Raw genomic sequence first — 53978 nt, forward strand, 5'->3', positions numbered from 1 at the left:
GCAAATCGCGAACCACACTGACGATCATGCGAGCGTTGACGTAGTTGCCAAGCCCTCGACCCCTCTGCGATTGCGCGACCGCAACCAGCCCGACCCATGCTATGGGAATTGTGAGCCAGGTAGCCATGCGCGGTTGCCACGACGGTCCCCCTCTCGTCACCAACCACTACCGTCGTCGCCGGCCCCAGGGTTCCGGCAAGCAGCGACCCCGAAAACGGCACCACGCCCAACGCCGCCATGAAGGCCTGGATGCGGATCGTATACTCACCATCCGGCTCGGCCGCCATGTCTTGATCGAGAAGTCCATCGGGCAATCCCCGGCCGATAATCGCCTCCGATGCCGCCAGGGCACTTGCCTGGTCGGCGGAGAATACGTCCCAGGAATCGAAACGGAAGCCCCCCTTGGCCAATCGCGACTTGAGCTCATCCGCCTTGCTTGCAGGTATCATACGAAAGCCGCAGATGCCGTCGCGATTGAGTATCTTGTCGATCATTTCCCACCCGAACCGGTCGGGATCGTCGCACCCCATAGTGCGCCCGGTCTGGCACGCGCCGGGGGTTGCATTGATGAAGTCGACACTCGCCTCAGCTTGAGCTTGCAGGCGCTGCTGAACCTCTGTGCCGAAATAGCCTGACATGTGAAGCCCCCTGCGTGACTGCCCGGTGGAGTATAGCAAGCACGGTGGAATATACAGCCAGGCTGCTTCCTGCTGGAACCAACCGGGCCCCCTTCAGGGTATGACGCAGCGCGCAGAGGGATTTTCGGCCTTGCACGTCCTTGCATTTGCCGCTCGAATGACGTATAGCCATATGGCTATGCAAAAGGTGGCCAGTCTCGATCGAACGTTTCACGCTTTGGCGGACGGGACGCGTCGCTCAATGATTCATGCGCTCGCTCGAGGTGAGGCCAGAAGCGCCGGCGAACTCGGCCGCCAATTTCGCTCTACCCAGCCGACGATCTCCAAGCATCTGAAGGTGCTGGAGCAGGCCGGGCTTATTGAACGCGCCATTGAGGGGCGTGTTCATCAGTTCCGGTTGCGCCGAGAGCCTCTGCAGGATGCGCAGGCATGGATCGCGCGCCATCAGGCATTCTGGACGGGTGCGGTCGAGCAGCTCGATCGCCTTTTGTCGGAGGGCGCAAACGATGACCATCGATAAGACCGTCGCCGAAGTGCGCAGACGTTTCAGCGCCGCGCCCGAGGAAGTGTTTGCCGCCTTTGCCGAGGCCGAGCTGGTCGGAAGATGGCTGAAGCCGGCACCGGAGATCACACTCACCGTCCTGCAGTTCGAGTTCCACGTCAATGGCGCCTATCGCTTCGCCTACCAGCGGCAGCAAGGAGAAATCGTCATCGTCGGTGGCGCTTTTCTATCGATCGAGCAGCCTGCGAAGATCGTCTTTTCGTGGATAATCGAGCCGCCGGACGAGCATGCAGGCATCGAGTCGGAGGTCACGGTGATCATCACGCCGGACGGCGCCGGCAGCGAACTCGTCATCCGCCATGAAAAGCTTACGCGCAGCGACGCGATCGTGCGTCACGCCGTCGGCTGGCGTGGTGCTCTGGATCAGTTGACCGCGTTGCTCGAAGCACAGGATTTGCAGCATGACCGCTGACGAGCTTGCCGCAAGCGTCCGTGCCGCTCTCGCGGGCGTCGGTGATATCCGCGAAGTCAAGATGTTCGGCGGGCTAGGTTTCATGCTGAACGGCAACATGGTCGCGGCTGCGTCCCGGCGCGGTTTGCTGGTTCGCGTCGGCAAGGACCGCCAGCACGAAGCGCTTGCCGAGCCCGGAGCGCGTCCGATGGAGATGAGGGGGCGGGTAATGGAAGGCTACATCTACGTCGATCCCCCGGCGCTGACCGGTGAAGGAGTCGGCAGGTGGCTCCAACCGGCGATCGCCTTCGTGCAGACCCTGCCGCCAAAGCTGCCCGGCCAGAAGCCGGCTTTGACGAAAGGAAAACGGAAATGACACGCTTCTTCCTTGGTGTTCTTGCCTACGTCGTGCCGACATTCGCGCTCGGATTTGTCTGGCATCTGATCCTTTTCGAGCGCTATTACGCGGAGCTTGCGATCTATCGGAGCAACATCATCATCGCGTTTGGTTTCCTGTCGATGCTGATCCAGGCAGTCCTTTTCGCCTGGGTCTACGAACAGGCGTTTGCGCGGCGGAGCGGTACAATTCTGTCGCGCGGACTGGTCTACTCAGCCTTCGGCGCCGTTCTGTCGTGGAGCTTCACCACGCTCGCCGTCGCTGCAAAAAACGTGATGGCATCGGTTCCCGACTACCTCACGATCGAGACAGCATTCACGGTCGTGCAGTGGTTGCTCGTCGGGCCTCTGACCGCTTTTGCCTTCGGTCGATCCTCCTCACGAGACGCGCGAGTCGGGGTGTCGGAGCTCAAGGCCTGACCGAGGGAAGGCGCTTCGACTGACGGAAGCCGACTGCTACCTTCTGCCTTGATCGTGGTCAGGGTGGTCAAGCCGTGTACAATGGCCGTCATCGTCATACTGACGGGAGGACTACCATGCGCATTCGCACATTGACTGTCCTGATGACGCTGCTTGTTGGCACCTGCACATTTGCACACGCTCAGACAACGCCGATGTCAATCGAGGTGTTTCCATTCGAATTGGAAGACAAGAGCGCTGGCGCAGGAATAATTCCGCCGGATGAACACGATAGGCGCTATCTGTCCGAGTCGGCACAAATGGCGAAGGACATGCTCTCCCAGTCCGGGCGCTTTACAGTGGTTGATGCGCCAGCCAGCGATGAGCAGGCGGTTGCGCCGCACGGATTGCGCAACTGCGGCGGCTGTGAAGGCAAAATCGCCAAAGAACACGGCGCCTCTTTTGCCTTGCTGGGCGTCGTGACGCGTGTCAACCGAACAGAGCATACCATGTTCATTCGCATCCTCGACGCTGAAACCGGGAAACCTGTTTCCCAAGGCTTTACCGATCTTCGCATGGGTGCGAATTACGCGTGGCCCCGCTCCGTGAAATGGCTGATGACAAACAGAATTTTGCGGTAGGACGCCCACCATCCAAGCGCGCCATCGGGAGCGCGAAAGATCGCCCCTCAGCTAAAAATCACAATGAGAAACTGATTGTCGGTGCTGGCCTGCTAACCGCCGGGAATTGCCGCTGGCATTGGCGCGGGCGATGGTTCAAGAAGGATCAACGACAGGCCTTCCTTCATGTCCTCCATGCGCCCGCTGATCCCGCTCCTTATTGCCGCCGGCATCCTGCTCGGCGGCAACGGCCTGCAGAGCACCCTGATCGCGCTGCGCGGCGCGCAGGAGGGGTTTTCGGCCTCGACCATCGGCCTGATGGGCACGTTCTATTTCGCCGGCTTCCTGCTCGGCTGCCTCGCCGTCCCCCGCATCATGAAGGCCGTCGGCCATGTCCGCGCCTTTTCCGCGCTGGCGGCGATCGCTTCGGCGGGAACATTGCTTTTGGTGCTGGTCGTCGACCCGGTCATGTGGTGCGCGTTGCGCCTCGCCGGCGGCTTCTGCTTCGCCGGCCTGTTCACCATCATGGAAGCCTGGCTCAATTCCGGGGCCGCCAACAAGGACCGTGCGCGGGTGCTGGCTATCTACCGCATGGTCGACATCGGTTCGGTCACAGGCGCACAGTTCCTGATCCCGATCGTCGGCGCCGGTGGTTTCGCCATCTTTGCCGTCATGTCGATCATGATCACGCTCTCGCTGGTGCCGGTGTCGCTCGGCGACCGCTCCAACCCGACCCCGCCGGAAGACGTCAAGCTCGACCTGGCCCGCGTCTGGCGGATTTCGCCGCTCGGCTGCTTCGGCTGCATTGCCGTCGGTGTCACCAACAGCGCCTTCCGCACATTGTCGCCGGTTTACGCCGAACAGATCGGCATGTCGGTCACCGACGTCGTCACCTTCGTCAGCGTCGGCATCTTCGGCGGCGCCATCATCCAGTATCCGCTCGGCTACCTGTCCGACCGCTGGGACCGGCGTTCTGTGCTGCTGATAACGACGTGCTGCGCGCTGCTTGCATCGCTGGCGCTGGTGTTTTGGGCGCGCAGCGACCCGTCCCTCAACTTCGTGATCGTCTTCATCTTCGGCTGCTTCGCCATGCCGCTCTACTCGCTATCGGCGGCGCATTCCAACGACCGCGCCGACAAGGGCGAGTTTGTGCTGATCAACGCGGCGCTGATGCTGTTCTATTCCTTCGGCGCCATTGGCGGGCCGTTCGCCGCCTCGACGGCGATGCAGTATTTCGGGCCAAGCGCGCTGTTCGTGTTCACCGCCACGGTCTACGCCATCTTCGTCCTCGTCATCCTGTACCGGATGCAGGTGCGATCCGGCGTGCCGGCCGGCCATCGCAGCCGTTTCATCGGCCTTTTGCGCACATCGACGGTGTTCGCCAAGCTGGCCAAGCGCAACGACGATTCCGACGGGCCTGCGAAGCAATGATGACGGCCCGATATGTGTTGAACCGGGGCTGCGGCTTGACGAAAGCCCGCGCGGCTGAAATTGAAGGAGACCTTACCCTTTGCCAAAAGCGATTTGATGCACGTCATCACCACCCAAGAAGAACTTGAGACCGCTCTCGCCGCGTTCGAAAAGTCGGATTTCGTCACCGTCGACACCGAATTCATTCGCGAGACGACCTTTTGGCCGATCCTCTGCCTGATCCAGATGGCGGCGCCCGGGGTGACGGCGCTGATCGATCCGCTGTCACCCGATATCGACCTGAAGCCGTTCTTCAGGCTGATGGCCAACGAGGCCGTCGTCAAAGTCTTCCATGCGGCGCGCCAGGACATTGAAATCATCGTTCATCTCGGCGATCTGGTGCCGCATCCGGTGTTCGACACCCAGGTGGCGGCGATGGTTTGCGGCTTCGGCGACAGCGTCTCCTATGACCAGCTCGTCCAGAAGATCACCGGCGCTCGGCTCGACAAGTCCTCACGTTTCACCGACTGGCGCCACCGGCCGCTTTCCGAAAAACAGCTCGACTACGCGCTTGCCGACGTCACCCATCTGATCGAGGTCTACCAGCACCTCAGCGCCGAGCTGGTGCGGGAAAACCGCGCTCACTGGCTGAACGAGGAGATGGAGGTGCTGACAGCGCGTGAAACCTACGATCCGCATCCGGAGGACGCCTGGAAGCGGCTGAAGATGCGGCTGCGCAAGCCGCAGGAGCTGGCGATCGTGCAAGCAGTGGCCGCATGGCGCGAGCGCGAGGCGCGCGAACGCGACGTGCCGCGCGGCCGGGTGCTCAAGGACGACGCCATCTACGAGGTGGCGCAGCAGGCGCCGCGCGATGCGGCTGCACTCGGCAAGCTGCGCACCACGCCGAAAGGCTGGGAACGCTCAGTGACGGCAACGGCGCTGCTGGGCGCGATCAACGCCGCGCTTGCCTTGCCCAGGGAAGAGATGCCGAAGCTGCCGAAGAGTTTTCAGCCGCCCGAAGGCTCCAATGCCGCCGCGGAATTGCTGAAAGTGCTGTTGCGTATCGTCGCCGAAAAGGAGGGCGTCGCTTCGAAGGTGCTGGCCTCCAGCGACGACATTGACCGCATCGCCGCCGAGGGCGAGGCCGCCGACGTGCCGGCTTTGCAAGGCTGGCGACGCGCCGTGTTCGGCGAGGCCGCGCTCAAACTGGTGCGCGGCGAGATTGCGATCAAGTTCGACAAGCGCAAGATCGCGCTGTTCGATTTGTAGCGTCTGCCACATCCTTCTCCCCTTTGTGGGAGAAGGGGGTCAGCGCTGTTTCTGACCGGCCAGGTGGAAAACCGCAATGACGATCACCGGTATCGCCAGAAGCGCGAATTTGATGACGATCAGCGCCGAGGCAAACGACAGCGAATCCGGATTGGCCGACAGGAAATCTGAGAGCAGGCGGGCCACCGCGATGTTCTGCGCATAATCGGCAAGCGTGTAGGGCAGCACCAGAAAAAGCGCGAACAGCGACTGGAACTGCGCGGACAGGGCCCGGAAGATCTTCAGCCGCCGCCCGGTGGCCAGGATCAGGCTGACCAATGTCAGCGACAGCAGCGCCGGGAACAGCAGGTCGAAGGTCAGGTAGTGCCAGACCAGAATGATCTCGCTGCCGCGCCGGCCGAGCGCCGTCAGCCAGGCCATGCCCTCGTCCGGGGTGAAACCGGTAAAGCGCAAATCGAGCGACGGCAGGCCGCCGCTCAGCTGGCGGAAATAGAGGAACTCCATCGCCGTCATGGCGACAAAAACCGCCACGCAGACAAAGCAAAGTGCGGCAACGTGGCGCGACAGCCGCAGCATCATTGCCGTCAGGCTTCGTGCGAGCTGGTTAGGCTCCGCCGGGGTAATTCGGGCTTTCGCGGGTGATCGTGACGTCATGGGCGTGGCTTTCACGAAGTCCGGCGTTGGATATGCGTACAAAGGTGGCGCGGTCGCGGAAATCGGCAAGGTCGCGCCCGCCGACATAGCCCATAGCGGCTTTAAGGCCGCCAGCAAGCTGGTGCAGCACGCCGGACACAGGTCCTTTGTAGGGCACCTGTCCTTCGATGCCTTCCGGCACCAGTTTCAGCGTGTCGCGCACCTCGGCCTGGAAATAACGGTCGGCGGAGCCGCGCGCCATGGCGCCGACCGAGCCCATGCCGCGATAGGCTTTGAACGAGCGGCCCTGGTGCAGATAGACTTCGCCCGGGCTCTCGTCGGTGCCGGCCAGCAGCGAGCCGATCATGGCGGCACTGGCGCCGGCGGCGAGCGCCTTGGCGAGATCGCCGGAATATTTGATGCCGCCATCGGCAATGACCGAGACGCCCGATTTCTGCGCCGTCTCAACCGCCGACATGATCGCCGAAAGCTGCGGCATGCCGACGCCGGCGACGATGCGGGTGGTGCAGATGGACCCCGGCCCGATGCCGACCTTGACGGCGTCGGCGCCGGCATCGATCAGCGCCAGCGTGCCTTCTGATGTGGCGATGTTGCCGGCCAGGATGCGGACCGAATTGGACAGCTTCTTGGCCCGCGTCACCGCGTCGAGCACGCGTTGCGAGTGACCATGCGCGGTATCGATCACCAGAAGGTCGACGCCGGCATCGATGAGCCGTTCGGCGCGCTCGAACCCGTCATCGCCGACGCTGGTGGCGGCCGCCGCGCGCAAGCGTCCCTGCACGTCCTTGGTGGCGTGCGGATTGAGCTGCGACTTCTCGATGTCCTTGACGGTGATCAATCCGACGCAATTGCCGTCGCTATCGACCACGACCAGCTTCTCGATGCGGTGCTGGTGCAGGAGCCGCTTGGCCTCGTCCTGATCGACGTTCTCCTTGACCGTGATCAGGTTGTCACGGGTCATCAGCTCGTAGACTTTCTGCGCCGGGTCGGAAGCGAAGCGCACGTCGCGGTTGGTCAAGATGCCGACCAGCCGTCCGACCGTATGACCGCCAGCGCCGCCATTCTCGACCACCGGAATGCCCGAGATGCTGTAAGTGCGCATCAGCCCCAGGGCGTCGGCGAGCGTCGCGTCGGGGCCGATGGTGACGGGGTTGACCACCATGCCGGATTCGAATTTCTTCACCTGCCGCACCTGCTCGGCCTGTTCGGCCGGCGAGAAATTGCGGTGGATGACGCCGATGCCGCCGGCCTGGGCCATGGCGATGGCAAGGCGCGCCTCGGTGACCGTATCCATCGCGGCGGACAGGATCGGCACGTTGAGATCGATGTCGCCGGCAATGCGGGTGCGGATGTCGGTCTCGCCGGGCATAACCTCGGAATGACCCGGCTGCAGCAGCACGTCGTCAAAGGTCAGCGCCAACGCGCCCGTGGACGTTTCGATAATCTTTGCCATGGCCAGCCCTCGGAATGCATGAAAAGCGCTGGACCGGATGGACAGCGCCGACTCGTCTTCTTCCCTTTCAGGATTGGCGCTGGCTCGTAACACGTCCCGTCGCCGATGAAAAGCCGATTGCTTGTGCGCGACAGCGCTGCGAACTCAGCTTAATGCCTTTCGCCGTGAAGGACTGGTGACCGGCATTCACCGCTGGTGATTGGCGAAAGCCGAAGCGGCATCGATCTCCCCCCTCGTGGCATAAGAAGGGGAAAAGGAAAAGACGCTAACCTTTAAAATCCTTCGCCAACAAATAAAGCTCCACCGACTCATCCCGCGAGGCCGGCGGCTTGACGTGATGGACCGAGCGGAAATTCTGCTTGAGCCTGGCGAGCAGTTCGTTTTCGGCGCCGCCCTGAAAGGTCTTGGCGAGGAAATGGCCGCCTGGCTTGAGCACCGACAGGGCGAAATCGGCGGCCACCTCGCACAGATACATGGTGCGAATGTGATCGGTCCTTTTATGCCCGGTGGTAGGTGCGGCCATGTCTGAGAGCACGATATCCGGTGGGCCGCCCAGCGTTTCGGCGAGCTTTTCCGGCGCCTGCGGATCGAGAAAATCCATCAACAGCACCGGCGCGCCGGGCACCGCATCCATCTCCAGATAGTCGATGCCGACGACATGCGGGTGTTCGGCCGTCGATTTCGTGCGCGCGGCGGCGACCTGGCACCAGCCGCCGGGTGCCGCGCCAAGATCGATGACCTTCATGCCGGGCTTGAGCAGATGGTGCTTGTCGTCGATCTCGATCAGCTTGTAGGCAGCGCGCGAGCGGTAGCCGTCGGCCTTGGAGCGCTGGACATAGGGGTCGTTGATGTGGCGCTGCAGCCAGCGGCGCGACGATTCCTTCAACCCGCTCTTCTTCTTGATCCGCGTCTTCAGCACGCGAATGCCGGCAGAGCCTGGCTTTTCCGGTTTCTTGGTCATTGCCTGATTTCTTGTTCGAGCATGATCTTTTCCGAACCGAAGGACCGCGTCAGCGAAAACCGGTTGCCACTTTTCGCTGACGCGGTCCTTCGGTTCGGGATCATGCTCTGCCACGCCCGTTGTTGCGCCAGACGCCGTCGTCGGCCATCAGTTCGCTCAATATGCCTTCGCGCAGGCCGCGGTCGGCGACGCGCAGCCTTTCCGACGGCCACACTGCGCGGATCGCTTCCAAGATGGCGCAGCCGGCCAGCACCAGATCGGCGCGATCGGCACCGATGCAGGGATTGGCGACGCGCTGCTGGAAATCCCAGCCGACCAGTTTTTCGACCATGCGGTCGACGCTGTCGCGGTCCATCCACAGCCCGTCGACGCGGCGGCGGTCGTAGCGTTCCAGGTCAAGGTGGACGCCGGCCAGGGTCGTCACCGTGCCCGAGGTGCCGAGCAGGTGGAATTTCGGGCTGGCGAGCACATGGCTCAGCCGGTCGCGCCCGTCAAAGGCGTGCAGGCGCACGGCCACATCCTCGACCATGGCGGCGAAAACCTCGCGGGTGACGGTTCGGCCACCGAAGCGCTCGGCCAGCGAGACCACGCCGACCGGCAGCGATGTCCACGAGACGATGTGGTTTGCGAGCCTCGGCGAGCGGTGGCCGGAGAGATCGATCAGCGCGATTTCCGAGGAGCCGCCGCCGATGTCGAACAGGACGACGCCCTGCGTGTCGCGGTCGACCAGCGAGCCGCAGCCCGAAACCGCCAGCCGCGCCTCGGTCTGGCGGTCGATGATCTCGAGCTTCAAGCCCGCCTCGAGCTCGACGCGGTCGAGGAATTCGGCGCCGTTTGCGGCCGTGCGGCAGGCCTCGGTGGCGATCAGTCTTGCCTTCCTGATCTTGCGGCTGCGCAATTTGTCGCCGCAGATCTTCAGCGCCTCGACCGCTCGGTCCATCGCCGGCTGCCCAAGCCGGCCATTGGCGGTGAGGCCCTCGCCCAGCCTGACGATGCGCGAGAAAGCGTCGATGACGCGGAACTGGCCATGCCGCGTCGGCACCGCCACCAGCAGCCGGCAATTGTTGGTGCCGAGGTCGAGTGCGGCAAACACCGGCAGTTCCTGCACCGGCGGGCGGCGGACATCCTGCTCCGGCCTGCTTGGCGCAGCTGACGGCAAAGCCGCGACGATCGCCTCGGGCGGGCGGCTGGCTGGAGCGCTGCCGGCGGGCGCCGACAGTCCGGCCGCTGCGAGGTGAGCGTCATCGCGCACAAAAACCTTGCGGCCGCGCCGGCGCTTGCGCCGCTTCCTGGTCTTGGCCTTCTGCTGGCCATTCTTGTGCTGGGACGCGTCGCCTGCCTGTCCATCACCGGACCAAGCCTGCACCGGGCGGCCGTTGTGCCGGCCGGCGGGTGGGCTTGCCTGGCCTGAAGGCGGCGGCGAAGCCCTGGACACGCCCACTTCCGGCGCGCCGGCGCCGGTGTCGTGGTCTTCCACTGTCGTTCCTTCCGGCGCCGCGCGAACCGGAGACCGGACGCAGCAGGCGCTTTCACGTGTTCTAAGTTGCCGCCAGACTAGCAGCGCCGGGCCGGATCACCAAGACATGAAATGCGTTCGCGGGAGGGGCGCTGAGTTGGTGACCCATTCTCCCCTTGTGGGAGAAGGTGGCCGAGCGAAGCTCGGTCGGATGAGGGGTGCTGGACGGATCGCGGCACTTAAAGCATAACTAGCTAAAATCATTCGATTTTTCCAGGCCGAGTTTCTTCCAACACCCCTCATCCGGCTCGGCGCTGCGCGCCGATCCACCTTCTCCCACAAGGGGAGCAGGGAAGTCGCCAGCGCAGCAGCGCGCCTTCGCGGTTGAATAGCCGGCTTCGATAAGGCATTTCTGAAATAGCGGGAATGGACATTCGGAATCGCGGGCAGTTTTCCTGACGCGAACCCGGAAAGGGGCAACGGGGCTGCAGCGCATGATCGTCACGCCATGAACTGGAGGCGCTATTTCTGGCCGGTCGTCGGCGCTGCGGCGGTCGTCTTCTCGCTGTGGCTGCTGCTGCATGAGCTGCGCGGCATTTCGCTCGACGACGTCTGGGACGGCATCGTCGCCATCCCTGCCCGCGGCTGGGTGCTTGCCGCGCTGAGCTCGGTCATCGCCTATGCGTCGCTGGCCGGCTACGACCACATAGCGCTCCTGCATATCGGCAAGAAGGTCTCTTGGTTGTTCGTCACCCTGTGCTCCTTCACCACCTACGCGCTGTCGCACAATATCGGCGGCTCGGTGTTTTCCGGCGCGGTGATCCGCTACCGCGCCTACGGCACAAGGGGGCTCACTGGGCAGGATGTCGGCGTCCTGGTGGCGATCTGCTGGATCACCTTCGTGCTGTCGACGATCTTCGTCTCCGGCCTCGTGCTGGTCTTCGAGCCTGAAATCATCTACCGGTTCTCCGGCGTACCGCACCATGGCCTGACCATAGCCGTGGGCCTCGCCATGCTGCTGCTGGTGGCGGCATACGTCTTCGGCAGCTGGCTGCATCTCAGGCCGCTGAAGATCGGCAGTTTTCAGGTCCATTATCCGGCGCTGCCGATCGTCGCGCGGCAATTGCTGATCGGCCCGATCGAGCTTTTGGCAGCAGCGGCGATCATCTTCTTCGCCCTGCCCGTTTCAGGCAACCCCGGCTATTTCGTCGTGCTCGGCGTTTTCCTGGTGTCGTTCTCGATCGCCCAGATCTCGCATGCGCCGGGCGGGCTCGGCGTGTTCGAGGTCGTCTTCCTCGCCGGCCTGTCGCACATGGACCCGGTCGGCGTGCTGGCCGCGCTGCTGGTGTTCCGGCTGTTCTACCTGATCATCCCGCTGGTGATAGCGCTCGGCGTCGTGCTGTATTTTGAGCACTCGCAGCTAGGTCGGGGTGGGAATTGAGATGCCGGGGCAATCGCTTCAGACTGACGATGGTGTCATGTCTGAGACGATCAATCGTCGATGTCGGCGCCGCCGCCCCTCATCTGCCTGCCGGCATCTTCTCCCCGTGAAGAACGGGGAGAAGGGACCTGGCCGCAACGCTGGCGACCCCCTCCCCGCGTCCTTCGCGGGGAGAGGGCAAGTCAAAACCTGAAGCAATTGCGCTGATTGAAGGGATGGGCAGGCTTGACTATTTTCCGGCGGCGGCTACAAGGCACGCGCGGCGCCATCGCCGCCCTGCCCGCGCGGTTTTCTTCAACCGCGCCTGCTGGGGAATAGGTTAACGGTAGACCCACGGACTCTGACTCCGTTAGTCCTGGTTCGAATCCAGGTTCCCCAGCCAAGTAATTTCAAGCACTTAGCTACCAAAACGGCTAAAAACCATGTTGCTAAAGGCGTGTAACGAACAGCAACATAAGTCATTGATTTGTAACGATTGGTAAGGGTTGCGGGAAATCGCGATAGCAGCATGGAGCGGGCCGTTCCACCTTATTACATCAGGTCTTCAGCAACCCCGTCAAACTTCTTAAGGCCTGCGCTTGGACGCTTTCGCTTAAGAAGTCCCTGTTCAGATGCGGCCGCCTTGAAAGCAGCGAACGCAGCTTGGTGACTGCAATGTCCGGCCAGGCATTCCTCGATCATTCGGATTGCTTCAAGCCGGGACGGCTTTTCCACGAGTGGCCATGGTTGCTGAAGCGCCGTCTCGGCGTCGGCTATCGAAGCGACCACCATCGGCTTGTGATTCAGGTAGACTGTAATCGGAATAAACGCCGCCATTTTTATCGCTCGCCAGGATTAAGGCGGTTAAACGCGAAGGCCATGGCGGTGGTTGCATCATCGCGGACTAACGCTGCCGATCGCATCGCGGACATGTCGCGCGCGGATCTACAGATCATCCTGCGTCGCGCCGTATTGATGCTCAGAAACGTCTCAGGCGTGCCGCTTGAGCCCGCAACGGAGGACGCGCTCAATTCCATCGCGGCTGAAATGAAAATTGGTCGGTCCGACCTCATTCAGATCGTGCTGCGCGAATGGCTAAAAACCAACGCCTATCTGCCTGTGCGCACGATAGACGAGGAAAGCGAGACGGACGGCAACGCGTAGGCTGGGGCGCGACCTTTATGTAGAAGACCCGCCGCTACATTTGCGAAGCGACGGGCCTCCACCCCATTCCCCCATACTTGACCATGCAATTGCGGTGCCAGACGTATTGACCCATTGCGAGGCACCTTATGGCTTCTACACAGCGGAATTACCGCCGAGCCGGAACGCTTGCTTGTCTCGTGGGTTGAGATGCAGGAGATGCAGGCGTGGCCAAGAAGCTGTCTATCGCCGGAATATTGCGACTTACCTCTGACCAACTGAAGAGGATCAGGAAACGCGTCGCCAATGGCGGTCACGTGGACCAGATGCAAGAGGTCGATGCCCTGGTGGGCCTCGCTAAAGAAATGGCCGACCGGCAACTAGCCGGGTTAGAAAGCCCGGCAGATGAAAACGATGGCTCTGTGCAAGACGGTGACGATGCAAAGGACTGAGCGTGGCGCCGGCCACCCCCCGCGAGCGACTGACAGTCGCTCACAAAATCACCCCCGAAATCGTTCGGTGAACCACGTTTTTTGCCACCCACCACCTTCATCGGCTTATGGGTCATCAGGCGCTGCTCGTTAATTCCTTTAGGCGATGGCGGGGTGCAGACGAAGGATTGTCATTGAAGTGCCCCACCAGGAAAGCCGATGGAATCTGTGTTATCCGATCCTCGTTCAACGGCATGTGCGATTTGTTTCAGCATCGCATGAGCCGCGCCAGCCGACATGACGAGGCGGCACACAATCACGTGTTCGAACTTTCCACGCTCGTAGATCGCTCGCTGCCGGCTGTAAAATATGCACCGGAAATTCCCGTCTCCCAAATTTTCCATGTCGGCCATCCCTGAAATGAAGACATCGGGGATGATGGCCGTTTCGACTAAGTCCATGATGGGATCGGTCATGATGCGTCTCCCCCAATTGCCCCCAATTGCCGGGTTCCAACACCCGGCGTTGCTGACACCTGCAATTTTTGCAGGCTAAGGGAGCAACTGTCGTTTGATCAACTTGGAGATTGGGGGTAGCCGGCACCTGCAATGGGAGAAGGATCTCGCATGCCGCATCCGCCTTACTATATTAGCAGTAGCGCATGAAGGGATTAGAATGCCACCCCAGCCGGCGCCGCTCTCATTCCCCTCACGCCGGTTAGGCCCGGCGGCCCGCTGGTCACCCCCGATAGGCTGTCGGGCCGTCCTGTCAAAAGCGCGGTGTTGACCAACGTGAGACGAGATCGAACCAACAACCCCGGCAACCGGCATCAAGGGCAGGCGCCACGGGCCGCCGGCCAACGACGAAGCAGGGCATTTCCAGTTCTGCCCCGTCTGTGGCCAGACATTCGACATGCGTGACCTCGGCCAGGTGCTCCACCATGCAGATTCTGACCATGAGCCGCTGCCGACAGAACAATAGGTTCCCTCACAGTGTTCGTTCGAATGATGCTATTCCGTTGCCTTGAGCGCAAGTTTTTGGTCAGGCCACCACAGCGCCTCCACTTACGCTCGCTGGTGGTCAAGGCCCAGCGGCCTCCAGCTGCCAGTCCCCCTCGCAACCAAGCCGCTGGGCCGTCTCCGCTAAATTTAGAGGCAACGCGCAAGGCGATGCTGGCGCCGTTTGCGAGGGAGGCGCCAAATCGCTGACGGATTCCGCGGAAAAGGCACTGAAACAAGCCGTAGGCCGTCTTGGCGAAGCCCTGACCAATTCGGAACGGGTTCTCAGCGGCGTTTGAGGAGGTCGACCGACGATCCTCCGACGCCCCTTGATGATTCATGGGGCTCCTCGCCCCATCAGTTAGGCACCGTAATTTCCCGCCTCACACGGCTGCGTCAAGCCCTTGCGCCGGCACATAGTTGAGTATCGGGCCGAGCCAGCGCTCGACCTCGGCGAGCGGCATGCACTTGCGCCGCGCGTAGTCCTCGACCTGGTCGCGTTCGACCTTGGCGACGCCGAAATAATAGCTTTCGGGATGCGACAGGTAGATGCCGGAGACGGAGGAGCCGGGCCACATCGCAAAGCTTTCGGTCAGGCTGACGCCGGCATTGCGCTCGCCGTCGAGCAGGCGGAAAAGCGTCGCCTTCTCGGTGTGATCGGGCTGCGTCGATAGCCGGCCCCGGACGGATGCCGCGATAGGGTTCGCCGATCAACTCGTCCGGGGCCGGGTCTCATCGGGTGCATAGGCCCCCAGAACTCCCCTGCCGTGATCGGCCAATCTCCAAACCCTAAGACTCAAGCGTAGCGCTAATCTATGACGTGAGGCGTATGCGCTTATACTCTACCCAACCGGAGCGGTTCATCCAAAATCCGTTCAGCGCGCAAACGCCGAGATCGAACAAAGGCCTTTAGTCCGTCGGAATCCAGCGCATGCCCGAAGGCATAGCCCTGCAGTATGTCGCAGCCCAAGCTCTTGAGTATCCGTGCGTGCTCCATCGTCTCGACACCTTCCGCTACGACCTCGATACCCAGGGACTTGCCGATTTCAATGATCGACGAGACGACCTGCCTTCGTTGCGGCGATTTGACAATTGGGATGACCAGTTGGCGATCTATCTTCAGCCGGCGAGGCTGTAGCTGGAGCAAGCTGACTATAGAGGCATAACCAGTACCAAAATCGTCTATTTCTACGTCAATGCCGAGTTCTTTTATCTGCTCAACGTTCCAGGTGACAAAATCATCATTTTCGTCAAGGAAAATTGACTCAACGAGCTCGAATGCAACTGCTCCCTTCTTGATATTTAGTTTCCTAAGACTCTTTATGAGTTCCTCATCCTGAAGGCGTCGCGCCGAAACGTTGACTGATACCCGCGGAACGTGAATATTCGCAGCAGACCATCCCTCGAAATCCAAAAGCGATTGCTCTAATATGGTTCGATCAATGATCGAGACGACATTCAGTTCTTCCGCAATCCTCAGGAAGACATCGGGCGCCAATATTCCCTTCTCAGGATGTCTCCATCGCGCCAGCGCCTCAACCCCAACAATTTCGAGCGTTTTTGCGTCAAATTGCGGCTGGTAGAAGGGAATGAACTCGTTGCGCTCTAAGCCGCCGAGAATTTCGTCGGCAATCCGTTTTGTGTCGACGATTTCGCTTTGCATCGCCTCGGCGAAGAATTCGTATCGATTGCGCCCACGCCTCTTTGCCCGGTAAAGCGCGATGTCAGCGTTAACCAGCAGGTGTTTGGCTTCCACATCTTTTCCGCTGTCGACTGCAATTCCTACGCTCACGCCAAACCGGCATCGATGGCCCTGATAGTAGACCGGTTCTCGCATCTGGCTGATGACGCGGTTAGCGAGCAGCCCAAGTTGCTTGATATCGTCATGCACCACGCACAGGACGATGAATTCGTCCCCTCCGATTCGAGCGACGAATCCCTCACCATCGACCTTGGATCGGAGGACAGTTGACGCGTGAACAAGCATTGCGTCGCCTGCGGCGTGGCCAAGCGTATCGTTGATGTGCTTGAACCGATCCAGATCTATGTGAAGCAGTGCCGCATACCCGCCGGCGCGCCTGGCGTTTGCAGCGTAATCTTCCAGCACTTGGTCGAGGTAACGCCGGTTGGGCAAACCGGTCAGCGAATCGTGGAGCGCAATGTGCTCTATGCGCGCCTTGGCCGACTCGAGTTCTGCATTTTTCGACTCGGAAAGCTGTTTTGCGCGAACCAGGTCCTTGTTCAGCAGGACATCGGCTGTCACATCCCATTCGGCGCCAATCATTTTTGGGGTGTCGTTTGCGGCCCGGTAATTTATCGCCTTGGATCGGACATGGCGAATCTCGCCATCCGGCCGAATAATCCGGTACTCCGACAAATATGGCCCGCCACCGGCCATCGCGCTGTCGAAATCGGCGTGGGCGCCAGCCAGATCATCCGGGTGGATTGCTCCTGCCCAGTCCAGGTAACTGCGGCGCTCCCCAGTTGGTTTGCCATATATTTCATTGACGCGGTCGTCCCACGTAAGTTCGTTGGTCGCGAGATCGTGTTCCCAAACGCCAATAGCCGACGCTTCCAAAGCGAGTTCCAGGCGTCTCGACAATCGACTCAGTTCCGCATAGTTGCGCTGTCTCTCGCCAATCAGGCGACCCGTAACTAGGAATGGGATCACAACCAACGCCCCGGCCACCGCCATGATTGCGCGCAAGAACCACGCGTTGTCGGGTGTCGAAGGCCAGCCGTTTTTAGGAATGGCTGCGATCCGCCACGAACCGGACGGGAGCAGAACGTCGGCTGTCACCGGATTGCTTTTGGCGACGCGCTCATTGCCGAAGAATTGATCTCCACTTGGACCGAGAGCGTCCTTACCGATCAGCGCTATGTCAATCCCGAGATCATGGTCAAGCAGGCCGCTCGCCTTATAAAGGCGCTGAACGTCGACAACGGCCGAAATGATGCCCCAGAACCTTTCGGTGTTGCCCGCACTCCGTACAAAAACCGGGATACGACCGACGAAGCCTTGACCTCCCTGCCTCAAGTCGACGGGACCGGCAAGAATTAGCTCGCGCTCGTCTCGCGCCCTTAGCGCGGCCACACGCTGCCGCTCGTCCTTGCGGTAATCAAGGCCTATCGCCTTCTCGTTGCCCTCGATCGGGTACATCAGGGAGATGACCAGATCGGGCGCGCCGGCAATATTTTTCAATTGCGAGCCCCGGTCAAACAGGTTGCTCGCGAGCGAGGCGAAGCGTTGCTGTCCCATATAGGGCTCGGTCACGACCGTCGCGACCAGTCCCTGCACCAGTTGAAGGTTCCCGTTGATGTTACCTTCAAGCTTGGCGCGGATAAGATTGACCTTGGCCAGGACATCCGCACGGGCGGCTTGATCCGAGACGACTTTGTTCTGGTGGTCCGCGAACGCTGCGCCAACGGCAATAACTATCACCGCCATTGCCGCCGGGATATTTGCCGACGAGAAAACAGCCTTCTTAATACCGCCGAACCTAGCGCGGAAAAGAGCCAATAGGCGATTCCTCAGCTGCTATTCAGGTTCTCGGGCAACCCGACCAAGGAATATTAGCTATCAATATTTAATTTTGACCTTCACGGGTCCTAAAATTTTTGCACTTTCCAACCGCCTGAGGTCGCCGGAGTGGATGACACGGACCTGCGGCTCCGGCTGACACCTTAAAGCGCGTCGCGTTTGAATGGATTCATGCGACGCGCTTTAAGTTCTCGTTTTTATGCATGTCGTTATCGCAAAACCGCTGCGCACTTTTGCGCGACATGCATTAGAGCTGCTTGCAGTCGCTGAAGGTGCATGGGTTGCCCTCGGGCGATCGACTCGACCGCCGCTGCGAGCAGGAAAAGCTCGGCGATCCCCACCGTCGAGGGATAACCGTGCTCACCTTTCCGGCATCAGATCGACGAGACGACAATGCAAAACGGGATCAATAGTAGGACTAGTGGCCCTCAATCGACTTGGGGGTAACCAGGTATGGTATCTTGCCGACGCTACGCTTCGTCGCACCAATGGAATAGGCCATTGGGATCTTGGGAGAGTTCTCTGGCAAGCCGTACATATCCTTGCCGGCCCTCACGGCAAAGGAAAAGTGCTGCCACGAAACCGTGTCATGCTCATTGAGAAAATCAAGCGTCAGCCCAGCTGAAATCAGCGCGTTCACCACGTCACTGACCGGATGAATCCACTCATAGTAGCGAGGATGTTTCAAGATGCGGTCATCACCGGTATAGGTGAGTTCCTCGTTCCATGCGAGTGGTCGAGCTATTGGCGTTCGCCAGTCATGCTTGAACTCCAGCGCCGCAGCCTTGCGGTCACACTGGAACATCAATGGATGGCCCTCGGCCAGATAGAGCCGGCCGCCGGGCCGCAGGAGATCTGCAACCACCCGCGCCCAGCGGAACACGTCGTCCAGCCAGTTTACCGAACCCCAGGTAACGTAAGCGATGTCAAAGGTCCGGCCAAGCGCTTCGACTGCCTCGAACAGTGGCGCCTCCACGAAGCGCACATCAGTGCCTGCCTTTGCAGCGAAATCCCGCGCCGCTGCGATCGCCGTCGGTGAAAAGTCGAGGCCGGTCACGCTGCCCGCGCCCAAATTCTTCAAGCTGATTGTGTCGAGCCCGATGTGGCATTGCAAATGGACGATATCCTTGCCGACAATGTCACCGACCTCGCGCGTTTCCAGCTCATAGAGATTGGATCCGCCAGCCAGTACATTTTCTATGTGGTAGCTGCCCGTCGTGTCGGTCGAATGCAGTTCGGCCCGATCATCCCAATTAAGGCGGTTCGCACCCAGAAACAGTTCCAAATTGCCCCCCTGCCGAGACTAATATTTGGTAAACAGAACGTTAATATACTTTGCAGCTAATGTGGCGCGCGTCAATCCGAGGCGGGTCGGTGCACCACCGCTGCAGGCCACTCTCACCACCGCCCTGGCCAAGGCGGACGTGCCAATCACGTCTCTGTGCAGAACGAGCGCGCAATCAGGACAAGGCTGCTGTCATGGAGGTGCCGGCTCCTCGCCCTGTCAGCCTCGCGACGCGATTTCACGCGGCTGCGTCAAGTCCCTGCGCCGGCACATAGTTGAGTATCGGCCCCAGCCAGCGCTCGACCTCGGCTAGCGGCATGGCCTTGCGGCGCGCGTAGTCCTCGACCTGGTCGCGTTCGACCTTGGCGACGCCGAAATAATAGCTTTCGGGATGCGACAGATAGATGCCGGACACGGAGGAGCCCGGCCACATCGCAAAACTTTCGGTCAGGCTGACGCCGGCATTGCGCTCGCCCTCGAGCAGGCGGAAAAGCGTCGCTTTCTCGGTGTGGTCGGGCTGCGCCGGATAGCCGGGCGCCGGGCGGATACCGCGATAGGGTTCGCCGATCAGCTCGTCCGGCGCCAGAGCCTCGTCCGGCGCATAGGCCCAGAACTCCTTGCGCACGCGTTCGTGCAGACGCTCGGCGAAGGCCTCGGCGAAACGGTCGGCCAGCGCCTTGACCATGATCGACGAGTAATCGTCGTTGGCCCGCTCGAAGCGCTCGGCGATCGCTGCTTCCTCGATGCCGGCGGTAACGATGAAGCCGCCGAGATAGTCGGCCCTGCCGCTGTCGGCAGGCGCGACGAAATCCGAGAGGGCGACATTCGCCTTGCCGTCGCGCTTGGTCAGCTGCTGGCGCAGCGTGAAGAAGGTCGCCAACTCCTGCGAGCGCTTATCGTCGGTGAAAAGCCTGATGTCGTCGCCGACGGTATTCGCCGGCCAGAAGCCGATGACCCCCTTCGGCGCGAACCATTTTTCCGCGATGATCTTGGCCAGCATCGCTTGGGCGTCCTCGAAGAGCTGGCGTGCCGCCGGCCCTTGCGCCTCGTCGTCGAGGATTTTCGGGTAGCGCCCCTTCAGCTCCCAGGTCTGGAAGAACGGCGTCCAGTCGATATAGCGCGCGAGCTCGGCCAGGTCCCAGGCTGCGAAAGTTTTCAAGCCGAGGAAGGACGGCTTTGGCGGCGCGTAGGCCGACCAATCGATCCTGTGGGCGTTGGCACGCGCCTTGGCGAGCGGCAAGCGCTGCTTGTCGGCTTCGCTGCGCGCATGCGCATCGGCGACCTTTTTGTACTCGGCACGAACATTGTCGACATAGCCGCCCCTGGTCTCGTTCGACAAAAGTGCCGACACCACGCCGACCGCGCGGCTGGCATCGGTGACGTAGACCGTCTGGCCCCTGGCATAGCGCGGATGGATTTTTACCGCCGTGTGCACGCGGCTGGTCGTCGCGCCGCCGATCAACAGCGGAATGTCAAAACCTTCGCGCTCCATCTCGGCGGCCATGTGCACCATCTCATCGAGCGAGGGCGTGATCAGGCCGGACAGGCCGATGATGTCGACCTTTAGCTCGCGCGCCGTCTGCAGGATCTTCGCCGCCGGCACCATGACGCCGAGGTCGATGATCTCGTAATTGTTGCAGGCGAGAACCACGCCGACGATGTTCTTGCCGATATCGTGCACATCGCCCTTCACCGTCGCCATCAGGATCTTTCCGGCGGTCTGGCGCTCGCCGGTGTCGACGCCATTGGCGGCGTTCGCCAGCTTCTCCGCCTCCATGTGCGGAAGCAGGCCGGCAACGGCCTGCTTCATGACGCGGGCGGATTTCACCACTTGCGGCAGGAACATTTTTCCCGCGCCGAACAGGTCGCCGACGACATTCATTCCTGCCATCAGCGGACCTTCGATGACATGCAGCGGGCGCTCAGCGGCACGTCGCGCTTCGTCCGTGTCCGCGTCGATGAATTCGGTGATGCCGTTGACCAGTGCGTGCGAAATGCGCTGCTCGACCGGCCAGTCTCGCCAAGCGAGATCGCGTTCCTGCGCCTCCTTGCCCGCCGTGCCTTTGAAGCGTTCGGCGAGTTCCAGCATGCGTTCGGTCGCCGTACCGCCGCCCTTCGGCTGGCGGTTGTTGACGACATCCTCGCAGGCTTCGCGCAGTTCCGGATCGATGGTGTCGTAGACGGCTAGCTGCCCGGCATTGACGATGCCCATGTCCATGCCGGCCTGGATGGCGTGGTAGAGGAACACGGCATGCATGGCCTCGCGCACCGGCTCATTGCCGCGGAACGAGAAGGAGAGGTTCGACACGCCGCCCGATATGTGGACATGGGGAAGCGTCGCGGTGATCTGCCTGGCGGCTTCGATGAAGTCGACGCCGTAATTGTTATGCTCGTCGATGCCGGTGGCGATGGCAAAGATGTTCGGATCGAAAACGATGTCCTCGGGCGGGAATCCGGCCTGCTCGGTCAGCAGGTTATAGGCGCGGGTGCAGATTTCGACCTTGCGCGCATGCGTGTCGGCCTGGCCGTCCTCATCGAAGGCCATGACGACCACCGCCGCGCCATACGCGCGGACGAGCTTCGCATGGTGCAGAAAAGCCTCCTCGCCTTCCTTCATCGAAATGGAGTTCACCAGCGGCTTGCCCTGCACGCATTTCAGGCCGGCTTCGATGATCTCCCATTTGGAGCTGTCGATCATCACGGGAACGCGGGCGATATCCGGCTCGGCGGCGATCAGGTTGAGATATTCGACCATCGCCTTCTTCGAATCGATCAGGCCTTCGTCCATGTTGATGTCGATGATCTGCGCGCCGTTGGCGACCTGGTCGCGTGCGACGTCGAGCGCGGAGGCATAGTCGCCCGCCGTGATCAGCTTCCTGAATTTCGCCGAGCCGGTGACATTGGCCCGCTCGCCGACATTCACGAACCGAATCTCGTCGGTCAGCGTGAACGGCTCGAGCCCCGACAGGCGCATCTTCGGTTCGATGTCGGGAACAGCGCGCGGCGGATATGTCTTCACCGCCTGTGCGATGGCGCGGATGTGGTCCGGCGTCGAGCCGCAGCAGCCGCCGACGATGTTGACCAACCCGTCGCGCGCGAACTCCTCGATCTGCGCGGCCATGAATTCCGGGCTCTCGTCATAGCGGCCGAATTCATTGGGCAGGCCGGCATTCGGATAGGCGCAAACAAAGGTGTCGGCGACGCCTGATATTTCGTCCAGATGGGCGCGCATGGCTTTGGCGCCAAGCGCGCAATTGAGGCCTATCGTGAACGGGTTGGCGTGACGGACCGAATGCCAGAACGCCGTCGGCGTCTGGCCGGACAGCGTGCGGCCGGACAGGTCGGTGATCGTGCCGGAGATCATGACCGGTAGATGCACGTCCTTCTCGATGAAGATCTCGTTGCAAGCGAAGATCGCCGCCTTGGCATTCAGCGTATCGAAAATGGTCTCGATCAGGATGATGTCGGCGCCGCCGTCGATGAGACCGCGCAGCTGCTCGCCATAGGCAAGGCGCAATTCGTCGAACGTCACGGCGCGGTAGCCGGGATTGTTGACATCCGGCGACATCGAGGCGGTGCGGTTGGTCGGCCCCAGCGCACCGGCGACGAAGCGACGTTTGCCGTCCTCCTGCTCAGCCCTCACCGATGCCCTGCGCACCAGCCGTGCACCGTCGCGGTTCAGCGCGTAGACCGCATCCTCCATGCCGTAGTCCGTCTGGGCGATGGACGTCGAGGAGAACGTATTGGTTTCAAGGATATCCGCCCCGGCGATGGCGTATTGATAATGAATCTCCTCGATCGCCTTGGGCTGCGTCAGGATCAGCAGGTCGTTGTTGCCTTGCTGGTGGCAGGCGCAATCCGCGAATTTGTCGCCACGGAAGTGGTTCTCGTCGAAGCCAAGGCCCTGGATCTGCGTGCCCATGGCGCCGTCGAGGATGAGGATGCGCTCGCGCGCCGCCGCCGTCAGCGCCGCAAGGACTTCCGACCCGTCGGGCTTTGCCGCGACAGGACCGAACAGGTCGTCCAGCGGTGAAGGGTTTTGCGACACTTTCAATCCTCAAGGCGACAGTCGCGCTTAAGCGACATAAAGACATCTTTATGTCACTATACGAGATTTGTCTGCCGCTGTCACCCCTGCCGCCGGGAATGCTACCCGCCGGCGCTACAACGCCGGCTGCGCAGTCTTCGCCGATGCCGCCCTGAGCAGCATCCCGAACAGGTCGCGCGGCTCGTCGGGGTCATTTCCGACAGCAGCACTGGTAACCGTTGTGGACATCGGCGAGAGAGGGCGCGGCCATCGTCGATCAGGCGATCGCCGACATGACGGCGGGCAAGGTCTCCGACGCGGATGTCGCTTCGTTCATGATGTCTCGCGTCAGGAGAATATCTCCGCCAGTTCGTCGACGCTGGTGCCTTCCCTAACCTGCCGCAACTCGACATAGCTGACTGCGGTGGCGATCGACATCACCATAGACGTTACACTCGTCACCAATGCGTCCACCACCGCACCCACTATCCCCCCTCCAAACAGCGCGGTTGCAGTGCCTAGCGCCAACTCAATGGCGATCACGATAATGATCAGGATAATGAACAGGCCGAACAGCGCCCAGCGGCTTCCCTTGGTCAGATCGCGGCTGCGCGCCATCGAGCCGAACACGCCGAGCCGCTCTTGCACCAGTGCCGGTACCGCGACCGACCAACGGAGCGCCAACATGATGCCAGGCACAATCAGCAGCATCAAACCGAGGCCCACGCCTAAACCAACCAACAGGGCAATGGCGAACGTCGGCAGGAGGAAGGAGACTGCTTTCGCGATGCAGTCACCGAACGAAGGCTGCTTGCCGTTCAGGTCCTCGATGGTTGCGCGCACCAGTGACGCCTGAAGCAACAGCGACAGGATATACGAAGCAAGGCCGGCACCCACGGCGGTATAGCCGAATACCAGGTTCTGCTCGCCGAAAGTGCTCGGGTCGAAGGGGACGGCCGGGTCCTGTCTCAACGCCCAAAGTTGAAAAACAAGAGTCGGCAAACCCGAAAACAATGCCGCAAGTCCTAAGCAAAGCACGGCGTTACGACCGATGACCGCAAAGCTGTCGTTGAAAACCCTGCCGATGCGAAACTTGTCCGGTCGTTCCAGTGTCGTTGAAACCATGAGGTACCCTGTCCAGTTCAGGCCGTTGCTGATGCGACGAAGGCGGCGACCTCCCCGCTATGAGAAAATCTCCGCCAGCTCGTCGATGCCAGTGCCTTCCTTGACCTGCCGGAGTTCGACATAGCTGACCGCGATGGCAACCGATATCAATGTAGACACCACTGTCGACACAACGGCGCTTCCAATCGCGCCGACAATCAGGCCAACCGTCGAGAGGCTGCCGGTAAGGGCGAAAGCCAATCCAAACACCAAAGCGAATGCCATTTGGATGGCAATCGCCGCCAAGAACAGAATCAGCAAAAGACCGAATAGTGACCAGCGGCTACCCTTCGTCAAAGCACGGCTACGCGACATCGAACCAAACACGCCAAGGCGCTCCTGGATCAGCACGGGCACGGAAACCGATACACCGAGGAGCAGCCTGATGCCTGGAACCAGCAACGCTATGAACGCTATGAACGCAATGAGGGCTCCAAAAACGGGCATAAGCATACCAGCCACGAACATCATCACCACCATCGCGAGGATCATGGTGAGGAAGACAACCAGGCCAATGCCGAGCGTCGGGAATATGCAACGCAAAGCGATCTGGATGCAGTCACCGATTGCCGGGCGCTTGCCGTTCAAGTCTTCTATCGTCGCCCTCACCAGTGACGATTGAAACAACAAAGCCAGCACAAAATATATCAAGCCAAAAGCCATCGATATTAACGAGTTGCCTAGAATCGCCGAGGGATCGGTAACCGCCATGCTTTCGGGATTGGCAAAATCGAGGTTGGCAAAATTTCTGTAATTCCAAAGGTTAAGCACCAGTGCCGGAAGGGCGGAAAAAAGAGCCGCCAGTCCGACCAACAGACCCGGATTGCGGCCGATGACCGCAAAAATATTGTTGAAAACCCTGCCGATGCGAAACTTGTCCGGCCGTTCCAATGTCGTTGAAACCATGATGCGTCCCCCGCTTAATCACCGCATATCGGCTGGTGATCCCCGCATTAAATGTGCCAACATTGGAGGTCGGCGTCTAGTCCACTTGCAATTGCCGTTGTGCATTGTCAGTGTCGGCTGGGGAACCACAGGTTGCAGGGGAGCGGTTGGCGGTGGCACAGCCAGGCACAGCGGAAGCCGAATGGCTGGCAAAAGCGCATGAGCAGCTGATCTCGGATAAGTCGATCCAGTTCGACCTGCCGGCCTATGTGCCGCCGCAGCCACCCGACTGGCTGAAGCCGCTGCTGGACCTGTTGTCGTCGCTCGGTCCCTACATGATCTATCTGTTCTGGGGGGCGGTGATATCAGGTGCCGCGATCATCCTGCTCCTGGTCTTTCTCGAGATGAAAGGTATCGCCTGGCGCCTGCCGTGGCAGCGCGCGCGGCGCGAAACCGAGGCGGAGGAAGCATGGCGTCCCGACGCCGGCGCCGCGCAGATCCTGCTGTCGGAAGCCGACGCGCTTGCCGCGCGAGGCGACTATGACGAAGCGGTCCATCTCCTGCTTCGCCGCAGCGTCGCCGATATTGCCGGCCGGCTGCCGGATTTTCTGCGCCCGTCGCTCACGGCGCGCGACATCGCCGCTGCTGCTTCGGTTCCCGCCAAGGCCCGCGCAGCGTTTACCGAGATCGCACGCATCGTCGAAGCCGCGCTGTTCGCACGCCGGCCCGTCGGCGCCGAAGGCTGGCGGCAAGCACGCGGCGCCTATGAGCGTTTCGTCTTCCGGGATGCCTGGACATGAGCGCTGCGACGGCCGAGCCCGCAGCACAGGAACCGTTCAATCGAAGAACGCTATTCTGGGGCATTTTCGCCAGCCTGCTTGCGGCAGCGGGCTTCTTGCTGCTGTCCACCTATGCTCCCGACTTCCGGCAACCCGGCAATGGCGGCGCCACGCCACTGTCGAAAAGCGGCGTCGGCTATGCCGGCCTGGCGGAATGGTTGCGGCTCACCGGCGAGACGCCGGCCATGGCACGAACCGAGGACGATCTCGGTGCCGACATGTTGCTGATCGTCACCATTTCGCCCGAGAGCGATCCCGCGGCGCTCGACCACATTCTCGAACTTCGGCAGGACCAGGATACCCTCTTCGTGCTGCCCAAATGGCAGACCCTGCCGCTGGAGGAGCACGAGGGATGGAACATGAAATTCGGGCGATTGCCCGATCCCGTGGTGAACCAATGGCTCGGCCGGATCGCCAATGCAAAGATCGGCGTCGGCCAAAGCACGATGCAGCAACTCGACATCGAGGGCCGGCTTGTTGCCGCCCCCGATGAATTGCAGTGGGTGGCGGACGAGCATCCAATCATAGCAGCCGGCAACGACAAGGCTGTGCTCACCGAAGTGGATGGCAAGCCTTTTTATGTCCTGACCGACCCCGACCTGATCAACAACGCCGCCCTTGGGAATCCCGACAAGGCGGCAGCCGCGCTCGCTCTGATCAGCCGGCTTCAATCCGGAATCAGTCCGTCCCGGTCCAATTTCAAACTGCCCGACCCTGACCAACTCGGCGACGCCGCATCCGAAAATCCAAATAAGATAGGCCGCGCACAGCCGGTCATGTTCGATCTCACGCTGCATGGCGCGGGGCGAAAATATGACCTTGCCAAGCTGTTGGTCGAACCGCCGTTTCTGGCGCTGACACTGACGATCCTGGCTGCGGCGGCGCTGACTTTCCTGCACGGCCTCGGCCGTTTCGGCCCACCGCGCGCCGAATTGCGCGCTATTGCCTTTGGCAAGCGCGCGCTGGTGGATACGACGGCGATGCTGTTGCGGCGCGCCGGGCGGCTCGAGGAACTGGGAGGCCGTTATGCGGCCTTGATGCGGGTACGCGCCGGCGCACTGCTGGGAGCGCCGCAAGGGCTGCAGGGAGAAGCGCTCGACCGCTGGCTCGATTCTCGCGATAAGGACGAAGCCAGCGGATTCACCGCGCGGGCGCAAGCCGCCGGCGAGGCGAAAAACCTGACGCAAATGCACGAGGCAGCGGAACAGCTGCACGATTGGACGGCAAGGAGGCTCGGTGAACGTCGATGATGTGAAGGCCCTGGCGACACGGATCAGGGAAGAAGTGGCCAAGGCGATCACCGGGCAGCACGACACTGTCGACCTGATGCTGATCGCCTTGTTCGCCGGCGGGCATATCCTGCTGGAAGGCCCTCCGGGCACGGCCAAGACAATGACCGCGCGCTGCTTCGCCCAGGCTCTGGGTGTCGCCTACGGGCGCATCCAGTTCACGCCGGACCTGATGCCTGGCGATATCGTCGGATCGAACATCTATAATTTCCAGACCGGACAGTTCACGCTGACGCGCGGTCCGATCTTCTGCGATCTTCTGCTTGCCGACGAGATCAACCGCACGCCGCCCAAGACGCAGGCAGCGCTCCTGGAGGCTATGCAGGAGCATGCGGTCACCTTCGACGGCACCACGCATTCGCTGGGCCGCAACTTCATGGTGGTCGCGACCCAGAACCCGATCGAGCACCAGGGCGTCTATCCCCTGCCCGAGGCACAGCTCGACCGCTTCCTGTTCAAACACCGGGTCAGCTATCCCGGCCCCGAGGAGGAACGGGCCATCATCATCCACCATGGCGGCGGCGCCGCCTCGCACGACATCGCGCAATACGGCATCAAGGCCCAGGCGGACCGCAAGACACTGGAGAAGGCGCTCGAAACCGTCGGCTCCGTCACCCTTGTCGACGACGTCGTCGGCTACATCGCGGCGCTGGTGCGCGCCACACGCGACACCGCCGATTTGGAGGTCGGTGCCAGTCCACGCGCGGGCGCCATGCTGGCCAGGGCGGCACGGGCGCGGGCGGCGCTGGACGGGCGCGCCTATGTGATCCCCGACGACGTCAAGGCGCTGGCGGTGCCGGCGCTGCGCCATCGCGTCATCCTGTCCCCGGCCGCGCAGATCGATGGTCGGCTGGTCGAGCAGATCGTCTCCGACCTGGTCGATGAGACGGAAGCGCCGCGTTGATCTATCCGAGCGGCCGAGCGGTTTGGACGGCTGCAGCCGGCGCGGTGCCGGCGTTCCTGGTCGCGCTGGCGCTGCCGTCGCTCTGGTATCTCGGATTGCTGTGGATCTGCCTGCTGCTCGCCTTCCTGGCGGTAGACGCCGCGGCGGGGCGCGGGCGGACATCGCTGGCCGCCAGCGTCCACGCGCCGCCGCAGGTCGGCGTCGGCGGGCAGTTCACCGTCCACGTCGCGGCCCGTTTTTCAGGCCGGACGCGGAGCCTGGAGGCGCGCGTCGGCCATGATGTCCGCCTGGCGCCGATGGGCGGAACCGGCGGAGCCCTGGCCCCCACCAGCGACGGCGGATCGCTCGACCTGCGGTTCCAGGCGCTGCGGCGCGGCATCGCCAGCTTCGATCGTCTGTGGGTGCGCTGGCGCGGGCCGTTCGGACTGGTCTGGAACCAAGTCGTCCTGCCGATGGAAAGCAAGGTGGCAGTGTTGCCCGACGTCCGCAGCGCCCGCGACCAGGCGATCACGCTGCTGCAGCGTGACGCCCTGCCCGACGGGCACGCCCAGCGCCGGGCCGGCCAGGGCCGGGAGTTCGAGGCGCTCAAGGATTATCAGCCCGGCATGGGCCGGCGGATGATCGACTGGAAGCGCAGCGCCCGCCACGGCAGGCTGCTGGCGCGCGAATTCCGAATCGAGGAGAACAACAATATCGTGCTGGCGATCGACAGCGGACGCCTGATGTGCGAGCCGGTCGACGGTGTGCCGAAGGTGGACCGGGCGGTGGCGGCCGCCTTGCTGTCGGCATTCGTTGCGCTCAAGGGCGGCGACATGGTCAGCCTGTTCGGCTTCGATGCGCGGCCGCGCGTCACGAGCGGCGCGGTGCGCGGCTCGGCCAGCTTCGCGATGATCCAGAAGCGGGCTGCGGAGATCGACTATTCCAACGAGGAGACCAATTTCACCCTGGCGCTGACCACGCTTGCGGCGCGGCTCGACCGGCGCTCGCTGGTGATCGTCTTCACCGACTTCGTCGATCCGATCAGCGCGGAATTGATGCTGCGCACCGTCGGCCGGCTCACCGAGCGGCATCTGGTGCTGTTCATGATGATGAGGGATGTCGAGCTGGAGAGCTTGACCGATATGCCGCCTTTGTCCGGCGAGGATGTGGCCCGCGCCGTCGTCGCCGGCGGGCTTTTGCGCGAAAGGCAGGTCGTTATCGGCAGGTTGCGGCTGCTTGGTGCGCATGTGATCGAAGCCGATCATCAAAGGCTGGGGCCGGCGTTGGTCGAGCGCTACCTGCAGTTCAAGCGGGAGGATCTGTTGTGAGCGCGCTAGTATCCGGCGATGCTGGACGCGGCGATGCCGTACGCCAGTCGCTGGCCAGCTTCCGTCGGGAGCGCGAGGCCGACTGGAAGGCGTTCGAGGCGCTTCTCGCCCGCGTCGAGAAACGCGCGCCGCGGGCGCTGTCGGAAGAAGAACTGCTGTCGCTGCCGCTGCTCTACCGTTCGGCATTGTCTTCGCTTTCGGTGGCGAGAGCGACATCCCTCGACAGTGCGCTGATCGCTTACCTCGAATCCCTGTCGTTGCGAGGTTACTTCTATCTCTACGGGGCACGTCGCGGACTACGGCAGCGTGTTGGCGATTTCTTCCTGCGCGACTGGCCCGGCGCCATCCGCGACTTGTGGCGCGAGACGCTGGTGTCGGTGGCGCTGATGTTTGTCGGCATCGGCGTCGGCGCCTGGCTGGTAGCGTCCGACAAAGGCTGGTTCGACGCGATCATCCCGTCGGGCCTGGCGGCCGGCCGTGGCCCCGACGCTTCGGCCGAGCTGCTGCGCAGGATGCTTTATGATGGCGACAACGGCTTTCTCTCAGGCTTTGCCGCTTATCTTTTCACCCACAACGTCCAGGTTGCAATCCTGGCCTTCGCCCTTGGATTTGCCTTCGCCGCGCCGACGGTGCTGCTGATGCTGTTCAACGGCTGCATGCTGGGTGCGCTGTTCCAAGTCTATTGGGCAAAGGGGCTTGGCATGGAACTTGGCGGCTGGCTGGCCATTCACGGCACCACCGAATTGTTCGCCATCGCGCTGGCCGGCGCTGCCGGCATGCGTATCGGCACGCGCATCGCCTTTCCCGGCGAATTGACCCGTATGACGGCAGCCGCCCATGCCGGACGCGTCGCGGCGACCGCGATGGTCGGCGTTTCGGTCATGCTGCTGTTTGCCGGACTGCTCGAGGGCATCGGCAGGCAGACGATCACCAGCGATGTCACGCGCTATGCCATCGGCGGCGGCATGCTCGCACTGTGGATCGGCTATTTCTACCTGTTCCAGGTGGTGCGGAATGGCGACCGTTAGACACTCCGCGCTGGCGACAATACGCTCGCTGATCACGCCTGAAGGTGTCGATCTCCAGGTAAAGCTGGCCGATGCCGGCACACGGGCTGCCGCTTTCCTGCTCGATGTCGTGTTTATCGCCACGGCCGCAGTCGCGGTCACGATTGGCGCGCTGTTCGGGGTGAGAGGCCTTGGCACCGATGAAATGCAGCCGCTTTTCATCGTCTGGATCATCGCGATCTTTTTTCTGCGCAACGTCTATTTCATCGCCTTCGAGGCGGGCCGGCGCGCGTCGACGCCCGGCAAGCGGATCGTCGGCATCAGGGTCGCGTCACGCAACGGAGCCGGCCTATCGGTCGATCAGGTCATCGCCCGCAATCTGATGCGCGAGATTGAAGTCTTTCTGCCGCTGTCGATTATTGCCGGACGGGGCGGGATGGGCATCGCCGATACGCTGACGACGGTCTTCGGACTGGTGTGGACGCTGCTGTTCGCTTTGTTCCCGCTTTTCAATGGCGACCGGTTGCGGATTGGCGACCTCCTGGCGGGAACCTGGGTCGTCGAGGCGCCGAAGCGCACGCTGATGGAAGATCTGTCGGCAAGGCAGGATCCGGTCGCCAAGACTTTTCAGTTCAGCCACGCGCAGCTCGATGCCTATGGCATCGCCGAACTGCACAAGCTGGAGGAAGTGCTGCGCCGCGACGACTACTTCGCGCTGCGGGCGGTGGCTGAAACGATCGGACGCAAGATCGGTTCAACGCCGCAGGCGCATGACGCCCGCCCGTTCCTGACGGCGTATTACGGGGATCTCAGGGCGCATCTCGAACGCAAGCTTCTTCTCGGCACCCGCAAGGCCGACAAGCACGCGCGCGGTAGCAACGCTGGACCAACGAGGCTGCCATGAACACATCTCTATCCGAGCTTGAACTTCAAGAGATGGAAACCCGAGCTGCCGCGGCCCAACCTGGCCCGTGGAAATCATGGGTCGAGGGCCGGGACTTTCTTGGCGGCTCAAGTTTCATCCAGACCGGCCAAGGGGCGGACCGCGGCGAGGACATCGAAATGACCGGCGCGATGCTCGCGGACCAGGATTTCATGGCCGCCGCGCGTCAGGATGTTCCTCGCCTGATCGCCGAAATGCGCAGACTCCGCGCGCTCCTCAATCGAGCAAATTAGAAGGCAGCAAGGCTGCCTCCTAACCCACCCACTTCTCGTAGTCCGACACGAGCAGGTGCAGCGGCGCGACGTCCTCGTCGATGTCCGCGAAGCGGCCGATCGGCTCGCGGAAGACATTGTCGGTGAGATCGTCATTGACCGTCGAAACCTCGCCGATCAGCACATCCTTGCCTTCGGCCCAGAAAGCATGCCAGACGCCCGGCAGCAATGTGACGCTCTCGCCTGGGTCGAGCTTCAGCAGCCCGCCCGCCGGCAGCCTGTGAATGGTGCCGTCGACAGGCACCGATACCTCGGCCTTCGGATCGATGCCGCCATCGCGATCGTGCATGAACAGTTCCAGCACCAGCTTGCCGCCACCACGGTTGATGATGTCCTCGGCCTTGATGTTGTGGCGATGCATTGGCGACAGCTGATCCTTGCGCGAGATCATGATCTTTTCGGCATAGAGCATGCCCATGCCCTTCTTCATGTCCTCGAAGCGACCGTTGCGAACGGTGAACAGGAAGAGGCCGAGCTCGTTGAACTTGCCCTGGCCATAGTCGGTGATGTCCCAGCCGAGCCGGGAGGAGAAGATGGCCGACGAATCCTGCCGACGCGCCTTCATCTGTTCCGGGGTCCAATAGGCGAAGGGCGGCATGATGTAGCCGAACGAACGGATGAAGGCATCGGCGTCGCGGATGATGTCGTTGATTGCGGAGCGTTTCATGGTCGTGGTTCCTTCCCGTCGGCCTAGGCGATCTCCAAACCGAATAGCCGAACGCCGGTGCGGTGTCGACGTAAACTGCATGAGCTGGCCTCATGACATCCGGTTCGATCAAGGTCATAACGGCAACCAGTTTCCTGATGGTGGCATTCCATGCTGAGCATAGGCGATCTCGATACGCCGGCGATCCTGATCGATGTCGACCGCGCCGAAGCCAACATCGCGCGGGCGCAGGCCCACGCCGACCGCCAAGGGCTGAAGCTCAGGCCGCACATCAAGACCCATAAACTGCCTTACTGGGCAAAGAAGCAGATCGCCGCGGGTGCGGTCGGCATCACCTGCCAGAAGATCGGTGAAGCCGAGGTGATGGCCGATGCCGGGCTCACCGACATTTTTCTGCCTTACAACATTCTGGGCAGGGCCAAGCTGGAGCCCCTCAAGGCGCTGCACGGCCGTGTGACGCTGTCGGTTACATCAGACAGCCTGGAAACGCTTAACGGGCTCGACGCCACCTTCACCGATCCAGGCCAGCCGCTACAAGTACTGGTGGAGTGCGATACCGGCATGGGCCGCTGCGGCGTTCAGTCGGCCAGCGAGGCGGTCGCATTGGCCAGAGAGATCGACAAGGCCAAGGGGCTCGCCTTCGGCGGGCTGATGACCTATCCGGCGGCAGGCCGCGCTGCCGAGGCCGAGGCATGGCTGGCCGATGCGCGCAACGCGCTCGCCGGATCCGGCCTCGCCTGCCAACGCATCTCCAGCGGCGGCACGCCGGATATGTGGCGCTCGGGCGAGGACAGCGTCGTCACCGAATACCGGCCTGGCACGTACATCTATCTCGACCGCTACCAGGTCGCCAAAGGCGTCGGCAGCCTCGACGATTGCGCGCTGACGGTGCTGTCGACGGTGGTCAGCCATCCGACGCCGACACGGGCCATCCTCGATGCCGGCAGCAAGGCCTTGTCCAGCGACACGCTGGGGCTGCCCGATTTCGGCGAATTGCTGGGCGTTCCGGGCGCCACCGTCACCGGCCTCAGCGAGGAACACGGCAACATCACGCTTTCCGGCGACGCCAGGCTACGTATCGGTGAGCGCGTGCGCGTCGTGCCTAACCATTGCTGCGTCGTCACCAACCTGTTCGACGAGGTCCACCTGATCGCCGGAGAACGGGTGCTGGAAACGCTGCCAGTGGCGGCGCGCGGCCGCATGGGGTGAGAATCGGTGCGCGGTGCGGACGGAAAGCCAATTGCTTGGCTTTTCGAGCTTCGAACGCCCTGAGCTTGCGAAGGGCCGGGCAAATCTGAATTGGTCAGGCCGATTGCCGTTCGGCCTGCCTCGCTGCGACACGGCGCATGGAAATGACCCGGCGACGTCGGATTTCCGTGCGCATCGCCATCAGGTGCAGCGTGAAGAACAGCACGGTAAAGCCCAGAGCCATCACCAGCAACGGCCGCAACAGGCTGGGATCGATGGTCGGCCCGCCGAGCCGGAACACCGAAGCCGGCTGATGCAGCGTGTTCCACCAGTCGACCGAGAATTTGATGATCGGGATGTTGATGAAGCCGACCAAGGTGATGATTGCGGCGGCCCAGGCGGCGCGCGCCGCGTCATCGAGTGTCCGCGTCAGCGCGATGATGCCGAGATACATCAGAAACAGCACGAACACCGACGTCAGCCGCGCGTCCCACACCCACCAGGTGCCCCACATCGGCTTGCCCCAGATCGAACCGGTAATCAGCGCGAGCGCTGTAAAGACGGCGCCGATGGGTGCCGCCGATTTCAGCGCGACGTCGGCCAGCGGATGGCGCCATACCAGCGTGCCTAACGCGAAAACCGCCATCAGCGTGAAACACATCATGGCCAGCCAGGCGAAGGGCACATGGATATACATGATGCGCACGGTGATGCCTTGCTGGAAATCCTCCGGCGCAGTGAAGCTCATATAGAGCCCGGCGGCCAGGATGAGTGTGGCGATGGTCGCAAGCCACGGCACCACCTTGTCGGCCAAACCGACAAACCGCGTCGGGTTGGCGAAATCCATCCAGCCGCTGAGGCGTGAAGTCAGGTCACTCATGCGGCTTTACATAAACCGGCGACGCGTTTGGGGCAATCGAGTGGCGGTGTCGCACCAAGCCTTTCCTTCTCCCCTTGTGGGCCCCCTTGTGGGAGAAGGTGGATTGGCGCGCAGCGCCAAGACGGTTGAGGGGTGCTGGACGGAGCGCCGTCCGTGCCAAGCTGGAGCACCCCTCATCCGGCCGCTTCGCGGCCACCTTCTCCCACAAGGGGAGAAGGGCGAGCCTGGCCGCTCAGGCGGCCTCGTCGGTGATGGTGCGGCTGAGGCGGCGGACTTCCTCGTCGTTGAGCAGGCCGCCGGCGCGCAGCAGGCTGGCGAAGCGGCCATTGCGCATCGACAATTCGGCGAACCCACCCATTTCGACCACCTTGCCCTTGTCCATGAACACGACCAGATCGGCATCGCGAACGGTGGTCAGGCGGTGGGCGATGATGAAGGTGGTGCGGCCGCGACGCAATTCGTCGATCGCTTCCTTGACGCGGTCTTCCGTCTCGACGTCAAGCGCGCTGGTCGCTTCATCGAGCACCAGGATGGGCGAATCCTTCAGAACGGCGCGCGCGATCGCGATACGCTGGCGCTCGCCGCCAGAAAGCTGTCCGCCGCGTTCGCCGACGACCGTATCGTAGCCGTTGCTCTTCGACAGGATGAAATCCTGCGCGGCAGCGGCGTTGGCGGCGGCGTGGACCTCATCATAGGTCGCCTCGGCGCGCCCGACCCGGATATTGTCCTCGATCGAGCGGTTGAGCAGGCCCGCATCCTGGAAAACGGTGGCGATCGAGTGGCGCAGCGACTTGCGGGTCACCGTGCGGGTATCGATGCCATCGATCAGGATACGGCCGCTCGACGGCGCAAAGACGCGCTGCAAAAGATTGATGAGCGTGGTCTTGCCTGCGCCCGTCGGACCGACGATGGCCACGGTCTGGCCGGCATGGACCTCGAATGACACGTCGTTCACGCCCTGCCCCGAATTGGCGAATTCGAAGTTGACGTTTTCAAAACGCACATGACCAGTGACGTTGACCAGGTCACGCAACCCGTCCGGCTCGGCGGCGTCGGCCGCGGAGTCCTCAAGGCGATAAAATTCCTCGAGCTTGGCCCTGGCTTCCGAAATCTGGTTGGCGAAGGCCGACATCTGGTCGAGCCGGGCAATCAGCAGCGTGGCAAAGCCGGTAAAGGCGATGACGTCACCGATACGCAATTGGCCATGCATGACCAGATAGGAGCCGATCAACAGCACGACCATCATCGAAATGGTCGACGACAGGCGGTGCAGAGCGTTGGCCAGTGCCCACCAGTCGAGCACGGGATACTGGGCATCAAGCAGGTTCTTGACATAACGCTTCAAGGCGTCGGTCTCGTGGCCGATGCGATTGTAGCTCTGCAGCACGGCGACATTGCTGACCGAGTCGCTCACATGTGCGAACACTTGGTGAAAGTGCCGTTCCACGGACGCCTGGCCTTCCCTGGTACGACGCATCACCAGCCGCCCGATCCCGACGTACAGCGCGCCCAGCGCCAGCAGGACCATCGACATGCGAATATCCATGCTGAGCGCCGTCGGCACCAGCAGAACCAGTGCGACAACGGTGGACAAATGCTGCCTCATGAACTCGAGCCAGAGACTGAACAAGGTCTCGACCGCGCGCAGAAGCGTATGCAGGGAATTGGAGGTGCCGCGCTGATGATGCCAAGCAAGCGGCATGGTGATCACGCGCTCGAATGACTGGCAAAGAACCTCGCTGCGCCGTGCATGGGCAAAGCGGTCAGCGCCGCGCGCCACCAGAACGAAGGCGACGACGTTGAAGACGCCGATACCGGCCCATACGGCGAGCGTCGAAAAGACCGAGCCGCCGTCCGAAATAGCATCGATCACCCGTCCGAACATGATCGGCTCAAGGATGGCGATAATGGCAAGCGCGACATTCGCTCCGCAGATAAACGCTACGCGTTTCCTGTCGGCGGCGAGATAACCAAGCGCTCTCCAGTAGATCTGCAGAAGGGACACTTCAGCTACTCCGGCAAATTGTTATTGTGCACTGCATCATTTTCTGACTCGTACCTGTTGACGTGTCGCGAAACAATGCTCGTGTACCCCTTCAGTTCCCAATTCGCGAACAAAAGATGGCGACGCTGCGAAATCTGTCGTGATCACCTAACGGTTTGAGAAAAAAGGTAAAATGTCAGCCTTGCGGCAGAATCGTGGCAGGCTGCAAGCACTGCCGCAATTTTAATCAGCAACTGGTTATGTACGGATCACAAAAGCCTGCATCGGCTTTTTGGAGAGCTCATGCGCAATAGAATTTCTAGAGCACGCTTAAACAACGCGCGCCCCCAAGACGTGCAAAGACGCTCCAAATCCTTGAAACTACGCCGGTATCCTGACGACCACCTCAGCATTGTCGCCGGCTTTCGGTTCGAAAGACGAAGCCTTCGTCTTTTTACCATCTACCTCAAGCGAGATGGCTTTGACCTTGGCGTCGCGGACAACGCGAACCCTGAGTTCGGCCCCCAGCACCTTGAGCGTTGCTGTATAACCATCCCAATGGCTGGGGAGTTTCGGCCTGAACTGGATGCGCTCGCCCCTGCGCTCAATGCCGAGGATGCCCTCGACCGCCGCGCGGTAAAGCCAGCCGGCCGAGCCGGTATACCAGGTCCAGCCGCCGCGGCCGCCCTTGCCTTGCCCGGCGTAGACGTCGGCCGCGACGACATAAGGCTCGACGCGGTAGTGCTCGGCAGCGGCTTCGTCGAGCGCGTGGTTGACCGGGTTGAGCATCGAGAGACAGCGGTAGGCGTCGTCGGTGCGCCCCATTTCGGCGAGCGCAATGACGAACCATGTCGCCGCGTGGGTGTACTGGCCACCGTTTTCACGGACACCCGGCGGGTAGCTCTTGATGTAGCCTGGGTTCTGTTCCGTCCTGGAGAAGGGCGGGGTGAAAAGCTTGACGATCTTGAGCTCGTCGTCGACGAGCATTTTCAATGCCTGCTGCATCGCCGTCGTCGACCGCGCCGGATCGCCCTCTCCCGACAGCACGCTCCACGACTGGGCAATCGAGTCGATCTTGCACTCCTGCGAACCGCGCGACCCCAGCGGCGTGCCATCGTCGAAACTGCCGCGACGATACCATTCACCATCCCAGGCGGTGCTTTCCAACGCCCGCTTCAGCACGTCGGCGTGTTTTGTCCAGGCTTGCGCACGCTTGGTATCGCCTTCCGCCTTGGCGACAGGTGCAAAGTCTCCCAGCGTCTTCAGCAGGAACCAGCCCAGCCAGACGCTCTCGCCCTTTCCGTGCTCGCCGACACGGTTCATGCCGTCGTTCCAGTCGCCACCGAGGATCAGCGGCAGTCCGGCGGAGCTGCTGCGCTTGATGGCAAGGTCAAGTGCACGTGCGCAATGATCATAGAGTGAAGCGGTCTTCTTCGATATCTCCGGGGTGAAGAAGGCGTCGTGCTCGCCTTCTTCCAGAGGCGGCCCGTCGATGAAGGGCAGTTGTTCCCTGAGGATCGCGGTATCGCCGGTCACCTGCAAGTAGTGTGCCGTGGCATGGGCGAGCCAGACCACGTCGTCGGAAATCATGGTGCGGACGCCTGCCTCGGTGCGCGGCAGCCACCAATGCTGCACGTCGCCTTCGGGGAATTGCCGCCGCGCCGCGTTGAGGATCTGGTCGCGCGCCAGTTTCGGATCATGGACAAGCAGGGCCAGCGTGTCCTGCAACTGATCGCGGAAGCCAAAGGCGCCGCTCGCCTGGTAAAACGCCGAGCGGGCGCGGATGCGGCAGGCAAGGCTCTGATAGGGCAGCCAGTGGTTGACCATGGCGTTGAGCGCCTTGTCCGGCGTCTCGACCTGGATGGTGTCGAGAAACCCTCGCCAGGTGCGTTCATTGTCAGCCAGCCGCTGATCGAAATCCTTGCTGCAATGATGCTGTACCAGCGCGCTGGCTTCCTCGGCAGAGGCTGCATCACCGAGCAGCCAGAGCAGCGTCACGTCGCCGCCGGCAGGGATGTCGACGTCGCGTGCAATTGCAGCACAAGGATCGTCGCCCGCCTCGACGCGGCCCGACAGGCTTGCGCCGCTGAGCACGGCATGCGGAAGTTCGCTGGTGCCGTGGCGACCGATGAACTCGCCGCGGTCGGCCGTCACCGAGTGTGCCGCGCCGTCGGCGGCCAGGAAGGCGACCCGCTCGCTGAAGTCGAGCCCGTAGGGATTTTGCGCCAGCAACGCGCCCGTCGCAGCATCCCTGGATGGAACGATGGTCGCCGCCGTGCGCGAACGATGGCTGCCAAGAACCCATTCCGCGTAGGCATAAACGCGCAGGCGCGCCGGCACCGAACCCGAGTTCTGGATGCGCAATCGGGAGATTTTAACCGGATCGACAGGATCCACCACATGGGTCAGGTCCATCGACAGCGGTCCGCGCTTCGAACGAAAGGTCGAAAAACCCTGTCCGTGCCATGTTTCGTAGGTCATGGCGGGATCGCGCACCACTGCGGCCAGCGGCGAGAACGCCCGGCCGTTGGCATGATCGTAAATATAGATGCCCTCGCCGGGCCGGTTGGTGACCGGGTCGTTCGCCCACGGCGTCAGTTGATAGTCACGGCTGTTCCGGCTCCAGGTGAAGGCAGCGCCTTCAGCCGAAACATGGAAACCGAACGAGGCGTTGGAGACGACGTTGATCCAGGGCTGCGGCGTCGTGCGCCGGCCAGCAAGGCGCACGACATAGTGGCGTCCGTCGCCCTCGAAGCCGCCAAAGCCGTTCCACTGGTTGAGCCCGCTGCCGTCGGCACTGCCTTCGACCGAGGCCTGAGCAGCCCTTGTCTGTGGCGCCGGCGGAGACGGTTCACGAAGCGCTGCACCTGCCGGCTGCAAAGCGTCCCGCGCTTGCAGCGCAGCGGCCTCGGCGCGCTCGATCTGATCGAAGATGGTGCCGTTTCGCGTGTGCAGGGCGACGCGGGCGACGGCGAGCAGCGTCTTGTAGGTCGTCTCGTCCATCAGATCGCGGCGCACCGCGAAGATGTGCTGGCGGGGTCCGAGTTCCTTGCCGCGCAGACGGCTGTTTTCGCACAGCGTCTCGACCGCCCGTTGCAGATCCTGCACGTAGGATGAAGCCTGCTCGTTGACGACGACAAAGTCGATCATCATGCCGCGGGCGCGCATATATTCCTGGAAGCGGAGCGCCTGGGCAACGATTTCGAGATCGGCGACATCGCCGATCCTGACCAGGAAAATCGGAAAGTCGCCGGATATGCTGGTCGGCCACAGGCCCGACTGCTTGCCGAGCCCGGAAGCGATCGATTCGGCCGGAAGGCGCAGGAACGGATCAGGATAGATCAGATAGCGCGCCAGGTTCTGCACATTGGCGGCATCGGCAAGGCTGAGGCCGAGATGACGGGTCTGCACCTGTGAGCGGGTCCAGGCGAGCATCGCCTGGCGGGCGAAGGCTTCCGGATGATCGAGCCGCGCAATGGCATCTTCGAGTTCGGCACGGTTGGCGCCGACGACAGTCCAGAAGGTCAGCGATATCTTTTTGTTGGCCGGCACGCGCACCTGTCGGCGAAGTGCTGCGACCGGATCAAGGGTGAAGCCGGAATGGCCGCCAAGCTTGGCGCCGGGATCGAAGGCGGCGGCCTCGACAATGGTGCGGCCGCGGCCGATGAAGGCACGCCGGTCGGTTTCGGCCTCGGCGTCGCGCGTCGACCCAGACGGGTCGGTGACGAAATGCACCATGGTGACATCAGGCTCGTCCGTTTCCCGCTTGCGTCTTGTGGCGAAGATCGCCCCGTTATTCGCAGCGATTTCGGTTTCCACGAACATTTTCGAGAAGGCCGGATGCGCATTGTCGGATGCGTCGGAGCCCAGCACCAGTTCGGCAAAGGAGGTCACTTCGATATGCCGATCGACGGGGCCGTCATTGTAGAGCGTCACCCGCCGGCCTTCGCCGTTTCCTTCCGAGATGACGATGCATTCGACCTCCGAACGCAGTGATCCCACCGACTTGATGAAACTCGCCTTGTCGTCGGAGAACAGCGTCTGCACTTCTTCGTCGGTGGCACGCTTCGGCTCGGCAGTGGCCGACCACCAGTCGCCGGTGCCGGCGTCGCGCAGGAAGATATAGGAGCCAAGCCGATCCTCGGTTGGATCCGGCTGCCAGCGCGTGACGGCAAGCTCGCCCCAGCGGCTGTAGCCGGAGCCGGTCGCGGTGACCATGACCGAGTAGCGGCCGTTGGACATGACGCTGGTCGAACGCAGCGCCTTGAGCGGATTGAGCACGATGCGCGTGTCGGGGCTCTCGACTTCCGTTTCGTCCTTCGACCGCTCGTCGGCCTCGGTCCTGACGGTGGCGGTCGGGATGTCGCGCGGCGCCCTTTCCTGCAGCAGCAACTCGGCCGACTCGATCACCGGATCGCTGTGGAAGCGGTCGCGCAGGCGTCCTTCGAAGATGGCGTCGGCAACGGCGGCGATCGACATGCCGGAATGGTGGGCCATGTAGTTCAGCACAACGACATGGTCGGTGCCCTCCGGCACGCGCTGCGGCGTGAAATCGACCGCATCGTAGAAGCCGTGCCGGCCAAGGGCGCCGAGCTGCCTCAGCCTAGCCAGGTTTTGCACCGATTCACGCGGGGTGAACTGCGCCGCCAGCACGGTCGCATAAGGCGCAATCACCGTGTTCTGGCCAAGACCTCGCTTCAGGCCCAGCCCGGGCACGCCGAAATTGGTGTACTGGTAGGTCAGTTCGCGGTCGCGGGCATTGTAGGCCGCTTCCGAAATCCCCCAGGGCACGTTCTTCGAGCGGCCGTATTGGATCTGACGCTTGATGATGAGCTTGCTGGTCTGGTTGAGGATGCTGCCTTGCGGCTCCTTCATCACCAACGGCGGCATCAGATACTCGAACATCGAGCCTGACCAGGACATCAGCGCGCCCTTAAACCCGATCTCGACGATCGGCCGGCCGAGGTGGAACCAGTGTTCCGTCGGCAGATCGCCCTTGGCGATGGCGAACAGGCTGGTGAGCCGCGCCTCGGAAGCCAGGAGGTCGTAGCAGCTTTCGTCGAGCTGATGCTCCTCGACCCGGTAGCCGATCGACAGAAGCTTGCGTTCCTTCCGCATTAGGAAGGAGAAATCCATCTCGAAGGCGAAGCGACGCGTGCGCTCGCGCAATGAAAGAAGCTTGGCCCGCAAGGCTTCGACGGCATTGTCGTCGCTATGCGCATCATGGACATGCGCTTCGCAGGTGGCTTCCAGTCTCGCCGCCCAGTCGGCGATGGTGTCGCTCTGTGTCGAGACGGCCTCGGTATGGATGGCGATGGCGAGCTTGCGAATCTCGCCGGCCAGAACAGCCAGGTTGATGGTGCGGATCGATGCCATCTCGGGCTGTGCCTTGATCGATTCGACCGCCCGCCGCATGCCGTCGAGGCGATCGGCGAGCCGCTGGCGCAACGGCCGCAACTGGCGACGGTCGTCAGGCAACTCCGCCAGGCTTTCGTCGACGATCGTCACCGTATCGAGGATACCCTCGAAATCGCCTTGAAGGTGGACCGCAGGCGCCTCCGCCCATTCGGCGCAGGCGGCCGCCACCGCCACCAGATGGCCGGCAAGATTGCCGCTATCGACGGCGGAAATGTAGAGCGGATAGAGCGGTTTCAGCGTCGTCGTGTCATACCAGTTGAAGAGATGGCCGCGCTCACGCGGCATGCTCTCGATGGTCGACATCGTCGCGTCGATGCGGGTGGTGGCGTCGGATAGGCTGATCCAGCCGAAGTCGCGCGCCGAAATCACCGACAGGAGATAGACGCCGATATTGGTCGGCGAGGTGCGGGGCGCCACGACAGGCGCCGGACTTTCCTGGAAATTGTCGGGCGGCAGATTGTGATGCTCGGCCGTCACGAAGGTCTCGAAATAATGCCATGTGCGCCGCGCAACCGTACGCAGCGCATGGATGTCAGCCGCCGATATGCGCAAACGGTCCTCGGTTTCGGCTGAGCGGCTGATCCAGAAGGCGAAGGCCGGCGAACCGATCCAGAACAGCGCGAAGAAGAAGGCAACGAAAGCTCCGGTGGAATCGGCCAGAACGGGGATGGCAAGACCGACGACGCCGACAATCACTGCGCCATACATTATGCCGTAATAGGAGCCGAGATCGTTGTCGCCGTTCTTGTGCGCCTGCGAGGCAGTGCGCCATTCGAGCAGGTTCTGCCGAGTGACGAACAATCGGTAAAGCGTGCGAATGATGGCATCGCCCATCATCCAGGCCAGATGCGCCATCAGCACGATCTTCAGCGCTACCAGGGCGGTGCCGAAGACAACGTCGCGCGCCAGCGCCGAGAAATGGCCGCGCGGCGTCTGGTCGCCGCTTTTCGGCAGGATGGCGTGGACGATGTCGAATGTCGGCGCCATGAACAGTGTGAGGATCAACAGCGCCTGCCATTGCGCGGCCTGCGTGAAAGGCAGCAACGTCCAGCCGGCGATCGCCGCCATCACCCAGAAGATCGGCGTCAGCGAGCGGCGCAGATTGTCGACCATCTTCCAGCGCGACAGCGCCGGCACGCCGGAGCGTGGATCGAGAATGAAGCCCAGAAGCTGCCAGTCGCCGCGTGCCCAGCGATGGTGGCGTGACGCGTCGACCGAATAGCGGGTCGGATAGTCCTCGACCAGTTCGACGTCCGTGACCAGCGCCGCGCGTGCCAAGGCGCCTTCGAGCAGATCGTGGCTGAGGATGGTGTTTTCTTCGATGCGGCCCTTCAGCGCCGCTTCGAAGGCGTCGACGTGATAGAGGCCCTTGCCGGTGAAGGAGCCGTCGCCGAAGACGTCCTGGTAGATATCCGAGACGGCAAATACGTAGGGATCGAGGCCGCGATTGGCGGAAAAGACCCGCTGGAAGAAGGATGCGTCGTCGCCGCTGGTCAGCGAGGCGGTGATGCGCGGCTGCAGGATGGTGTAGCCGGCGGTGACAACGCGCTTTGCCGCATCGTAATGCGGGCGGTTGAGCGGATGGCAAAGCTTGCCAACCAAACTGGCGACGGCATCGCGGGTGGTGCGCGTGTCGGCGTCCAGCGTCATCACATGGATGACGTTTTCAGGCAACGGCACATCCAGCGGCAGGAAGGTGGTGTCGCTGTCACCACGCAGCAGAAGGTTCAGTTCGTGCAACTTGCCGCGCTTGCGTTCCCAGCCCATCCAGGCGCCTTGGGATTCATTGTAGAGCCGCCGGCGATGCAGGACGTAGAAACGCGGCGCGCCTTCGCTGGGATAGCGGGCGTTCAGCCGTGCGATCTCGTCGCGAGCATATTGGAGGATCTCAATATCCGCCGCATCGATTTCGGTTTTGCTGTCCGGCCAGTCCGAAAGCAGAGCGAAATGGATTTCGTCCGCGGTGTTGGCCAGGTGATGCACTTCGATGTTGCGGATGTTCTCCTCGACATCGTCGCGCGAGCCGATCAGCGACGGCACCACCACCAGCGTGCGCGCCTCGGGCGGCATGCCGCGTCTGTAGTCGTAGCCGACGAGGCGGGTGGGCTTCAGGAACAACGATACGACGGTGTTGAAGAAGGCAAGCGCGCCTTCGCTGGCCGGCACGGCAAACAGCGCCAGCATCAAGACGATCGACGGTATGGCCAGGCCGAGATTGGCAAGGGCGTTGCCCGAGAGGACCAGAAGCAGGACCGTCAGCGCGAACACCGGCACGACAATGCCCAGCCATCCGGTCTTGCCGAACGCCCGTTTGATCGTGACGCTGACGGTCGGCCGATAGCCGATCGCTTTTTCCAGTTCCAGCCGGCGCGACCCGACCAGAAAGAACCCGACGTCGGTGTGAGCGGTCGGACCGGTGCCGGTGGTATCGGCGACAGCGGCATGGCCGGCGAGTTCGATCGCCTTTTCGGCAACGCGGAATTCAGAACGATCGGAGCGGCGCGCCATTTCCTCGATCGCGGTCCGGTACTGGTCGCGCGAGAAGAAATCGAGCGCGGCGAAATCGGTGCGCTCACGCAGCAAGGTGTCGATGCGGCTGACACCTTCGAACCAAACCGTCCAGTCGATATCGTTGATAAGCCTGAGGCCGCGGATGATGTTACCGGTGGTTACATTGCCGCCGGACAGCGTGCGATGTTCGCTGATGATGATTTCCTCGGCATCGGAGCCGGACTTTTCAAGCTCGCCCTCCAGCCATTCCAGCGCCCTGCCGGCATTTTGCGACCCGTCGCGCAGGCGGTAGAGCAATTGGGTGGCGAAGGTGGTGTCCTGTGCATGGGCGACGTAGTTCGACAGGATCGCCTGACGGTCGGCGCTGTCGTCGATCGCCAGCACGCGGTCGGCAACCTCGTTGGCAATCTGGCGCATCTGCCGGGTACGATTGACCCGGACCGCGATCCGGCGAAGATTTTCGATCAGAACGAAGCGCAGCAGCGATGGCAGCGCCCAGAGTTCGCCGATCTTCAGCGGCTCCACGGACTGAAAGCCTTCGACGATCGCCTTGAACATGGTCGCCGAGACGGAACTGTCCGAATGGGCAACATAGGTCCAGGCCAACGCAAGCGCGCGCGGCACGCTGGCGCCGTCGGAAAGCTTCAGCGTCGGTAACTGCCGATAGAAACGGCGCGGCAGGTCGCGCTTGACCTGGAAGATGGTTTCCTCAACCAGATAGTTGTTGTCGAGCAGCCATTGCGCCGCCGGCGTGATTGTCTCGCCCCTCGCCTGCGCGGCATTGGTCGAGCGGTAGACTTCGAGGATCTTGCTGGCGCTGTCGCGGACGCGTGGCTGGAAATCGAACGGATCCAGGCCGAACAGATCCTTGACGTCGCCCTTCGCGAGCCTTGTACCCAGCGTGCGCAGGCGCTCTTCCGGCAGGAAATTGGAGCGTATCGGCTCTTCGGTGATGGCCGGGAAGCCCGCGCTCGTCTTTTCCATTTGGGTGGGGGCCGTCTGAATATTCATTGAAAATTCCGCATGAGGGACGCATAGCGGCGTCACCGCCACGGCAATGTCCCTAAAACCGATTCAAATGCAATTGGTTGCATCGAAACACAGGTCGAAAGTTTGTTTTCGCACCACAACTTTCAGACGATCACCCCTTCGCTCCCGCCGAGACTTGATCGAAGGAAGGATTCGGGCTTTTTCGTGATGTGGACTTGAGCATACGGCATATTTCGCCGGTGTTGCGATCATGTTTCGAAACAGGCGTTAATCGTTTGCAGCAACCCGTTCGATCCTGATCACGAACAGCATCGCCGTTCGGGCAGGCTCCAGGCGCCATTTTAGGGCGTCCGGCCCGAGCAACAGCGTGTCGCGCGGCCCGATGCGGACAGGCGTCGCGCCGACCACCGTGATCTCGCCGTCAAAACACAGGATGAGGGTCGCGTCGGCCACCGACTGGATATCTGTCGGGGCCGAAATCACCACGCGCTCGACGGCGTGGGTCATCCGTCCGCGCCGCGTCATGACGTTGAGATCGGTGATCGGACCGGCGATCAGCGCCGCTTGCGTCGGCACATCGGCCGGAAAGGAAAGTGGGGCGGAAGCTTTGGTCACCATAGCCGCCGGGCGACCGGCGATATCAAGGATGATCCCCTCGCCTTCCAGCACGGCCAAGGTTCGGTCCACACCGGCAAACCCGGAGAATGGCCCGCCACTTTCGACGCGAGCCATGGAGATGCGCCAGTCGAAATCGTCGAGCGCAGCACCTGCGGGCGAGACGGCGATTTCCGTCGTCACCCCGCCGCCGTTCTTCCACGGCATAGACCGGTATTCGGCTGCCCGGAGAATGCGCAAGGCGCGGCTCAGCCGAGAATGCCTGGCAGGTTGAGTTGGTGCTCCCTGGCGCAGTCGATGGCGATGTCATAGCCGGCATCGGCGTGGCGCATGACGCCGGTTGCGGGGTCGTTCCACAGCACCCGCTCCAGGCGTTTGGCCGCTTCGCGTGTGCCGTCGGCGACGATGACCATGCCGGCATGCTGCGAAAAACCCATGCCGACGCCGCCGCCATGATGAAGCGATACCCAGGTTGCGCCGGAGGCGGTGTTGAGCAGCGCATTGAGCAACGGCCAGTCGGACACGGCGTCGGAGCCGTCCTTCATCGATTCGGTCTCGCGGTTCGGCGAGGCAACCGAGCCGGAATCAAGATGATCGCGACCGATGACCACCGGCGCCTTGAGCTCGCCCTTCGCCACCATCTCGTTGAAGGCGAGGCCGAGCCGGTGGCGGTCGCCGAGACCGACCCAGCAGATGCGCGCCGGCAGACCCTGGAACGCGATGCGCTCACGCGCCATGTCGAGCCAGTTGTGCAGGTGGCTGTTGCCGGGCGTCAATTCGCGGACCTTGGCGTCGGTCTTGTAGATGTCCTCGGGATCGCCTGAGAGGGCTGCCCAGCGAAACGGGCCGATGCCGCGGCAAAACAGCGGTCGGATGTAGGCCGGCACGAAACCAGGGAAGGCAAAGGCGTTCTCGAACCCTTCCTCTTTCGCCACCTGACGGATGTTGTTGCCATAGTCGAGCGTCGGCACGCCGGCGTTCCAGAACGCCACCATCGCCTCGACATGTTCGCGCATCGACGCGCGCGCCGCCTTTTCGACCGCCTTCGGGTCGCTGGTGCGCTTCTCGCGCCACTCGGCGAGCGACCAGCCCTTGGGCAGATAGCCGTTGAGCGGATCATGCGCCGACGTCTGGTCGGTGACCAAGTCGGGGCGCACGCCGCGCCGCACCAGTTCCGGCACGATGTCGGCGGTGTTGCCGACCAGGCCGACCGATTTCGCCTCGCCCGCCCTGGTCCAGCGCTCGATCTTTTCCAGCGCCTCGTCGAGCGTGTCGGCGCGTTCGTCGACATATCGGGTGCGCAGCCTGAAATCGATGCGGTCGGGATCGCATTCGACCGCCAGGCAGCAGGCGCCGGCCATCACCGCGGCCAGCGGCTGGGCGCCGCCCATGCCGCCGAGGCCGCCGGTCAGGATCCATTTGCCTCTGAGATTGCCGCCATAATGCTGGCGGCCGGCCTCGACGAAAGTCTCGTAGGTGCCCTGCACGATGCCTTGCGTGCCGATGTAGATCCACGAGCCGGCCGTCATCTGGCCGTACATCATGAGGCCCTTCTTATCGAGATCGTTGAACTTCTCCCATGTCGCCCAGTACGGCACGAGATTGGAATTGGCGATCAGCACGCGCGGCGCATCGGTGTGAGTCCGAAACACGCCGACAGGCTTGCCGGACTGCACCAGAAGCGTCTCATCATCTCTAAGCGTCTTCAGAGAGGCGACGATGCGATCAAAGTCGTTCCAGGTGCGCGCCGCCCGGCCGATGCCGCCATAGACAACCAGTTCGTTGGGGTTTTCGGCGACGTCGGGATCGAGATTGTTCATCAGCATGCGCAACGGCGCTTCCGTCAGCCATGTGCGGGCGTTGAGCTCGCTGCCGCGCGGGCTGCGGACTTCGCGGATGTTATGTCGAGGATCGGTCATGGCGTCACTGTCCCTTTCGAATGAGCTGTGCGACGGAGCGTCAGCGCTCGGCCCAGGCAATCGCGCTTTCCAGGATCCGCTTCAGCGTGGCGCGGATCGGCGCGGCGAATGCGGGGTCGTAAGGCACCGGCCAATTGTCGGGCGTCCCTTTGCCCTCAGGCTCGCGCATATAGCCGCGGTTGGAGAGTTCCATCTGCAGCGCATGGACGCCGTTTTGCGGCTGGCCGAAATTGCGCGTAATCCAGCCACCCTTGAAGCGGCCATTCACCACGTATGTCTCGCCGGTTCCGGCGAGGATTTCGTCGACCATCGCCTGCAAGGCAGGATCGGCGCTCTTGCCGTCATTGGTGCCGAGATTGAACACCGGCAACGTGCCCTCGAACAGCCGCGGCAGCACCGAGCGGATCGAATGGCAGTCATAGACGACGATCTTCTGATGCAGGGCGCGTAGCCCGTCGACCTCGGCCTGCAGGGCGGCATGGTAAGGCACAAAGTATTTTTTGCGCCGCTCGTCGACCTCCGGCGGTCCAGGCTCCTCTCCGGCGCGATAAAGCGGATCGCCATCGAACGTTTCGGTCGGGCAGAGCCCGGTCGTCGCCTGGCCGGGATAGAGCGAGGCGCCGGACGGGTCACGATTGACGTCGATGACGGTGCGCGAGATCGCCGTATGCACCACCGTCGCGCCGAGGTCTTCGGCAAAGTCATAGAGCTTGTCGATCCACCAGTCGGCGTCGCGGCGGCCGAGCCAGGGCGACACCAGCCGGTCCTCAAGACCGGCGAGATCGATGCCGGTATGCGGGATCGAGACCAGCAGGGGTGCCGTGCCTTGGGTGACGGTGAGCCAGGAGGGTAAAGTCATGAGAAATCCCCCCGCGCTGGCGCTCTACGGCGCGAAGGATCGCGACCTATCGACGTGTGCGCTCTCACGACGCAATTCCCGGCAGCGCCACCGCCCCCGCCGCCTTCACCGCAGCGCCATTGCGCACCATAGCGATGGCCTTTTCCATGTCGGGGTGGAAATGCCGGTCATTGTCGAGATGCGGCACCTCGGCCCTGACCAGCCTGCGCACCGCTTCGAGCGGCGCACTCGACGCCAGCGGCGCATGAAAATCGCAGCCTTGCGCGGCGGCCAGCAATTCGATGCCGACGACCGCCGTCGCATTCTCAACCATGCCGATCAACCGGCGCGCGCCATGTGCTGCCATCGAGACGTGGTCTTCCTGGTTGGCCGAGGTCGGGATCGAATCAACGCTGGCCGGATAGGCCTTCTGCTTGTTTTCCGAGACGAGTGCCGCTGCCGTCACTTGCGGGATCATGAAGCCGGAATTCAGCCCGGGCTTCGGCGTCAGGAAGGCCGGCATGCCCGACAACGCCGGGTCGACCAGCATGGCGATGCGCCGTTCCGACAGCGAGCCGATCTCGCAGACGGCGAGTGCGATCATGTCGGCGGCGAAGGCCACCGGCTCGGCGTGGAAATTGCCGCCGGAAAGCGCGGTGTCGTCCTCGGCGAAGATCAGCGGATTGTCGGTGACGCCGTTGGCCTCGGTGCCCAGCGTGTCGGCGGCCTGGCGCAGCACGCTCAGCGCAGCGCCCATCACCTGCGGCTGGCAGCGCAGGCAGTACGGATCCTGCACGCGCTCGTCGCCGACCCGGTGCGATTCACGGATGGCGCTGCCGGCCATCAGGTTGCGCAGCGCCTCGGCCGCCTCGATCTGGCCAGGATGCTTCCTGAGGAGATGGATGCGCGGATCGAAGGGGGCGTCGGAGCCTTTGGCGGCATCGGTCGAAAGCGCACCGGCGACGAGCGCCGACTGGTAGAGCACTTCGGCGTCGAACAGGGCGGCCAACGCGTAGGCGGTCGAGAACTGCGTGCCGTTGAGCAGCGCCAACCCTTCCTTGGCGCCAAGCGTGACCGGCTCCAGCCCGTGCGAGACAAAGGCGACCTTGGTCGGGAACCGGCCATGCGGGGTAAAACATTCGCCGACGCCGATCATTACCGCGGTCATATGCGACAGCGGAGCAAGGTCGCCGGAGGCGCCGACCGAGCCTTGCGCCGGCACCACCGGAATGACGTCATTGGCCAGCATTGCTTCCAGCAATTCGATCGTCTGCGGCCGCACGCCGGAAGCGCCCTGCGCCAGGCTGGCCAGCTTCAGCGCCATCATCAGCCGGGTGATCGCAACCGGCATAGGCTCGCCGACGCCGGCAGCATGCGACAGCACGATGTTGCGTTGAAGGGTCTCGAGGTCGGCGGCGGGGATGCGGACGCTGGCCAATTTGCCAAAGCCGGTGTTGATGCCATAGACCGGCTCACCCCGGTCGACGATCCGCGCAACCGCCTCGGCGCTGGCCTTGATTTTTGGCCGGCAGGCAGCGTCCAGCTTCGGCACGGCACCACGATAGATTTCGCGCCAGTCGGCCAGCGTTGTGTTGCCCGGCTTGAGTTTGAGTTCGCTCATCGTCCTCTCCAGATGCGGGCATGCAGCGGGTTAAAGCCCATGCGGTAGACGAGCTCGGCCGGGCGCTCGATGTCCCAGATCGCCATGTCGGCTGATTTTCCAGCCTCCAGCGTGCCGGTTTTTCCGAGCAGTCCGAGCGCGCGTGCGGCCTCGCGGGTGACACCGGCAAGGCATTCGTCGACGGTCAGACCGAACAGAGTCGCCGCCATGTTCATGGTCAGCAGTAGCGAGGTCAGCGGCGAAGTGCCGGGATTGCAGTCGGTGGCGACCGCCATTCTGACGCCGTGCTGGCGAAACAGGCCGATCGGCGGCTTCTTGGTCTCGCGGATGAAATAATAGGCGCCGGGCAGGATCGTCGCCACGGTTCCTGCCTTCGCCATCGCCGCCGCACCCGCTTCGTCAGTGTATTCGAGATGGTCTGCCGATAGCGCGCCATATCGTGCGGCGAGTTCCGCGCCATGCAGATTGGACAGCTGGTCGGCATGGAGCTTGACCGGCAGGCCTGCTGCTTTCGCCGCGTCGAACAGGCGAGAAATCTGCTCGGGCGAAAAGGCGATGCCTTCGCAAAAGCCGTCGACGGCATCGGGCAGGCCCTCGGCAGCGACGGCCGGCAAAATCTCTTTTGCGACCCGGTCGATAAAAGCGTCCTTGTCGCCTTTCGCCTCGGGCGGCAGCGCGTGAGCCCCGAGGAAGCTCGTCCTTACTGTGACTGGACGATGTTCGCCCAGGAGCCGCGCGGCACGCAGCGATTTCTGCTCGTTTTCGAGATCGAGCCCGTAACCCGACTTGATCTCGATGGCGGTGAGACCCTCGGCGATCAGCGCATCGAGGCGCGGCAGCGACTGCGTAACCAGTTCGTGCTCGCTGGCAGCGCGCAGCGCCTTGACCGACGAGACGATGCCGCCGCCGGCCTTGGTGACCTCTTCATAGGTGGCGCCGGCCAGCCGCATCTCGAATTCGTTGGCACGGTTGCCGGCATGGACCAGATGGGTGTGGCAGTCGATCAAGCCGGGCGTGATCCAGCGGCCCTTGCAATCGACAATCTCGGCGTCTTGCAAAAGTGCTGCCGCCATGTCGGCTTCCGGGCCGGCATAGACGATCACGCCATCGCGTGCGGCGATCGCACCGTGTTCGACGATGCCAAGTCCGGCGACGCTTTCAGCCATGGTTGCCAGGCGCGCATTGCGCCAGAGGCGAACCTCCCCTGCCCGGCTTTTGCTCTCTCCAGCCATTATCTTTTCCGTTTCAATCGGCGGCGATTATGTATATACATATTGAAACACACTGCAAGTGATATCATTGCACGGGACACAGGGAATCGGAGAGAAAAACGTGACGGCGATCTTTGCGGAACAGGTGCTTCTGCCCGACGGCTGGCATTCCAATGCCCGGATCGTCGTCAGTGAAGGCCGCATCGCTACTGTCGAGCCGAACACTGCATCCCAGCCCGGCGACGAACGCCATGCCATCCTCCTGCCAGGCATGCCGAACCTGCACAGCCACGCCTTCCAGCGCGGCATGGCCGGCCTTGCCGAGCTGCGCGGCCCTTCCGCCGACAGTTTCTGGAGCTGGCGCGAGGTGATGTACCGATTTGCGCTGTCGATGACGCCGGACCAGGTCGAGGCGGTTGCCGCGCAGCTCTATGTCGAGATGCTGGAGGCTGGATTCTCACGCGTCGGCGAGTTTCACTATCTGCATCACGACCGCGACGGCCAGCCCTACGCCAACATCGCCGAAATGGCCGAACGCATCACTGCCGCAGCTGCCGACACCGGCATTGGGCTGACGCTGCTGCCGGTCTTCTATGCGCATTCCACTTTCGGCGGCGCCGCGCCGAACGAAGGCCAGCGGCGATTCATCAACGATGTGAATCGGTTCTCGCGGCTTGTTGAGAAATGCCGCGAATCCGTTCGCACCTTGAATCAAGGCGTCGTTGGCGTCGCCCCACACAGTCTGCGCGCGGTGACACCGGAGGAGTTGGAAAACATCGCGACAATGGTACCGGGCGGACCGGTCCACATCCATATCGCCGAGCAAGTGAAGGAGGTCGAGGACTGCCTTGCCTGGTCCGGGGCGCGGCCGGTCGAATGGCTGCTCGCCAATGCCAAGGTCGATGACCGCTGGTGCCTGATCCACGCCACCCACATGACCGAGACCGAGACGGCGGCCATGGCGAAAAGCGGAGCAGTCGCCGGCCTCTGCCCGATCACCGAGGCCAATCTCGGCGACGGCACCTTTGCCGCACCTTTGTTCAAGCAACATGGCGGCCGCCTCGGCGTCGGCTCCGATTCCAACGTGCTGATCGGCCTGCCGGACGAATTGCGGCAACTCGAATATTCGCAGCGCCTCGCCCACCGCGCCCGCAACGTGCTGGCGGTGGCGGGCGGTTCGACCGGCCGCGCGCTATTCGATGCAGCGCTCGACGGCGGCGGTGCGGCGCTTGGCGCCGGGCCCTCGCAGATCGCCGCTGGTGCCTCAGCCGATTTCGTGTCGCTCGATGGCAAGCATCCCTCGCTGGCAAGCAAGACGGGCGATGCGGTGCTCGATGCCTGGATCTTCGCCAACGGCGCCAATATCGATTGCGTCTGGGTGCATGGCAAGAAACTGGTCAGCGGCGGCAGGCACGCAAGGCGCGATGCCATTGCCGAGCGTTTTCGCAAAGTGATGACGGCGCTTTCGGGATGAGCATGACTGAGGCATTGGATGTGGACCTCGGCGAATCTCTCTCGCTGCATCAGCGCATCCTGTCCGACATCAGCGAGCGGATCCTGTCCGGCGCCTGGGCGCCTGGCCACCGCATCCCGTTCGAGCACGAACTGACGGCCGAGTACAAATGTTCGCGCATGACGGTGAACAAGGCGCTGTCGCAGCTTGCCAAAGCCGGGCTGATCGAGCGCCGCCGCCGCTCTGGCAGCTTTGTCCGGCGGCCGCAGTCGCAAGCCGCGGTGCTGGAAATCCACGACATCAGGATCGAGGTCGAGGCGCTCGGTCTGCTCTATCGCTACGAGCGTGTGGCGCGCCACAAAAGGCGCAGCAACGCCGAGGATCGCGCCTTGCTGGAACTCGACTCCAACGGACCGGTGCTGGCGCTGGAATGCCGGCATTTCGCCGGCAAGCGGCCGTTCGCCCACGAACAGCGGCTGATCAACCTGGCCGCCGTGGCCGAGGCCGCCAACGAGGAGTTTCATGCCATAGCGCCCGGCCCGTGGCTGATCGCCCGGGTGCCGTGGAGTGCCGCCGAGCACCGCATCCGCGCTGTTGCCGCCGACGGACACATTGCCGCCGCACTCGATATCGAGGCCGGCGCACCGTGCCTGGTGGTCGAGCGGCGGACATGGAGCGCCGAGCACCCCGTCACCCATGTCCGTTTCACCTATGCGGCCGAGAACCACACGCTGGTCGCGCGGTTCACGCCCTCGCAGGGGTAAACCTCCCCCTCGAGGACCCTCGAGGGGAGGAGGGTCGGCGAGCAGTCGGAGCGAAGCAGAGACTGCGAGACGGGGTGGGGTCGGCGAGGTTGCACCCGACCCCACCCCCCCTCGCCAAAATCCCCCCCGCGGCCTTTTGGGCGCGCCCCCCCCCCCCACCGGGGGGGGGGCCCACCGTGGGGGGGGCGCTATGGGGCCGGGGGGGGGCCGCGGGGGGGGGGGGGGGCCCGGGCGTTGAGGGGGGGGGCCCGCGGC

At 62.7% G+C, this 53978-nt stretch carries 41 protein-coding genes, 1 tRNA gene and 1 pseudogene (2 of these 43 running past the window's edge); 20 read left to right on the top strand and 23 right to left on the bottom strand.

Features of this window, described 5'->3' with window-relative positions:
- Window positions 1-88: the beginning of a GNAT family protein gene (locus AC0L14_RS16410; RefSeq protein WP_473750177.1), read on the bottom strand. Its footprint begins 140 nt before the window's first position; 88 of the gene's 228 nt are visible here — the first part of the coding sequence; the start codon lies at window positions 86-88; its stop codon lies off the left edge, out of view.
- A protein-coding gene (locus tag AC0L14_RS16415; protein ID WP_473750183.1) for a hypothetical protein crosses the window boundary here: on the bottom strand, window positions 1-638 show its 5' portion. 19 nt of this gene lie to the left of the window's left edge; only the first 638 of its 657 coding nucleotides appear in the window; its start codon is at window positions 636-638; its stop codon lies off the left edge, out of view. The genes AC0L14_RS16410 and AC0L14_RS16415 overlap by 107 nt, the downstream gene beginning before the upstream one ends.
- Before the next feature lie 178 nt (window positions 639-816).
- Between AC0L14_RS16415 and AC0L14_RS16420 the strand changes: the two genes are divergently transcribed.
- From AC0L14_RS16420 to rnd, 7 genes are all read left to right on the top strand, one after another.
- On the top strand, window positions 817-1158 hold the full coding sequence (locus AC0L14_RS16420) for an ArsR/SmtB family transcription factor (protein WP_473487788.1): 342 nt from the start codon (window positions 817-819) through the stop codon (window positions 1156-1158).
- Complete coding sequence (locus AC0L14_RS16425) at window positions 1145-1612, top strand: SRPBCC family protein (protein WP_473487738.1); 468 nt, start codon at window positions 1145-1147, stop codon at window positions 1610-1612. The genes AC0L14_RS16420 and AC0L14_RS16425 overlap by 14 nt, the downstream gene beginning before the upstream one ends.
- Window positions 1602-1967: a TfoX/Sxy family protein gene (locus AC0L14_RS16430; RefSeq protein ID WP_473528415.1), complete on the top strand. Its 366-nt coding sequence runs from the start codon at window positions 1602-1604 to the stop codon at window positions 1965-1967. Before AC0L14_RS16425 ends, AC0L14_RS16430 begins: the two co-directional genes overlap by 11 nt.
- Window positions 1964-2407 (top strand): hypothetical protein, encoded by a 444-nt coding sequence (locus tag AC0L14_RS16435; protein WP_473528416.1) that lies wholly within the window; start codon window positions 1964-1966, stop codon window positions 2405-2407. Before AC0L14_RS16430 ends, AC0L14_RS16435 begins: the two co-directional genes overlap by 4 nt.
- Window positions 2408-2523: 116 nt before the next feature.
- Window positions 2524-3027 (top strand): DUF3280 domain-containing protein, encoded by a 504-nt coding sequence (locus AC0L14_RS16440; RefSeq protein WP_473528417.1) that lies wholly within the window; start codon window positions 2524-2526, stop codon window positions 3025-3027.
- Between the two features lie 165 nt (window positions 3028-3192).
- Window positions 3193-4437: an MFS transporter gene (locus AC0L14_RS16445; RefSeq protein WP_473528418.1), complete on the top strand. Its 1245-nt coding sequence runs from the start codon at window positions 3193-3195 to the stop codon at window positions 4435-4437.
- Window positions 4438-4533: 96 nt separating this feature from the next.
- Window positions 4534-5685: a ribonuclease D gene (rnd, locus tag AC0L14_RS16450; RefSeq protein ID WP_473750120.1), complete on the top strand. Its 1152-nt coding sequence runs from the start codon at window positions 4534-4536 to the stop codon at window positions 5683-5685.
- A 39-nt stretch (window positions 5686-5724) separates the two neighbouring features.
- Here rnd and AC0L14_RS16455 read toward each other — a convergent pair whose 3' ends face one another.
- The 4 genes from AC0L14_RS16455 to AC0L14_RS16470 all read right to left on the bottom strand — a co-directional run bounded on the left by AC0L14_RS16455 (window position 5725) and on the right by AC0L14_RS16470 (window position 10230).
- Window positions 5725-6264 carry a hypothetical protein gene (locus tag AC0L14_RS16455; RefSeq protein WP_473750121.1) on the bottom strand — a complete coding sequence of 180 codons (540 nt, stop codon included), beginning with the start codon at window positions 6262-6264 and terminating at the stop codon, window positions 5725-5727.
- Between the two features lie 25 nt (window positions 6265-6289).
- Complete coding sequence (gene guaB / locus AC0L14_RS16460) at window positions 6290-7792, bottom strand: IMP dehydrogenase (protein ID WP_473750122.1); 1503 nt, start codon at window positions 7790-7792, stop codon at window positions 6290-6292.
- 265 nt (window positions 7793-8057) lie between these two features.
- On the bottom strand, window positions 8058-8753 hold the full coding sequence (locus AC0L14_RS16465) for an RlmE family RNA methyltransferase (protein ID WP_473750123.1): 696 nt from the start codon (window positions 8751-8753) through the stop codon (window positions 8058-8060).
- Window positions 8754-8853: 100 nt separating this feature from the next.
- On the bottom strand, window positions 8854-10230 hold the full coding sequence (locus AC0L14_RS16470; protein ID WP_473750124.1) for a Ppx/GppA phosphatase family protein: 1377 nt from the start codon (window positions 10228-10230) through the stop codon (window positions 8854-8856).
- Between the two features lie 487 nt (window positions 10231-10717).
- Between AC0L14_RS16470 and AC0L14_RS16475 the strand changes: the two genes are divergently transcribed.
- Together AC0L14_RS16475 and AC0L14_RS16480 are read left to right on the top strand one after the other, a co-directional pair.
- Window positions 10718-11650 (top strand): lysylphosphatidylglycerol synthase domain-containing protein, encoded by a 933-nt coding sequence (locus AC0L14_RS16475; protein WP_473750125.1) that lies wholly within the window; start codon window positions 10718-10720, stop codon window positions 11648-11650.
- A gap of 308 nt (window positions 11651-11958) precedes the next feature.
- Window positions 11959-12032: transfer RNA gene (locus tag AC0L14_RS16480), tRNA-Gln, on the top strand.
- A gap of 149 nt (window positions 12033-12181) precedes the next feature.
- On the opposite strand, the gene AC0L14_RS16485 is transcribed toward AC0L14_RS16480, so the two are convergent.
- Window positions 12182-12421 carry a DUF982 domain-containing protein gene (locus AC0L14_RS16485; RefSeq protein ID WP_473750178.1) on the bottom strand — a complete coding sequence of 80 codons (240 nt, stop codon included), beginning with the start codon at window positions 12419-12421 and terminating at the stop codon, window positions 12182-12184.
- On the opposite strand from AC0L14_RS16485, the gene AC0L14_RS16490 reads away from it, so the two are divergent.
- Together AC0L14_RS16490 and AC0L14_RS16495 are read left to right on the top strand one after the other, a co-directional pair.
- Window positions 12305-12793, top strand: coding sequence for a hypothetical protein (locus tag AC0L14_RS16490; RefSeq protein WP_473750184.1), 489 nt, complete (start codon window positions 12305-12307; stop codon window positions 12791-12793). The genes AC0L14_RS16485 and AC0L14_RS16490 overlap by 117 nt on opposite strands.
- Window positions 12794-12999: 206 nt before the next feature.
- Entirely contained in the window at window positions 13000-13224 is a 225-nt protein-coding gene (locus AC0L14_RS16495; protein WP_123147588.1) for a hypothetical protein, read from the top strand.
- Between the two features lie 170 nt (window positions 13225-13394).
- Here AC0L14_RS16495 and AC0L14_RS16500 read toward each other — a convergent pair whose 3' ends face one another.
- The 7 genes and pseudogenes from AC0L14_RS16500 to AC0L14_RS16530 form a co-directional block, all read right to left on the bottom strand.
- On the bottom strand, window positions 13395-13679 hold the full coding sequence (locus AC0L14_RS16500; protein ID WP_095493788.1) for a hypothetical protein: 285 nt from the start codon (window positions 13677-13679) through the stop codon (window positions 13395-13397).
- Between the two features lie 905 nt (window positions 13680-14584).
- A pseudogene (locus tag AC0L14_RS16505) lies at window positions 14585-14961 on the bottom strand (vitamin B12 dependent-methionine synthase activation domain-containing protein); the annotation flags it as partial.
- Window positions 14962-15036: 75 nt separating this feature from the next.
- On the bottom strand, window positions 15037-17649 hold the full coding sequence (locus AC0L14_RS16510; protein ID WP_473750179.1) for a bifunctional diguanylate cyclase/phosphodiesterase: 2613 nt from the start codon (window positions 17647-17649) through the stop codon (window positions 15037-15039).
- A 511-nt stretch (window positions 17650-18160) separates the two neighbouring features.
- Window positions 18161-19027: a class I SAM-dependent methyltransferase gene (locus AC0L14_RS16515; RefSeq protein ID WP_473487751.1), complete on the bottom strand. Its 867-nt coding sequence runs from the start codon at window positions 19025-19027 to the stop codon at window positions 18161-18163.
- Between the two features lie 238 nt (window positions 19028-19265).
- Window positions 19266-23075 carry a methionine synthase gene (gene metH, locus AC0L14_RS16520; protein ID WP_473750126.1) on the bottom strand — a complete coding sequence of 1270 codons (3810 nt, stop codon included), beginning with the start codon at window positions 23073-23075 and terminating at the stop codon, window positions 19266-19268.
- A 327-nt stretch (window positions 23076-23402) separates the two neighbouring features.
- A complete protein-coding gene (locus tag AC0L14_RS16525) occupies window positions 23403-24179 on the bottom strand; it encodes a hypothetical protein (protein ID WP_473750127.1) in 777 nt (258 codons plus the stop codon).
- 57 nt (window positions 24180-24236) lie between these two features.
- Window positions 24237-25124, bottom strand: a complete 888-nt coding sequence (locus tag AC0L14_RS16530) for a DUF7847 domain-containing protein (RefSeq protein ID WP_473528787.1) — start codon at window positions 25122-25124, stop codon at window positions 24237-24239.
- 152 nt (window positions 25125-25276) lie between these two features.
- Between AC0L14_RS16530 and AC0L14_RS16535 the strand changes: the two genes are divergently transcribed.
- The 6 genes from AC0L14_RS16535 to AC0L14_RS16560 are packed head-to-tail and all read left to right on the top strand — an operon-like array spanning window position 25277 to window position 31353.
- Window positions 25277-25903 (top strand): DUF4129 domain-containing protein, encoded by a 627-nt coding sequence (locus AC0L14_RS16535; protein WP_456010292.1) that lies wholly within the window; start codon window positions 25277-25279, stop codon window positions 25901-25903.
- Window positions 25900-27192, top strand: a complete 1293-nt coding sequence (locus AC0L14_RS16540; RefSeq protein ID WP_473750128.1) for a DUF4350 domain-containing protein — start codon at window positions 25900-25902, stop codon at window positions 27190-27192. The genes AC0L14_RS16535 and AC0L14_RS16540 overlap by 4 nt, the downstream gene beginning before the upstream one ends.
- Window positions 27179-28135 (top strand): AAA family ATPase, encoded by a 957-nt coding sequence (locus tag AC0L14_RS16545; protein ID WP_473487757.1) that lies wholly within the window; start codon window positions 27179-27181, stop codon window positions 28133-28135. Before AC0L14_RS16540 ends, AC0L14_RS16545 begins: the two co-directional genes overlap by 14 nt.
- Window positions 28132-29442, top strand: a complete 1311-nt coding sequence (locus AC0L14_RS16550; RefSeq protein WP_473487758.1) for a DUF58 domain-containing protein — start codon at window positions 28132-28134, stop codon at window positions 29440-29442. Before AC0L14_RS16545 ends, AC0L14_RS16550 begins: the two co-directional genes overlap by 4 nt.
- Window positions 29439-30470, top strand: coding sequence for a stage II sporulation protein M (locus AC0L14_RS16555; protein WP_473750129.1), 1032 nt, complete (start codon window positions 29439-29441; stop codon window positions 30468-30470). The genes AC0L14_RS16550 and AC0L14_RS16555 overlap by 4 nt, the downstream gene beginning before the upstream one ends.
- On the top strand, window positions 30457-31353 hold the full coding sequence (locus AC0L14_RS16560; protein ID WP_473487760.1) for an RDD family protein: 897 nt from the start codon (window positions 30457-30459) through the stop codon (window positions 31351-31353). Before AC0L14_RS16555 ends, AC0L14_RS16560 begins: the two co-directional genes overlap by 14 nt.
- 291 nt (window positions 31354-31644) lie before the next feature.
- On the opposite strand, the gene AC0L14_RS16565 is transcribed toward AC0L14_RS16560, so the two are convergent.
- Entirely contained in the window at window positions 31645-32331 is a 687-nt protein-coding gene (locus tag AC0L14_RS16565; RefSeq protein ID WP_473487761.1) for a D-lyxose/D-mannose family sugar isomerase, read from the bottom strand.
- 150 nt (window positions 32332-32481) lie between these two features.
- On the opposite strand from AC0L14_RS16565, the gene AC0L14_RS16570 reads away from it, so the two are divergent.
- Window positions 32482-33540, top strand: a complete 1059-nt coding sequence (locus tag AC0L14_RS16570; RefSeq protein ID WP_473750130.1) for a D-TA family PLP-dependent enzyme — start codon at window positions 32482-32484, stop codon at window positions 33538-33540.
- Window positions 33541-33634: 94 nt separating this feature from the next.
- Here the strand turns inward: AC0L14_RS16570 and AC0L14_RS16575 are convergent, their stop codons facing one another.
- The 8 genes from AC0L14_RS16575 to hutI all read right to left on the bottom strand — a co-directional run bounded on the left by AC0L14_RS16575 (window position 33635) and on the right by hutI (window position 51527).
- Window positions 33635-34399 carry a heme ABC transporter permease gene (locus AC0L14_RS16575; protein ID WP_473750131.1) on the bottom strand — a complete coding sequence of 255 codons (765 nt, stop codon included), beginning with the start codon at window positions 34397-34399 and terminating at the stop codon, window positions 33635-33637.
- A 232-nt stretch (window positions 34400-34631) separates the two neighbouring features.
- The gene (locus AC0L14_RS16580; RefSeq protein ID WP_123147604.1) at window positions 34632-36404 is read right to left on the bottom strand and encodes a glucan ABC transporter ATP-binding protein/ permease; all 1773 of its coding nucleotides are present in this window, start codon (window positions 36402-36404) and stop codon (window positions 34632-34634) included.
- Window positions 36405-36764: 360 nt separating this feature from the next.
- Entirely contained in the window at window positions 36765-45323 is an 8559-nt protein-coding gene (locus AC0L14_RS16585; RefSeq protein WP_473750132.1) for a glycoside hydrolase family 94 protein, read from the bottom strand.
- A gap of 246 nt (window positions 45324-45569) precedes the next feature.
- Complete coding sequence (locus AC0L14_RS16590; protein WP_473750133.1) at window positions 45570-46157, bottom strand: HutD/Ves family protein; 588 nt, start codon at window positions 46155-46157, stop codon at window positions 45570-45572.
- Window positions 46158-46165: 8 nt separating this feature from the next.
- Window positions 46166-47836, bottom strand: a complete 1671-nt coding sequence (gene hutU, locus AC0L14_RS16595; RefSeq protein WP_473750134.1) for a urocanate hydratase — start codon at window positions 47834-47836, stop codon at window positions 46166-46168.
- A 40-nt stretch (window positions 47837-47876) separates the two neighbouring features.
- Window positions 47877-48695, bottom strand: a complete 819-nt coding sequence (hutG, locus tag AC0L14_RS16600) for an N-formylglutamate deformylase (RefSeq protein WP_473750135.1) — start codon at window positions 48693-48695, stop codon at window positions 47877-47879.
- Between the two features lie 64 nt (window positions 48696-48759).
- Window positions 48760-50295, bottom strand: a complete 1536-nt coding sequence (hutH, locus tag AC0L14_RS16605; protein WP_473750136.1) for a histidine ammonia-lyase — start codon at window positions 50293-50295, stop codon at window positions 48760-48762.
- Window positions 50292-51527, bottom strand: a complete 1236-nt coding sequence (gene hutI / locus AC0L14_RS16610; protein ID WP_473750137.1) for an imidazolonepropionase — start codon at window positions 51525-51527, stop codon at window positions 50292-50294. The genes hutH and hutI overlap by 4 nt, the downstream gene beginning before the upstream one ends.
- 100 nt (window positions 51528-51627) lie before the next feature.
- Here hutI and AC0L14_RS16615 point away from each other — a divergent pair, with 100 nt between their 5' ends.
- Complete coding sequence (locus AC0L14_RS16615; RefSeq protein ID WP_473750138.1) at window positions 51628-52980, top strand: formimidoylglutamate deiminase; 1353 nt, start codon at window positions 51628-51630, stop codon at window positions 52978-52980.
- Window positions 52977-53723 carry a histidine utilization repressor gene (gene hutC, locus AC0L14_RS16620; RefSeq protein ID WP_473487770.1) on the top strand — a complete coding sequence of 249 codons (747 nt, stop codon included), beginning with the start codon at window positions 52977-52979 and terminating at the stop codon, window positions 53721-53723. The genes AC0L14_RS16615 and hutC overlap by 4 nt, the downstream gene beginning before the upstream one ends.
- Window positions 53724-53978: the final 255 nt, after the last annotated feature.

Source organism: Mesorhizobium sp. WSM4841, assembly GCF_055811515.1.

Excerpts from the sequence above, each read along its gene's own strand:
- AC0L14_RS16420 (WP_473487788.1), top strand. The coding sequence starts at position 817 with ATGCAAAAGGTGGCCAGTCTCGATCGAACGTTTCACGCTTTGGCGGAC.
- AC0L14_RS16425 (WP_473487738.1), top strand. The coding sequence starts at position 1,145 with ATGACCATCGATAAGACCGTCGCCGAAGTGCGCAGACGTTTCAGCGCC.
- AC0L14_RS16430 (WP_473528415.1), top strand. The coding sequence starts at position 1,602 with ATGACCGCTGACGAGCTTGCCGCAAGCGTCCGTGCCGCTCTCGCGGGC.
- AC0L14_RS16435 (WP_473528416.1), top strand. The coding sequence starts at position 1,964 with ATGACACGCTTCTTCCTTGGTGTTCTTGCCTACGTCGTGCCGACATTC.
- AC0L14_RS16440 (WP_473528417.1), top strand. The coding sequence starts at position 2,524 with ATGCGCATTCGCACATTGACTGTCCTGATGACGCTGCTTGTTGGCACC.
- AC0L14_RS16445 (WP_473528418.1), top strand. The coding sequence starts at position 3,193 with ATGTCCTCCATGCGCCCGCTGATCCCGCTCCTTATTGCCGCCGGCATC.
- rnd (WP_473750120.1), top strand. The coding sequence starts at position 4,534 with ATGCACGTCATCACCACCCAAGAAGAACTTGAGACCGCTCTCGCCGCG.
- AC0L14_RS16455 (WP_473750121.1), bottom strand. The coding sequence starts at position 6,264 with ATGATGCTGCGGCTGTCGCGCCACGTTGCCGCACTTTGCTTTGTCTGC.
- guaB (WP_473750122.1), bottom strand. The coding sequence starts at position 7,792 with ATGGCAAAGATTATCGAAACGTCCACGGGCGCGTTGGCGCTGACCTTT.
- AC0L14_RS16465 (WP_473750123.1), bottom strand. The coding sequence starts at position 8,753 with ATGACCAAGAAACCGGAAAAGCCAGGCTCTGCCGGCATTCGCGTGCTG.
- AC0L14_RS16475 (WP_473750125.1), top strand. The coding sequence starts at position 10,718 with ATGAACTGGAGGCGCTATTTCTGGCCGGTCGTCGGCGCTGCGGCGGTC.
- AC0L14_RS16490 (WP_473750184.1), top strand. The coding sequence starts at position 12,305 with ATGTCCGGCCAGGCATTCCTCGATCATTCGGATTGCTTCAAGCCGGGA.
- AC0L14_RS16485 (WP_473750178.1), bottom strand. The coding sequence starts at position 12,421 with ATGGTGGTCGCTTCGATAGCCGACGCCGAGACGGCGCTTCAGCAACCA.
- AC0L14_RS16500 (WP_095493788.1), bottom strand. The coding sequence starts at position 13,679 with ATGACCGATCCCATCATGGACTTAGTCGAAACGGCCATCATCCCCGAT.
- AC0L14_RS16510 (WP_473750179.1), bottom strand. The coding sequence starts at position 17,649 with ATGGCGGTGATAGTTATTGCCGTTGGCGCAGCGTTCGCGGACCACCAG.
- AC0L14_RS16525 (WP_473750127.1), bottom strand. The coding sequence starts at position 24,179 with ATGGTTTCAACGACACTGGAACGACCGGACAAGTTTCGCATCGGCAGG.
- AC0L14_RS16530 (WP_473528787.1), bottom strand. The coding sequence starts at position 25,124 with ATGGTTTCAACGACATTGGAACGGCCGGACAAGTTTCGCATCGGCAGG.
- AC0L14_RS16540 (WP_473750128.1), top strand. The coding sequence starts at position 25,900 with ATGAGCGCTGCGACGGCCGAGCCCGCAGCACAGGAACCGTTCAATCGA.
- AC0L14_RS16560 (WP_473487760.1), top strand. The coding sequence starts at position 30,457 with ATGGCGACCGTTAGACACTCCGCGCTGGCGACAATACGCTCGCTGATC.
- AC0L14_RS16565 (WP_473487761.1), bottom strand. The coding sequence starts at position 32,331 with ATGAAACGCTCCGCAATCAACGACATCATCCGCGACGCCGATGCCTTC.
- AC0L14_RS16570 (WP_473750130.1), top strand. The coding sequence starts at position 32,482 with ATGCTGAGCATAGGCGATCTCGATACGCCGGCGATCCTGATCGATGTC.
- AC0L14_RS16575 (WP_473750131.1), bottom strand. The coding sequence starts at position 34,399 with ATGAGTGACCTGACTTCACGCCTCAGCGGCTGGATGGATTTCGCCAAC.
- AC0L14_RS16585 (WP_473750132.1), bottom strand. The coding sequence starts at position 45,323 with ATGAATATTCAGACGGCCCCCACCCAAATGGAAAAGACGAGCGCGGGC.
- hutU (WP_473750134.1), bottom strand. The coding sequence starts at position 47,836 with ATGACCGATCCTCGACATAACATCCGCGAAGTCCGCAGCCCGCGCGGC.
- hutG (WP_473750135.1), bottom strand. The coding sequence starts at position 48,695 with ATGACTTTACCCTCCTGGCTCACCGTCACCCAAGGCACGGCACCCCTG.
- hutH (WP_473750136.1), bottom strand. The coding sequence starts at position 50,295 with ATGAGCGAACTCAAACTCAAGCCGGGCAACACAACGCTGGCCGACTGG.
- hutI (WP_473750137.1), bottom strand. The coding sequence starts at position 51,527 with ATGGCTGGAGAGAGCAAAAGCCGGGCAGGGGAGGTTCGCCTCTGGCGC.
- hutC (WP_473487770.1), top strand. The coding sequence starts at position 52,977 with ATGAGCATGACTGAGGCATTGGATGTGGACCTCGGCGAATCTCTCTCG.